The following is a 57,671-nucleotide window of genomic DNA, read 5'->3' on the forward strand; positions in this document are numbered from 1 at the left end:
TGACGCCGTCCTTGATCTTTTCGATGACCTTTTCGGGGCCGACCATGTACGGCAGTTCGGTGACGACAATGCCCTGCTTGCGGGGGCTGACCTGCTCGATGGAGACCTTCGCGCGGGTCTTGAAGGTGCCGCGGCCGGTTTCGTAGGCGTCACGGATGCCTCCCAGACCCACGATGGTTCCGCCAGTGGGCAGGTCGGGTCCGGGGATGAACTTCATGATGTCTTTGAGGGTCGCCTCGGGGTGGGCGATGAGGTGGCGGGCACCGGCGATAACTTCGCGCAGGTTGTGCGGCGCCATGTTAGTTGCCATACCGACCGCAATGCCGGTGGTGCCATTGACGAGCAGGTTCGGGAAAGCTGCGGGCAACACGGAGGGCTGCATGAACTGGTTGTCGTAGTTCGGTACGAAGTCAACCACGTCTTCGTCAAGGTCAGCGGTGAGTGCCTGGGCGGCGGGTGCCATGCGTGCTTCAGTGTATCGGGCGGCTGCCGGGCCGTCGTCGAGGGAACCGAAGTTACCGTGACCGTCAACGAGGGGCAGACGCAGCGCGAAAGGTTGAGCGAGGCGCACCATGGCGTCGTAGATGGCGGCGTCACCGTGCGGGTGGAGCTTACCCATGACCTCGCCGGTCACGCGGGCGCTCTTGACGTGGCCCTTATCGGGGCGCAGACCCATCTGCTGCATCATATAGAGGATGCGGCGCTGCACTGGCTTGAGGCCGTCGCGGGCGTCGGGGAGGGCGCGCGAATAAATCACCGAGTAAGAGTATTCCAGGAAGCTGGATTCCATCTCGGTGGATACGTCGATGTCGACGATATTCTCTACCACATCCACCAGGTAATCGCTGACGGCGGATTTGGATCGGCGAGCCATATATCTCCTCGTGTCGGTGTGTTTTCGCTCCTCCTATTTTAGCGGGTGGGAGCGGAGGAGTCGGGCTGGCTGGTCAGCGTCATCTGTGGGGTGCACCAAGCCGGCCGCGGGGCAGTAACCGAAGCGTACCGGGAGAGCTCACGCCGTCATATGCGCCTGTATCAGCGTGGTCAAGTAGCACAGCCCGGCTAGAACCCTCTAAGGTAGAGGGGAGTAACACCTAACCGCCTTCACGGTGTGCGCCGACCGACGTCGCCTCATGAGGGCACCGCACGAAAGAGGTACGATGTACGCCACCACCCCCGAACGCGAGCAACTGGTCGCAGACATTAAGCATGCCGGTTTCTACCCCGACCTCGTGCTGGAAGTGGTGGATGACGCTCTGGCGGGTATGAACCCGGATGCGCACTTTGTACAGCATGAAACCCACTTCTCACGCGATGATTTTCACCGCCACATCACCGTGATGGTGCTCTGCGGTGAGCACGTTATCTTTGCACACTTGGACGACCAGCATCTTGAGGGTGATGCGCAGGGTACCGTGGCGCATGTGAGCGTGGAGGCGGTGCACCTGAGCGCCCTGAACGCGGTGACCATCAGCTACGGTTTCAGCCAGCCGCAGGCGTACAATGCCGGTAGCACCGCCCCGACTGAGATTTCCTTCCAGATTGCCTGGACCGGTTCGCTGCACATGGAGCTGGCTCCTGCCGGCTGCCAGGATCCGCAGTGCAATGCTGACCACGGCTTCACTGGCGATGCACGCCGCGAGGACATCGCGGTGCGTGTTTCTGCGACCGCTGACGGCCCGGAGTCGGTTCAGCGTGCCCAGGATTTTGCGCGTGCTCTGCACCGTGCCCGCATGTACGCAACCCGCCGATAAGCGCTCGCACAGTATAAATCCCGCGCAGTAACAGCCCTCGCGGCAATAATCCCGCGCGGCGCCCTGTACTTTCACGTACCCCCTGAGGCACCCCCCCCGAGAGAGACCCCCCGAGAGGAACCTATGACGGCACAGACCACCCTGCACGATGTTTTGGGTGCGCCCCTGCCCGCAGCACCCGCCTACGGCAGCAATAGCATCGCCGATGTGCTGGAGTCCGCCTCCTCTCTGGTGGCTCAGCGAAGCCTGGCGCGCCCCGCGCACGCTCTGGACGCCGACCCAGCGTTTAACTCCGTAGCCGATCCGCTGAACCTTGCCGGTCGCCTCGCGGAGCAAGACGTTGACCCGGCGTCTTTCCGCCACGCCTGTGTGATCTTGGTCGACGGTCTGGGCGATCAGCTACTCAATAGCTACGGCGGCTACGCGCCCGCCCTGCGTAACACCCTGAACCTGGGCCCGCTGGACGCCGCATTCCCCACCACGACCGCCGCCTCCCTCACCTCGCTGGGTACCGGTACGGCACCCGGCGCACACGGCATCGCCGGTTATGAGGTGCGCAATCCTACGGGTAATGGGGGAGCGGGCTCGGTCATGAACCACCTGTCCGGTTGGGACCAGTCGGTTGATCCGCACGCCTGGCAGCCGCTGCCAACCGTGCTGGAACGCCACCACGAAAACCGCCGCGTGCTCACCATTTCGCTGGGTAAGTACCGTGGTACCGGCCTGACTGAGGCGGCGTTGCGCGGCGGCGAATTCGTGGATGCTGTCGGCTACAATGCCCGCGTCACCTACGCCCTGGAGGCGCTCTCCAGCCGCACCCCGACCACCGTGTACCTGTACTGGGGAGAGATCGACGCGGCGGGCCACCGCTACGGTGTGGGTAGCGACGAATGGCTGCAACAGTTGGAAGAGCTGAACTCGGCGCTGAAGCGTCTGGCAGAGCGAGCCCCGGCGTGGGCGGCACTCTTCGTCACCGCCGATCACGGCATGGTGAATGTGCCCGAGCATCAGCGCATCGACTACTCGGGCGTTGATGAGTTGACCCGCAACATCGCAATGACAGCCGGTGAACCGCGCGCCGTGCACCTGTACCTCGAAGATACTTCGGAGGCGGCACGCACCGCCACCGCTCAGCGTTGGGCGCAATACTGGGGCGAACGCGCCTGGGTGATTGACTCTCGCGAACTGATGCGTGCCGGCTACTTCGGCCCGGTCATCACGGATGCGGCGCGTGGCCGCATTGGCGACCTAATGGTGTGCGCTCGCGATGACTGGGCGCTGTACGATATGCGCCACTATCAGGAGCGTGCCCTGCACATGGTTGGTCAGCACGGTTCGCTGACGGACGCTGAGCGTCTGGTGCCGTTGCGTATGCTCAAGACTTTCTAAAGTACTAGTCTTCTAAAACCCAGAGGGCATAGAAAACCGTTGGTGATTCGGGGGAATAACCAACGGTTTTTGTATGTCTAGATGCCCTTGTCTAGATGCTCTCGTCCAGATGCCCTTTATCGGGCGGCGAGGGCGGTCGCTTACTTGCGGCTACCGAAGATGATGTCATCCCATGCCGGAACGCTCACGCGCTGCTTCTTCGAGGAGGAAGGCTTAGGCTTCTCATCGGAGGCGGGCTCAGTCTGCGTCTTAGCAACGGGGGCCTCAGCTGCGGGTGTGTCCTCGATGGGTGCCGGCATGGTGAAGGACTCGACCGGAACGGATTCAACGGGTGCTTCCGAGTCCACAGCCAGCGGGCCGGTGGTTTCTACGGTAGTTTCTGCTTCTACGGTAGTTTCTGCGGTGGGCTCGAGTGTAGCCGGTGCCGCAGGCGCTACCGGGGCAACAGGTGCAGCGGGCGCAGCCGGTGCTACAGGCTCGCGGTGCATGAACACCTCAGGCTCCTCAACCTGCGCCGGGCGCACCGAGCGGGCGCGCTCCAGAAGCTCCTTGAGCTTACGCTCATCAGCGCTCTCAGAGGAAGTAAGGGGTGCCGGTGCGGGCTCGGGTGCCTTCGGCAGGCGGGCGGGCGGGACCTCAACGGGAGCCTTCTTCGCGGCGGCGGCAACGGCGTCCTCACTATTGCCCATCAGGAAGTACGCCGCCTCATTCGACGCGTACAGGCCCTGGTTCGCCGGGTTGTACACCCAGCGCGCGGGGAAGACGACCTGCGCGGGCAGGTTCTGACGCACCGAATCCTTCAGCGCAATATCAACCTCAACACGCCACTGGCCGTTCTCCTGCTGGCGGGTGGTCCAGTCCTGGGTTGCGTCCTCAAAACCGTAACGTTCGGAGACTTCCTCAATGCGGGCGCTCAGGGTTACGGGAATCTGTGCGGTACCCGAAGCGGAGCTGCGGCGACCAATCTTCACGCTCTGAGCGGCACGAATAATGTGGGCACGCTCAGCAACAATCGGCCACTCGTAGCGGCGCACGCGCTCCGGCTCCCAACCGGACTCTTCAGCGATTTCCTCAACGGAGGCACCCTGACGGAAACGGGTCTGAATATCGCGCGGACCGTAGGTGCCCTTAGCGCCCAGACCGCGGGCGGGCTGAATACGGCGAGCCTTGGTGATGCTCGTGCGCAGGTTTGCGTCAATCGGCAGTAAGAAGCGGGTGCCGTCAGCAGACTCAAGCACCAGATTTTCGCCGTCATCGTGAACGCCAATCAGACGCAGTTCAAGCATGAGAACCTCCATAGGTGAACCGGACGCGTTCGTGAATGTGTTGCACGGAACGCAAACTACCTACCAGGGTACCGTGAAAGCGCGGTAAATCAGTAGTGGAGGCGGGATTTTCACCAAAAAAACATGTACTTTTCGCGATAAAAAAGCTAAAATGTGACGCCTAAACAGTCCAAAGCCTACCCAGGATTAGACAAATAGGGTGCCAATGGTGAACAATACCTGGCATGCCGTCGGGGTTAAATTACACGCCAGCGGCATCTAGAGCACTCATTAAATAAGTTAAACAAGCGTGGCCTGGTCCAACACACAGCCACAGAACCAACGGAGCGTGAAAGTTTGGCAACTGATTACGATGCACCTCGCAAGCAGGACGAAGAGCAGAACGAAGAGTCCTACGAGGAGCTGAACGCCCGCCGTTCCGAGATGCAGTCCGGTGCGGTGGACGAAGACGAGAACAGTGCAGCAGAAAGCTTCGAGCTGCCCGGTGCTGATCTCTCCAACGAGGAGCTGAACGTTGTTGTTCTGCCCGCTCAGGACGACGAGTTCACCTGCGCCTCCTGCTTCCTGGTACGCCACCGCTCGCAGATTGCACACGAAGAGGGCAACCTGTCCTACTGCATCGAGTGCGAGGGCTAAAACTTTAGGGAAGGGCTAACACCCACCCGACATACACCTCATGACGGGGCGAGTGCCGAGTGCACCCGCCCCGTTGAGTATGTGAAAGCCGCGCACACATGAACAGCGCCGCGTCGAACCCAACAGGGCGCATCGCGGCAGGTACTGAACATCAACACGCAACGAAAACACCCCGCAGTAGAGCCTCAACACAGCGCGAGGTGATGGCACAGACACCCGCGAAAGGTTAGAGTATTGACCATGATGACCCCCGTAAACGTCCACATTAAGCTGCTCGACCCCGAGCTGCCCGCCCCCGCCTACGCAAAGCCCGGCGATGCCGGCGCTGACTTGCGCTCCCGCATTGACTTCGATCTGGAACCGGGCGAACGCGCCCTTGTCCCCACCGGCGTGGCAATCGCCCTGCCCGAAGGTTACGTCGGTCTGGTGCACCCGCGCTCTGGCCTGGCGACAAAGAACGGTATCACCATCGTGAACGCACCCGGCACCGTTGATTCCGGCTACCGCGGCGAGCTGATGGTCACCCTGCTCAACACTGACAAGACCAAGTCCTTCCACGTGCAGCGCGGCGACCGCATTGCCCAGCTGGTTATTCAGAAGTACGAGCACGCAACCTTTACCCTGGTGGATGAACTGGAACAGACCGAACGCGGCTCCAGCGGCTTCGGCTCCAGCGGAATCCACTAGTCTGCTCTCACCGCGATTGTCGCACGAGAGAAGAGAAGAAACCCCCGCACCCTGTGTGTGGTGAAAGTAGGAATACCATGTTCGGATTTGGTAAGAAGAAGCGCACCGCCGAGGTTGAAGAGGCAAAGACCGAAGAGGCAGTCGAGGCGACCGAAGAAACCACTGAAGCTGAGGACAGCGCGGCTGAGGGCACCGAAGCTGACGCACCCGAGGTCATCAAGTACGACCGCGTTAACGGCCCGCACGACATCGAAGAAGTCACCACCGAAGACCTCGAAGATTACGTCGACCTGGGGGCACTGCGCATCAAGCTGCTCGATGGCATGAACCTGCGCCTCGAAACCGACGACGCAACCGGCGCGGTTATCGCCGCAACCATCACCCGCGACGGCGCAACCCTGCAGGTGCAGGCATTCGCCGCCCCGCGCACCACCGGTATCTGGGACGATATCCGTCACGACCTGACTGAATCCGTCGCCTCCCAGGGCGGCAATGTCGAAATCTACGCTGGCGTATTCGGTGCCGAGATGCTCACTCGCCTGCCAGCCGTCACCCCGGACGGTAAGCCCGGCGAGCGCGTCGCCCGCTTCGTGGGTGTGGACGGCCCTAGCTGGTTCCTGCGCGGCGTCATCTCCGGCGCGGCTGTGCTCGGTGACGATAAGGCTGCCGCCTCCGCGGAAGAAGTATTCCGCACCATCGTGGTGGACCGTGGCGAAGACCCGCGCCCGCCGCGTGAACTGCTGCCCATGACTCTGCCCGCCGACCTGATCGTTGCGGCTGAGGAAGAGCCCGCCGTTGAGCAAGAAACCGAGAATGAGCACAGCAAGCTGCGCCCGATGCCTCGCCGCGGCCCTGAGATTACCGAGATTGGCTAATGCCTGAGTTTTCGAACTACCCGAGTGCGTTCGCGGTTCTTGAGGAGCAGATTTTTGCTCCCGGGTACCCCGAGCGCTTTCGCGTACGCCTTGCCGGACGCGTGGAGCAGGTGTGGTTGCCGACTGCCCAGGATAAGCCGATGTACCGTGCCGAGCTGGTGGTGGCTAAGTCGAAGCCTCTGCAGTGGTCGAGCCCGCTGGCATTGATTGGTATGCCGATTGTGGAGCCGCCCGGTGAGGATTTCGAGGAGGACTCCGAGAAGCAGTACCATCTGAACACGGCGTCTTTGGCGACCGTGGTGGTGCAGGATCCGCACGAGGTGTCTTTCCCACCCTATGCACCGTTTACTCCGGGGGATAGGGTCATGCTCAAGTGGCAGGGCCAGCAGATGGTGCCCGGTGTACTTGCCGGTGTGCTGCTGCGCTGTTCTGGTGTGGTGTCTGTGAGGGCGCATCAGCCGGTGATTTATAACCCGCGCTATGAGATTGTGCCGCAGTTCTTTGTGGAAAAGGGAAAATATGAGCGCTGAGCAGTCTTCGACCCAGCCCAATCCGCACGCTAACCCCGCAATTAGCCCCGCAGATAACCCGGGGCAGGAGGAGAAGCAGCTGGCGCAGAGCCTGAGCGTCTCCATGGGTGCAAATATGCGCCGCACTGCTAACGGTGATGTGGATATTCTGCACGCTATTGGCGGCTGGCGCGGCCTGGTGGAATCCTCTCTGCCTGCTGTGGCGTTCCTGGCGCTGTTCACCGTGACGAAGCAACTGAACCTGTCCCTGATTGCGGCGTTGGCTGCGGCGAGCGTATTCACGCTGATTCGCCTGGTGCAGGGCTCTAAGCTGGTGAGCGCGCTGACCGGTCTGGTTGGCGTGGCAATCTGTGCGTTTGCTGCGTACCGTACCGGTAATGCGAGCGACTACTTTGTGGTCGGTTTCTGGACGAACGGCGTGTACATTCTGGCGTATCTGCTGTCGATGCTGGTGCGTTGGCCGCTGATGGGTCTGATCTTCGCGGTGATTCGCGGTGAGGCGCTGACCTGGCGTGAGAACCCGGCGCGTCTGCGCCAGTACATGTTGGCGACCTGGATTATTACCGTGCTGATGATGCTGCGCCTTGCTGTGCAGGTGCCTCTGTACTTCGCGAATAATGTGGAGGTGCTGGGCGCAACCCGCCTCATCATGGGCCTGCCGCTGTACGCTTTGGGCGTGTGGCTGGCGTGGCGTGTCTCGGCTCCCGAGGAGGCGCTGGTGAGCGAAGCCCCCGAGGCTCTGGATGCTGAAGTACCGGATCCTGAAGGCTCTGCGAACCGCTAAGGTAAGCCCGGCAACTTGTGCGCCTGAAACTTAGCGAAATAGCTTCATAAAAGTAAGCGAAAGCCCCGGTACCCGTATGGGTGACCGGGGCTTTTGTCCCCTCAAACCTGTGCCTCCTCAATTTTTTTTTGGGGGGGGGGGAGAGAACCACGCCTCGCAACGCTTATGCGATCAGGGCTATGCGAACAGCGCGCGGATCTGATCCTCACCGGCAATGGTTGTGATGAAGAACAGCTCGTCACCGCCCTCAATCGCTACATCCGCACTGGGCGGAATCGGCGTACCGTCACGCAGAATCGCGGTGAGCACCGTATCGACGGGCCACTGCACGTGGTCCACACGGTAACCGATGACAGGGTGATCATCCGGCACAGTGTACTCGGCAAGGGTCGCGCCGCCAGCCTGCAGGGTCAGCAGACGCACCACATCGCCGACTTCCACGGCTTCCTCGACGAGGGCGGTCATCAGGCGCGGGGTGGACACGGCAACGTCCACGCCCCAGGAGTCATCAAAAAGCCACTCATTACGTGGGTTGTTTACACGAGCCACGGTGCGGGGCACACCAAACTCACTACGAGCCAGCAGGGACACCATCAGGTTTGCCTTGTCGTCACCGGTTGCGGCAACGACCACGTCCGCCTTGTTCGGGTGCACCTGGCGCAACACGGACAGCTCGCAGGCATCACCAATATGCCAGCGCACGCCGGGCAGATCGGCACGCTTCTTGGCTTCGGGCTTGGAGTCGATGATGGTCACGTCGTGGCTGTTCATCATGAGCTCTTTGGCGATGGAGGCGCCCACGGAACCGGCACCAACAATAAGGACCTTCACTTACTTTTTACCTTTCGAGGAGTCACGATGGCGGCCGATGAGCTCCACGGGATCGGGTAGCTCCAGGGGAGCGTCACCGATGTGGAATTCATGTTCGACAACGAGGCGGTTGTTGTGCTTCTGCTCGGCGGGTTTCTTCGGGGCGTGGGGATGCTTGCTGCGTCCCGAGGCGGGGGTGTACTCCGCCTCCACTTCTTTGTCTTCAACGCGCGGCGGGCGGGAGAGGATGCGGGTTACGTCCGCAACGTCGTCGGTGTGCATCATCACGTGCACGCTATCACCCTGCTGGTAGGCAGTATCAGGGCGGGGGAGCATACCCTCACCGAAGCGGGTGACGTAGGCGATGCGCACCCCGGCGGCACTTTCGATGCTGGTCAGGGCGTGGCCTGCCCAACCGTCGTTGAGCGGAATTTCGGTGAGCATGAGGCGACCCGAGGGTTCACGGAAATCACCCTTGAGCGCCTGCTCGGGCAGCAGACGGCGCAGCACCTGGTCGGTAGACCAGCGCACCGAAGCGACCGTGGGAATGCCCATGCGCTGGAAGAACTCGGCGCGGTTTGGGTCGTACACACGCGCCACAACGTTCTTTACCTTGAACATTTCGCGTGCCACACGGGCGGCAATAATATTCGAGTTATCGCCCGATGAGACGGCGGCAAAAGCGTACGCCTCGGTAATACCGGCACGCTTGAGGGTGTCCTCATCGAAGCCAACACCGGTCACCAGACGGCCTTCAAAGCCCTTACGCAGCGGCTGGAAAGCGCGTTCGTCCTGGTCAATGACGGCGACCGTATGCCCCGAAGCTTCCAGAGTGCGCGCCAACATGACGCCCACGCGCCCGGCGCCCATAATGACGAAGTGAGGCATACAACCCTCCGAATGTGTTGATGTTTTGTGTCGATAAGGCGTTACCGCCTACCTCTACCAGTGTAATGGGCGGGTGAGGTTCCGCGCCGATGCTCCGTGATATTCCGCTCGCCATGCCCACTATTCGGCTGAATAAAATTGAGCTTTGAAGCTGCGACCTATAGCCTTAACAGCGTGAAGAATCGTTGGGATAAGATGCGCATCGCCCTGACCGGCAGGCCGGTCAGCACGCGAAATCTTTCGGCTGTTAACCTGCCGAAGCGTTACGCTCTGCCTCTTTTCGGCACCGACGGTATCTCCTCGGTCGCCTACGCTGCCGACCAGATGATTCTGACCCTTGCCGCTGCGGGTGCCTCTGCGCTCGCTTTTTCGCCCTGGATTGGTTTGGGCGTAGCGATGGTGGGTCTGCTGGTGATTGGTACCTACCGGTACAACATTAACCAGATTGCCTCCGAGGGCGATATTCAGCTGGTGCACCACAAGCTGGGTGCGCTACCCTCGATTGTGATGGGCGCATCCTCGCTGATGGACTATATGCTCACGGTGGCGGTTTCGATGTCTTCGGCGTCCTCGTTTTTGGTGGCGCTGTACCCGCAGATTCAGGATTGGCGCACCCTCATTGCGGTGCTGCTCATTGTTGCTCTGACGCTGTTTGCGTTGCGCGGTGTGCAATTGCTGGGAAAGATTGCGTACTGGCCGTTGTACGTTTTCTTGGCGTTGTTGGGGGTCACCCTCATTGTGGGTTGGATTCGTGCCGCCACGGGTACTCTGCCGCTGGCTGAATCGGCTACCTACGTGATTGCCCCCGAATACCACGATTATGCCCTGGAAGGGCTGGCGCTGGTATTGCTTCTGGCGCGTTCTTTCTCCGCAGGTGTGGTGGCGTTCTCGGGTGTTTCTACGATCTCTAATTCTGTGAAGTATTTCCGCCGCCCGAAGAAATATAATGCGGCGGTCACCATGATGCTGATGGGCGTGATTACCTCGGTCCTGCTGGTGAGCCTGCTCGGTTTTGCGGCGGCAACCCGTGTGCACATGGTGCACGATACGACCCGTTTTTTGTTCATTGACGGGCACACGCCAGGGGAGTACTTCCACCAGAAGCCGGCGCTGTATCAAGTGGCTTTGGCGATTTATCAGGGTGTTCCGTTCTTCGCGCAGTTGCTGGTGTTTGCCACGGTGGGCGTGCTGATTATCGCCTCGCTGACTGCGTTTACGGGATTCCCGATGATTGCCTCGTCCCTGGCTGATTACCAGTACCTGCCGGTCTTCTTCCGCAGCGTGGAATCACGCGGGCTGTACGCGAATGGTGTGCTGGCGCTGTCGGCATTCTCAATTTTCCTCACCACCATTTTCGGTTCGGATGTGTACTCGCTGATTCAGCTGTACATTGTGGGCATGTGCCTGTCCATGGTGATGGTGCAGCTGGCGGTGGTGCGCTACCGCATACGCCTGCTGCGTATTACTCTCGCGCAGATACCGCGCCGCGCCCTGATTCGTGATATTGCTGTCTCTGCGGTGGGAGTGGTCGTGACCGCCGTGGTGCTGGTCATCGTCGTGGTGACGAAGTTTGCCGCCGGTGCGTGGCTTTCCCTTGGAATGATTGCCCTGATGGTTGGAGGTATGGTTGTGACTCGCCGCCATTATGATGCGGTGGATGCCGCCCTGGACGTCCCCCTGAACGCCGAATCCGTTGCGGATGTGGCAGCCCTGCCTTCGCGTGTGCACGCCATCGTGTACGTGGAGCGTGTGCGCCGCCCGGCGGTTCGTGCCCTCTCCTATGCACGTGCCGGTCGCCCCTCCACGATTGAGGCGCTAACGGTCAACAACGACCGCGCTGCCCTGGAGATCGTGAAGAAGCGCTGGTACGCTCTCGGTATTCCGGTGCCGCTGTCGGTCATTGACTCGCCGTACCGTGACACGGTGGATGCTGTCGTCTCGTATATTCGCCGCCGCCGCAAGAAGTCACCCCGCGATATTTTGGTGGTGTACCTGCCGGAATTCGTGGTGAAGCACTGGTGGCAGCGGCTTCTGCACCGCCGCACGGTGCGTCTCCTCAAGCGGGCGCTTCTGCACGAGCCGGGCGTTATGACGGCCACCGTGCCCTGGGCGATGCATGAGGATGAGGTGTATGATGAGAATTTTGATCAGCGTTTACAAAGCGAAGAATCAACGGTAGAAGCAGAGCCCCCAACGGCATCTGTTGCCCCGAAGATTACTCGTTCTGCCGGTGGCGGCCGTGAACTGATTCAGAGCAACCGCCACGCGGTGTACCGCGGCCGCCTGCACGAGGCGGACGCGGTGGCGAGCGAGAAGAAACGCCAGCCGTAATAATCGCCTGGTGCCTAGAAATAATTGCCCAGCGCCCTGCCCGGTCAATTGCCCTGCAACTTTGCTTGAACACCCCGTATAACGCCTGGACTTTGCCTTTTGCAATGGATGAGGCACCCCTTGCGGGGGCGTCGGAACCGGAGCGAAGGCACAATCGGGTGTAAAATAGTTCACATTAAGTGATTCTTTTAGGAGACAATGCTGTGACCCACACTGCTACCACGCCTGCCGCCTCCAACAACGTAGACGGATACAGCGTCGGGCAGACCCTCACCGTCACCTGTGAGGCGCCCGCGCACGGCGGCGCCTTCGTAGCGCGTACCGAACAGGGCGTCATCTTCGTGCGTCACGGCATCGTCGGCGAACAGGCAGAAGTGCGCATCACCGCAATCGGCCCCAAGCGCCGCTTCTACTTCGCAGACGTCATCTCCGTATCCGTACCCTCCCTGGAACGCCGCCCCCACCCCTGGATTCAGGCGGATGCGCTCGCCACCGAAGAGGAACGCGCCACAGCAACCGGCGTACCCGAACTGCTCGGCGGCATGGAATATGGCCACATCAGCCTGGCCGAGCAGCGACACTACAAGACCGATATTGTCCGCACCCAAATCAACCGGCTGGGCGGCCTGCCCCTCGAATCACCCCTGCTGACCAACCTCATCGTTGAAGAGCTACCCCTGCGCGGTAACAACGAAGGCCTGTCCTGGCGTACCCGCGTGCGCTACAACGTGACCAAGGTCCGCACCCAGCCCAGCGACCAGAAGAACAGCGGCAAGAAGAACCCCGCCGTCACCTGGCGCGTCAGCATGCACCCCTACCGCGCCTCCCAGCCCGTACCGGTCGTAGACTTTCCCCTCGCCGCACCCGAACTGCGTAACCTGGAGCTTGAGCGGCTGAACCTGCGCGGCGTAGGCGAAGTCGAGGCAACCGTCTCCTCCCGAGGCAGGATTCTTCTGCAGTTCATCGTTGACCCGCGTTTCTCCATCGAAGAAGTCGCCAAGGACATCGAACAGCAGGCATCCGACGCCTGGGGACTGCTCGCCAAGCGCAAGATCTCCCTTTTCTTCACCCCGCAGTCCACCTCGAATGGCAAGCCCAAGCGCCGCCGCCCCGGCTCCGCCCACAGCCCCTACCGCCGCGTACCCGAAGGCGACCAGCTGCTCGGCGCGGGCCTGCGCTCCGTCACCGAAGAAGTCACCTTCGGCTCCCGCCGATTCAGCTACCAGGTGTCTGCCGGCGGCTTCTGGCAGATTCACCGCGCCGCCCCCTCCACCATGGTCGGAGCCATGCTCAACATGCTCCGCCCGCAGGAAGGCGAATGCACCCTCGACCTGTACGCCGGTGCGGGCCTGTTCACCGCCGCACTCGCAGATGCCGTGGGTGCGACGGGTACCGTCATCAGCATTGAGGGTTCCCCGGTGACCCATAAGGATGCCCGCTCGAACTTCGCGCCTGATGGTTGTTCTCGCACGGAAAACTCTGCGGACACCCGTATTGAGGTGATTCGTGGCGACGTGGCACGCCACCTGGTCGATTTGAAGACCGCCCTTGAGTTTGGTGAAATCCCCGCTATTGATGCGGTGGTCCTTGATCCATCCCGTGAGGGTGCGAACCGAACCACCCTGGAACGCCTGGATGCGCTGGACCCCAAACGTATTCTGTACGTGGCATGTGACCCGGCATCCCTGGGGCGTGACACCGGTATTTTGCGTGAGCTGGGTTGGGACATGGTGCAGCTTCGGGCCTTTGATATGTACCCGAATACGCATCATGTGGAGTCGGTGGTGCTTTTTGAGCGTGCCCCGGCGAAGCCTCGTCCGCGCCGCCGCCGCACCACGTAGCGTGCAACTAGTTGCCGTTACAAAGAAGCACATAATTGCTGTGTTGGGCGGGTTGGGCTGTTCACCAGCCTACCCACTAGGGGTTATTTCAGGCTGTTTTCGCTCAATCCGGTGCGTCTTGCTCTGCGGGAGCATAAATCTGCTTTTTGGCACTGTAAACGGTAGAATCATTGAAGAACCAACGCACGGAATGAGCCGTGCCCCAACCTTGAGGAGTGTGGGTGTATGTCCGCTGAAAACGCATTGCCGCAGGAGGAGACCCCGAATAGCGCCCCCGGTGGCGCACCCACCGCTGACTACAGCATTGGCGATGGTGCCACTGCCAAGTTGCTCCCGGGTATTCAGTCCCCGGCAGACCTGCAGAACCTCAGCTACGAGCAGTTGGAGGAGCTCTCTAAGGAAATTCGCCAGTTCATCGTGACGAATGTGTCGGCAACCGGTGGTCACCTGGGTCCGAACCTGGGCGTTGTGGAGCTGACTCTCGGCATTCACCGTGTCTTCGAATCTCCTAAGGACAATATTCTTTTCGACACCGGCCACCAGTCCTATGTGCATAAGCTGGTGACTGGTCGTCACGCGTTTAAGACTCTGCGTCAGAAGGGAGGCCTGTCGGGTTATCCGGATCGCGACGAATCTAAACACGATATTATTGCTTCTTCGCACGCCTCCAGCTCGATTTCGTGGGCTGACGGTATTTCTCGCGCGCATAAACTTAACGGCGAAGATGACCGCTACACCGTGGTTCTCATTGGCGACGGCGCGCTGACCGGTGGCATGGCGTGGGAGGCTGTAAACAATATTGCTGCCGACCGCACCCGCAAGGTCGTGATTGTGGTCAACGATAACGGCCGCTCCTACGCGCCGACTATTGGCGGTTTCGCAAACCAGCTGTCTGAGCTCAAGCACGGTGTGCAGCAGCAGGTGGATCGCGTGCGCCTTGACCACCGCTACGACAACGCCCTGGATGCTGTGCGTATCGGTCTACAGCGTGGCGGTCCCGTCGGTCAGATGGTGTACCGCGGTCTGCACGGCATGAAGGCGGGCATTAAGGACGTTGTCGTACCTAAGGGTATTTTTGAAGACCTGGGCATGAAGTACGTGGGCCCCATTGACGGCCACGACCAGCAGGCTGTGGAGAACGCACTGACCGCGGCGAAGAACTACGCCGGCCCGGTGATTGTGCACGCCATTACCGAGAAGGGCCACGGTTACGCGCCTGCCCGCGCGAATGAGGACGACCAGTTCCATGCGGTGGGCCAGATTGACCCGCTGACCGGTGAGGATGTTTCGACCAGTACCTCTGAATCGTGGACCAGCGTTTTTGGCCGCGAAATCGCGGATATTGCTGATGAGCAGGAGAACGTTGTCGGTATTACCGGCGCGATGCTCATTCCCGTGGGTCTGCGCGAATTTCAGAAGCGCCACCCCGAGCGCGTTATTGACGTAGGTATCGCTGAGCAGCACGCCGTGGCGATGAGTGCCGGCCTGGCGTACGGCGGTATGCACCCGGTGGTTGCCCTCTACGCAACCTTCCTGAACCGTGGCTTTGACCAGTTGCTCATGGACGTTGCTCTGCACAAGGCGGGCGTGACCGTGGTGCTGGACCGCTCCGGTATTACCGGTCCGGACGGCGCAAGCCACCACGGTATGTGGGATTTGGCGATGCTGCAGTTCATTCCGGGTCTGCACCTGGCGGCTCCGCGTGATGGTGCGACCCTGCGCGAAGAGCTGCGTGAGGCTGTAGCTATTAACGATGCACCGACCGTGATTCGCTATCCGAAGGGCTCCGTGGGCGAGGACATTCCCGCCCTGGAACGTCGTAACGACGGCGTGGATGTACTGGCACGAACTGATAAACCCCACCCGGAGACCGGCCAGCGTGATGTGCTGTTCGTCGCTGTTGGTGCTATGGCCCGTGTGGCCCTGGAAGCCTCGAAGGTGCTTGCCGCCGAGGGTATCCAGTCCACCGTGGTTGACCCGCGCTGGGTGATGCCGGTGCCATCTTCGGTTATTGAGTTAGCGCGTGATCACCGCATTGTGGTGACCATTGAGGACGGCGTACGTTCCGGCGGTGTGGGTTCACGCATCCGCCAGGAAATGCGTGCGGCCGGTGTGGATACCGCGCTGAGCGAGCTGGGTCTGCCGGCGGAGTTCATTCCGCACGCTTCCCGCGAGCAGATTCTGGAAGAGGTCGGCCTGACTGCGGAAACCATTATCGCTGACCTGCGTGCGCAGCTGGCTGGCGATAAGGTTCCGTTCGCTCGTGAAGAGGGCCAGAAGCCGCGCCACACCCGCTAGATATTCCGGTCTGCGCTTCCTCAGCCATCGGCTCTCAGCGGTAGATTCTCAATAATAGACAGCATAGGCAGACAGAAGCCCCGCCCATCATAACTGATGGGCGGGGCTTTGCTGTATGCACTATGCTGTATCCACTATACGGGGCACTATCGGCCAGCGCCTGAGCTTATGAGCATGAGAAGTAGTGGTTTTAGGAATTGTTAGTAGTGCCGCTGACGAAAATCTTGCCGCCTTTCACCTGCACCGGGTAGCTGGTCAGAGGCGCCTCCGCAGGGCCGTGCACTACTGAGCCGTCAGCTACGGCGTATTCGGAGCCGTGGCAGGGGCACACGATACGGTTGGAGTCCTGCACCTGTACCTGACAACCTTGGTGGGTGCACACGGTGCTGAACGCCTTGTATTCACCTGAAGAGGGCTGTGACACGATAACAGTCGTGGAGCCATGGGTCAGACGCGCCGCCTTGCCCACACCCACAGCGGAGGCAGAACCTACCTCAATGGTACCTTCAGGTGCGGTGACGGCGGAGTCCCCCTCAGCGCAGGAAGCAAGTAGGGCACCGGACGCGACGGCACCGGTGACGAGGGTTGCGCGTCGGGAGAGGACGCGCGCAGAAGATTCAGTCTCGGCGGTAGCTGCTACGGTATCGACAGCATTAGATTCGATGGCGGCAGATGCAGTGGGCGAGGAGCATGCCTTCTGAGAGCGGCAGCATCCGTTGGATGCGGGCATGGTGGTTCCTTTCGTGTACTCTCTCCGCCCTAGGCCGGTTTAGGATAAAAAGCGAATGAGAGCAGGCTAAGCTTGGTTTGTATTGCTCCCGACACAAATTTCTGAGGCAAACTTCCGAGGCACACAAAATACCGGTCGGGTGGGCGCATCAGCAACACACCCAACCGGCACACGTCTATTTAGCATTAGTGAAAGCTACCCTAGATGGCGGGCAAAAATCGGTGCAATCACGGGGGCAACCAGACCCGTCTGCCACGAACGCGCACCGTACTCGGCGAGTGCACCCCGCAGGGTCTGCTCATCAAAACGAGTTGGCGGCTCCCAGCAGAGGCGGCGAACATAATCGGTCGTGATCAGGTTCTGCGCCGGAATATTCAACTCCTCAGAGAGGCCATCAATTGCCTGACGAACCTCGGTGAACAGCGCCAAGTTTTCGGGGCGCTTAGACTCCCACGCCTTCAACGGCGGAGGGGCAGTTGACGGCAAAGTGAACGGTACGGCGTTCTCACCACGTGCTGCCGCGGCAATAGCACGCACCCAACGCGGGCCCTCACGACGCAAACTGCGCGTCTGAAAACCGGGAATTGACATAATAGTGGGCACGTTACGCGGCATGGTGCGTGCCGCCTCTACAATCGCAGAGTCGGGCAGCAGACGCTTCGCGTCAACGTCCTTCTTACGCGCCAGCGAGTCACGCTCAAACCACAGGTTACGCAGCGCCGTCAGCTGTTTGACCGAACGCAGCATCGTGCGGCCCTTCGTCTTACGCCAACGCTCCGGCTGATCCGCAGGATTCTTCACCGGGGTCTTGCACAGGTACTCAAACTCCTCCAGGGCGTACTGTAGCTTACCCTGCTGGCGGAGCAAATCCTCCAATGCGTCACGCAAATCAATGAGCACGTCAACGTCCAGCAGTGCATAGTTCAGCCAGGACTCCGGCAGGGGGCGGCGCGACCAATCTTCCTTCGAGTGCTTCTTCGCCAGCTTATAGCCGAGCAGCTCCTCAACGGTTGCACCCAGGTTCACGCGCTCCAGACCGGCAAGACGCGCACCAAGCTCCGTATCAAACAGACGGTTCGGGCGCATACCGAGCATATCCAGGCTCGGGAAGTCCTGAATTGCGGCGTGAATAACCCACTCAGCATCCGCCAGGGCATCGTTAATAATGCGCAAATCCTTAAACGCCTCAGGGTCGATCAAGTACAGCTGATCTTCACGCTTAAGCTGCACCAAAAAAGCACGTGAACCGTAGCGGATGCCCTGGGCACGCTCCGTATCAACAGCCACCGGGCCGGACGCCGCCACCAACTGTTCAGCGGCACGACGCAGGCCGCTCTCAGTGGTGATGAGAGTCGGAATCGGTGAGGAAGGGGTCTCCAGAGGAACAACGTCAGGGACTTCGATACCGTGAAGGGTCAGCTGAGGGGTGCCTGCGGCATTCTGTTCAGCTGCGGTACTCATGCACTCAATCCTTTTCCTCTGTCTGGTTCGACGCGCCCATACGATGCGCCAGATGCCCGGGTGGCCCATGCCCGAGTAAATACGAGCCCGGGCGGGGTAGCGTGCCCGCGAAGGCACTACGCCATTTTACCCGCCCGAGCTTAAAGCCTCGAATTTTAGAGAGACTCACAATAAGGGGTTCACCGGCGTGCCTGCTGGGGGTTATCGCCGGGCTTTATTCGGCGGTTTCCGCCTCGTCAGCTGGCGCCTCGTCAACCGGAGCATCACCAGCCGGGGCCTCACCGGGCTGTGCTTCACCAGCCGGGGTCAGCGTCAGACACACCGAATTGATGCAATACCGCAGATCTGTGGGAGTCGGGTAGCCCTCACCCTCAAACACGTGACCCAGGTGCGAATCGCAGGCGGCGCAACGCACCTCCACACGGTGCATACCGAACGTGGTGTCCTCCAGGTAACGCACACGGTTCTCAGCCAGCGGTGCGAAAAACGACGGCCAACCACAATGCGAATCGAACTTCTGATCGGAACGGAACAGCTCCGTACCGCAGGCACGGCAAGAATAGACACCCTCAGTGTGGGTGTTCCAGTATTCGCCGGTGAACGCGCGCTCAGTGCCGCCCTCACGCAGAACAGCGTATTCTTCAGGCTTGAGCACTTCACGCCAGTTCTTGGCGATAGCACCCACGCCGGGTAGCGAATTGCCCATCATGACTCCTTCAGTTTGCTCTCATGCCTAGGCTCTTACGGCATATGTAACGCCGCGGCCGGGCGGATTATTCCCGCTGAGCGCGGACTAAGCGCGGATGCCAGCGTACTTGCCGTTGGTGAGCTTCAGTAGATCGTCAGGGGCGAGCTCAACGTCCAGGCCGCGCTTACCGCCAGAGACCATAATCGTGTCAAAAAGCTGCGCAGACTCATCGAGCAGGGTGGGGGAGGGGGTCTTCTGACCCAGCGGAGAAATACCGCCCACCACGTAGCCGGTGCGGCGCTCAGCGACCTTCGGGTTGCACATGGAGGCGCTCTTCCACCCCAGAGCAGCGGCGGCTGCCTTAATGTTCAGCTTGCCAGACACCGGCACGATTGCGACAGCGAAATCCTTCTCGTGCACAATCAGTAGGGTCTTGAACACCTGTTCCTCGGAGGCGCCGAGGTTCTTCGCGGCCTCTTCACCGAAGGAGGTGACACCCTCAACGTGCTCGTATTCGCGCATCTGGAAGGGGGTATTCGTCTCGGTCAGCAACGCTACGGCGGCGGTTGCTGCGCCACTCTTCTTACCTTTAGTTTTCTTAGCCATAGACACCATTTTACGGAAGTCACCATGCACTGTGGGGTGCGTTTGTGATCCTGCCGCCGCCCCTCCTCATGCCCGTAATGTGGCGGGCAACTCATGCGGCTCACGCGGGGTGTTAGACAGTACTACACTTAAAGCGGAAGTCACATCGCCGTCACTGAAGAAAAGAGTTTTTGTGCCCACCACGACCGTACACTTGACCGACCGCATTCCTCGCGTTTCTGCTGATGAGTTGCTGGCGGGTTTCCGCCCCTCTGAGCGTTTTGGTGAAGTGTCTTTTGATAGCTACATTCCTGATCCGAATCAGCCGTCGCAGGCTGAGGCTGTGCAGAAGCTGAAGGATTTTGGCGACAAGATTAATGGTGGCGGCGCTGGTGCCGGTTTCTTTGGTCGCCTGTTTGGGGGCAAGAAGAAGGATTCGACGAAGTCTGGCCTGTACCTTGACGGCGGTTTTGGTGTGGGTAAGACTCACCTGTTGGCGTCGCTGTGGCATTATGTGGACGGCCCGAAGGCGTTCGGTACTTTTGTGGAGTACACGAACCTGGTGGGTGCGTTGACGTTCCGTAAGACGGTTGAGGCGTTGAGCAGCTACAAGCTGGTATGTATTGACGAGTTTGAGCTGGATGATCCGGGTGATACTGTGCTCATGTCTCGTCTGATGCGTGAGCTGGCGGATGCTGGCGTGAAGCTTGTGGCGACCTCGAACACGCTGCCTGGTGCGCTGGGTGAGGGCCGTTTCGCGGCTGAGGATTTTAAGCGTGAGATTCAGGTGCTTGCTTCGCAGTTTGAGGTGCACCGTGTGGATGGTGAGGATTTCCGTCACCGTGGCCTGCCTGCCGCCCCGGAGCCTGTTGCTGATGATGCGTTTGATGCGAAGGTTGAGGAAGTGTTCGGCGGCCAGACTGTTGGTGTTGATAACTTCGCTGACCTGGTGGAGCATCTGGCGAAGGTACACCCGTCGCGTTACCGTCAGCTGATTGATGGCCTGGATGGTATTGCGTGGCGTGATGTTCACCCGATTACTGAGCAGTCGGTGGCGTTGCGTTTTGTGGTGTTGGCTGACCGCCTGTATGACAAGGACTTGCCGATTGTTTCTTCGGGTGTGCCTTTTGACAAGGTGTTTACTGAGGAGATGCTGGCTGGTGGTTATCAGAAGAAGTATTTCCGTGCGGTGTCTCGTTTGACTGCGTTGGCTCGTGAGGGCATGCTCGGCGAATCTGAGTAGCCGCCGCCTGGCGTTGCGAAACTGGGCAGCGTGAATCCCGTAGCGTGAACCGTGTAGTGTGAATCGCGCCGAAAAGTTTATATAGTAAAGACCCCCGCCGGATGCTCCACGAGAGGATCCGGAGGGGGTCTTTGTTTGCCTTGGCTAGTCTTCGTTATCAAGCTTGAAGCTCTGCAGGCCTAGCTTGGTGGTGTACACCAGTTCGTAATCGCAGAGCCTGTATGAGTACACGCCTGCTTCGACCTCTTCGAAGGGCAAGATGAGCTGCCCCTCCAGCATGAATGACTTCTGCCAGTTTTCGATGCGTTCCTTTTCCAGCTGGTCGAGTGCGGCATCGAAGCGGAGCTTTCCGCCCTCGATGCGGTGGTTGGGTGCATCTGAGTATTGGTAGGGGAGTCGAATCGATGAAGCCGCAAGTTGCATGCTCTGCCAGTAAGTCGGCGGGTCATCGGCTGAAGCGTCAAAGCGAAGAGAATCAGTCTCGTCTGTGCCGTTGATGGAAGGCAAAAGTCGGTAGCTTTTAATCGCACTCTTGGGGTTGCCCGGTTGGTTCCGTTCCACAATGATTGCGATAACCTCCAATGAGGAATCGGTATCACGAACCTTTGCCTCGCCGATTTGCTCGTCAGAGAATCGCTGGTCGTTGGACTGGAGGAGACTCTTCATGCAGTCCGCCATGGTGTACTGTTCACCATGAGGTGCGCAGAGCAGGTAGCCTTTAGCACGGACATTGGCTAGATCCTTACCTTTCTCACATTCCTGCTTGGCGCTCTCGTAGACTTCTGCCCAGGCACTAGGAATCTCAGTAGACGTATTTTCCTGGTAGGTCTTCTGCACCAGTGGACTGATGTCCGCAGGGATTCGAATCGGTTCACTGTCGAAGTGGGGGAGTAGCTGCGCGTAGCTATTGAGTAGAATCATTGGCTCGTAGACTGCCTTAGATCCACGCGGGAAATCGGGCGCCTCATCGTGTGATCCGAAAGTTTCAATTCCTCGCACGTAGCACACCGGCTTGCGGTATGCGGGGGTGCGTTCTGAGCTACTGCGGCTATCGTGACGGTGTAGGCGTCCCATGCGCTGAAGTACCAGGTCGACCGGCGCGAAGTCGGTAATCATTACGTCAAAGTCCAGGTCAAGCGACTGTTCGATGACCTGCGTGCCCACCACGATGAGGCGGTGCGGGCGCGAAGAATCCTCCCCGTCAGCTTCGTTGTAGTGCGCCTTCTTGCCGAGCTTCGATACGAGGAGTTCTTCTTGCTCGGCACGGTGGGTGGCGGTAAAGCGAGAGTGGGTGAGGATGACGTGCTCTTCACCGAACTGTTCACTCAGAAATGCGTGCATTTCCTGGGCTCGTCCAACGGTGTTGCAGATGACTGCGGCGCATCCGTGATCATTGGCGAGCGGTTCGAGTACGTTCAGGACGCTTTCGGGGCTGTCGTCAATGAGTTTCAGCTCGATTTCGGTTTGCTCTACGGGCTGTTCAACCTTCCATTTCTTGGGAGTTCCGTTGTCCTCAGCGGTGAGCGTGTGGACAACGGGGTAATCCAGATCGAGGATGGGTTCTTCGGACGCTTCCGGCTTAGGTGCTGCCTGAATACCTGCGAGTCGAGCTTTCATTTTCGCCATCAGGTCATTCTGTGATGGGGGAGCAGGAGCAGCTACTTTGTTCGGTTCTGCTCCAACCTTTAGACCCTTGGCGTAGCTCTTCATGAGCTCATCACGAGTAGCTGACGGCAGGGTTGCCGACATGAGAATAACGGGCGCATTCATCTGACCCAGCCAGTAGAGCGCAGCAGAAAGATACCGGCTCATATACGCATCGTAGGCGTGAACCTCATCAATGATGATGACCTTAGAAGCGAGGCCAAGGTATCGGAGCATCACATGCCGTGCTTGCAGAGCGGTCATGAGAACTTGGTCGATGGTGCACACAATAAAGCTGGAGAGAAGCCCCTTCTTCGTACCGCTGAGCCAGCTGTGCCGGGCGAGAGACGTTCCGGGACGCAGCGTTTTTCGATTATTTTCTCGCCCGTGGGTAAAGGATTCGTCGAAAATATCTGCCTTGGAGAGCGCCTCGTAGGACTTGTTGAAGCGGTTCTTGGAGTGGCCCAGGAACATGGAGTGCGGCTCAATAGGTTCGCCGTGTTCTTGCGCCACGTTATTTGTCTGGTATTCCACCCATTCGATAACACGGTCAAAGAGGGCATTAGAAGTCGCCTGGGTGGGTGCTGCGAAGGCTATGCCGGTGCGACCGGTTGCCTGTGCGAGGAACTCGGCAGCGATGAGACCGGCTTCGGTCTTACCCTGACCCATGGGTGCTTCGATGCACATCATGCCGCCGCTTTGCATGGAGCGTGCCGCTTTGACTACGACTTCCTGCATGGGGCGTAGGCTCGGGTTGCTCCACCCAAAACGGGATGCGTAAAGATCTGCTGCGGGGGTATCGGGATTAGTGTCCAGTGCGGCAATCCAGCGCTGTTCAAGCCCGAGCGTCTGCCAACCAATGCGCGCTCGCTGTTCCTGTTCGGCTGAGCCAAAGGTGCCCATGGGGAAGAAATCAGGGTTTGAGGCAATCCAGTCTGACATGATGACGAAACCGGTGATGCAGAACTGCACGGAGACGGGGATAGTCTGTCCGCGCTGTGCTAACTGATGCAATGCCGAGGATGCGCCAAAGCGTTCCAGAGTGATGTTGTAGAGTTCTTGCCAGGCGGCATGCCATTTGGGGGAGAGACGCTCCAAAATGACGTTGCTTAGATCTGCTGAATTAGAGCGGTAGTCTGCGGGTGTGCCGTGGTGCGCGCCAGAGATGCTTGCGAGAGTTTCAGCAACTTCACGCGATATGCCCTCAATGTTGCTGGTGAGCAGGTGAATGAGGATGCTCTGGCTGTACTTGCTGTGGGGGCATCGCAAGCTGCTAGTAGGCGTGACAAGGTCTTCGGGGAACTCAAAGTCCTGCTGCTCGATACGCTGACGGTACACGGCGAGGTTTTCGTCGCGTCGCGCATCGAGCTGCCCGGAGAATTCGGGGGTTGCTTTGCCCATATCGTGGGTGGCGGTGAGCCAGCATACCAGCGCGCGCGTATCTTCCATTGAAAGGTGGAGATGCTCACTGAATCGTTTCTGCAGACCGGGTGCGAGCCATGTATCCCAGAGTCGGGCGGCAACAGAACCGGCATCGAGCATGTGCTGGACGAGGGAGAGACCGCGGGTGGGGGAGTCCTTGTCTCCTGTTTTTGCCCAGAATGATGCCGTTTCAGGTGTTGAAAGATACTTAGGGGCGGGTGCCATGATTCTCCTTAGACGGTAGACTAGTGCGTACCTCGCTGCGGTGCGAGGTGTATGTTCCCCGAAGCAGACGGGGATGAGCCAGTATTTATAAAATTGGTTGATGTGGTCCCTGCGCTAGCGGGGATTCTGCTTCCATTGCGTCTGGTTTCACTCTACACCTTAAAAATATCAAAGGTATTAATAAATTGGTAGATTTACTTGACTTAACCTTCTTGGTGCTCCTATAGTGGAATTATCAAGCCACTGGAGGCCCACCAAGAGCCCCCTGACAAGGCTAAATTAATGGTCCACTCCCATTGTGGACTAGAAACCATTTTTATGACTGCTCATTCGTCACTCGACAGTGAGCTGATTTCGATGATGAAAGGAGTGAGAATGGCTAGCTTGGAAGAACCCCGCTTCAATCTTGTTGATGAAGCATGGATCCCGGTTCGACTGAAAACGGGCGAGGTTGCTGAGCTGTCACTCCATGATTTCTTCAAGCGGGTGTATGAGATTGACCGAATTCAAACGGATAATCCGCTAACCGATGTTGCAATCTTGAGTGTTGCGCTCATTATCTTTGCGCGCGCCACTTTTCTTAGCGAAGGCGTTAAGAGCTCTGGTGGCGCGGCTCCTTGGACTCGCCAGATGCGTGAGTCCGACGCTAATAACCTGACTGCTGTTCTGGGATACCTTGAAATTTTCAAGGACCGTTTCTGGCTGGTAGGCGGTGACCGCCCCTTTATGCAGGTGCATGATTTGCACACGGCTAAGGGAGACACCAAACCCGTTAGCCGCTTGCTTTTGGACTCGGAGAGCGAGTACTTCTCGGTTCGTGCTGAAAAGACCTTGGACTCTCTGAGCTTTGCCGAGGCAGCACGCTACCTGCTGACGATTCAAGCCTGGGACTATTCCGGTATTAAATCTGGCGCAGTGGGTGACCCCCGTGTTAAGGGCGGTAAGGGCTACCCTCTGGGCGTTGGCTGGTACGGCACCACCGGTAAGGTGATTGTTCACGGTGCCAACATGATGGAAACCCTGCTGTACAGCCTCGACTATGAGCAGCTGACTGATGATGAGTCGTTTGCTCTTGACCTCCCGGTATGGGAACGTGCTGAACCTGATACCGCTGCACCCCGCGCCTATACGGGAGGGTCTGCCGCGGCTTATAAAGATGAGCCGGGTCCTGCGAGCGGTATGTGCGAGATTTTGACCTGGCAGTCGCGTCGCATCCGCCTACACCATGACGGCGAGCGCGTAACTTCGGTCCTTGTTGCTAACGGCGATAAGTGGTTTGACCGCAATACCTATACTGACCCTCTGACGGGTTATCGCTACAGCAAGAACCAGTCGTCGAAGACCGAACAGGTGTGGATGCCTCAGGCTCATTCGGCTGAACGCACTCTGTGGCGTGGTGCTGATGCTCTGCTGACTCGTCTCACCCCGGAATCGGAGAAGCAGAATAAGCCTGCTCCTGTGATTCGTCAGTTGGGTTCGGGAAGGTACTTCCCGACCGACGCGGAGGTACAGGTTCAGCTGGTGGGCGTTGAATACGGCAACCAGAGCGCCGTGATTGAGAACATTATTTCTGACTCGATGACCCTTGAGCTTTCTCTGCTGACTGATGAAGGTATGAGTGCCTCCCAGATGGTGCGTGAAAATATTCAGTCAACCATGGATGCGGCAATTGCTCTTGGGCAGTTTGCGGGTAATTTGTTGCGTGCCGCAGGTCGGGAATATGAATTCCGTGCAGATGCTACCGAAGCCGTACTTAACCGTATGGAGGAGTCTTTCCGCCTCTGGCTTGCAAATCAGGGGGCTGCAGAAGACATCTCTGTCAAGAAGGAAGAATGGCAGCGTCTGGTGCGTAACGCTATCCAGCACGAATCGAACATCCTTATTGATAGTGCAGGCCCCAAGGCTATGCTTGGCTTCTTTGGTAAGGATCTTTCCGGGAACGAAGTTCTTTACAGTGTTGCTCACGCAGAACGGCAGCTCCATGCGCGTCTGCGTAAGATCATCCCTTTGGCTTATCAAGCCTCTACCTCTCACTCACATCAGGAGGACACGAATGAGTGACCGTACTGCGCAGAATGACCTGCAGCAGTTTATTGCTGCAAAGGTGATGCGTCTTTACCACCAGAAGAGTAGCGGTGTTTCGTCTGCTACTGCACAGCTGGCGAAGCTTCGCCGGGGAACGGGTGAACCGCCCTTGGCTCATCCTGAGCTTTGGGGATTCGTCCTGGAGAAGGAAGACGGTACTGAAGGTATCCCCGAAGAGTACCGCGGTAAGGGCGACCAGCCGAGTAACGCGGAGAATGCTGCATACACTGCTTTGACTCTTTTTGCTCTGCACCAGCAGGCGCAGAATCAGCCTATGCATGTTGCCGGTGTTTCTTTCGGTCAGGCAGTCGGTCGCTTGGTCAGTCAGACTACTTCTTCGATGAAGAAGCGTTTTGATTCTCTGCTGACTGCTCAGACGGAGAACGCTCGCCAGCATTACCTGCGTAGCCTGATTACTCTTCTCCGTTCCGAAGGTATTGCGTTTGACTACGGTCGATTCGCGACTGACTATATGTACCTTCTGAACCCCACGACGCAGCAGAAGGTTCTGTACCGCTGGAACCGTGACTTCTCCTACGGGCTCGTCCCTGTTCGCGCTGTTGCGAACAAAACCACTAAGTAACTATCACTCCTGAAAGAAGGAAAAATCATGACTACTTTCGTTGATATCCATGCCCTGCAGACCCTGCCCCCGTCGAACATTAACCGTGACGACACAGGCAGCCCCAAGTCCGCTTTCTTTGGCGGCGTTCAGCGTCAGCGTGTTTCCAGCCAGGCTTGGAAGTCCGTTATTCGCCGCGATTTTGAGTCGCACCTCGACCGCTCGAAGCTGGGCGTACGTACCCGCCTGGTTGCTGACAAGGTAGTGGCGCGTATCTTGGAGCTTGCACCCGAATTTGATGATGAGAAGGCTGAGGCGGCTGTCGTAGAGGCTTTCAAGGCGGCAAAGATTAAGCTGGAGAAGCCGAAGAAGAAGGAAGACGAAGAAGCAGGCCGTGCTGTTTCTGGCTACCTGATTCTGTTGAGCAACCAGCAGATTGACAAGCTGGCACAGGCAATTATTGATGCTAATGGTGAGAAGCTTGTTGCGAAGGATGTTAAGGAAATCCTCGATACCAACCACAGCGTTGATATCGCTCTCTTTGGTCGTATGCTGGCAGAAGCTGCCGACTTCAACGTTGACGCAGCATGCCAGGTAGCGCACGCCCTGAGTGTTCACGGCTCTGAGCCTGATTTCGACTACTACACCGCCGTGGATGACGTCGTTCGTTCTTCGGATGACGCTACCGGTGCGGGCATGATTGGCACCGTTGAGATGGCGGCAAGCACCTTCTACCGCTACGCCAACATCAACCTGGATGCACTGAACGCTAACCTGGGTGATACTTCTGCAAGTGTTGAGGCAACCCTCGCGTTTGTCCGTTCCTTCATCAACTCCATGCCTACCGGTAAGCAGAACTCTTTCGCCGCACGCACCCTGCCTGACGCGGTTATCGTGACCGTTCGTAACGACCGTCCTATCTCCTACGTGAACGCCTTCGAGAAGGCTATCACCGAGGTTGAGGGCCGCCGCGTGGCTGCTGCCCGTGCGCTCGCATCTGAGGCTAAGAACATTGAAGAAGCGTACGGTTACAAGCCTGTTGCTTCGTATGTTCTGGCTTTGGGTGACCTCAAGGAAGAACTGGCTGGTCTTGGCGAATCTGTTTCTCTGAAGGGTCTGTTGGAGTCCCTCGAAGCTCAGCTGACTGCTCTCACCTCTCAGGAGTCCTAATGCCTACCCTGCTCTTGAAGATGAGCGGGCCGTTGCAGTCATGGGGCACTCAGAGCCGTTTCCGTCGCCGTGATGCTGGGCATGAGCCGAGCAAGTCTGGCGTGATTGGAATGGTCGCTGCAGCCCTGGGGCGCTCGCGTAACGAGCCGGTTGATGACCTGGTTTCGTTGAAGTTTGCGGTGCGTACGGATGCCCAGGGTACCCTGATTCGTGACTATCAGACCGCTAAGAACTGGGCTAAGAACCCGAATGGTGCGGCTTCTCTTTCGACCCGTATGTACCTTTCGGATGCTGTTTTTGTGGTGGCTCTGGAAGGCGAACGTGAACAGCTGGAGACTATCGAATCTGCACTGAAGAAGCCTGTGTATCCTCTGTATCTTGGGCGACGTGCGTGCCCGGCTAGCTACGACCTTGTCCTGGGTATCCGTGAGGAGTCAGCTGAGGAAGCTCTGCGTTCGTTGGAGTGGCAGGTTCCTGAGTATCGTCGTAAGGATTTTCCGAGCCCGGTAGCGTTGCGCATCTTGCGTGATGCGTTGCCTGGTGAACGTGGCGACTTGGTGCGGGATATTCCGGTGAGTTTCAGCTCGGAGCATCGTCAGTATGCTTCGCGTGAGGTTGTGTCGGTTGAGCCTGTTCTCGTAAATATCAAGGACGATCAGCTTGCACAGAACGGGGAGGAAGGGGCTTCTGCGAAGAGCCCTTCTGCCCAGGATTCTGAGCCTGATTATATGAAGGCGGTGATGGAAGCATGACGTATTTTTCTCGTTTCATGATTAATCCGCAGCGTCGTGGTGCGTGGAAGTTGTTGCGTAGCCCGCAGGCGATGCATGCTGCTGTGATGGCGACTTTGCCGCCGGATACGGACTATTCTGAGAGCCGTATTCTGTGGCGTTTGGATGAGTTTCAGCATGCTCCGGTTCTGTACATGTTGAGCCCTGAGGAGCCTGATTTTTCGGCTCTTGTGGAGCAGGCTGGATGGCATAATCGCCGTGGTGAGAGCGCTCATTATGGTCGTTTGCTGGCGAAGCTGGAGAACGGTCAGGAGTGGGCTTTCCGCCTTGCCGCGAACCCGGTGAAGCGTCATACGAATCAGCAGACGGGTAAGCGTGAGGTGTTCCCGCACGTGACTGTTACCCAGCAGCAAGCGTGGATTCGTGAGCGTGCTCCGCAGTGGGGATTTGAAGTAATTCCTAGTGTTGAAGGTCAGGATGTCGAGGAGTGCCCGATGGTTTCTTCTCGTCAGGATCTTGCGTTTGCCCGTCGTAACGCTGAGGGCAAGGTTGGTAAGGTGACTCACCGTAAGGCTCAGTTTGATGGTGCTCTTCGCATCACTGATGTTGAGCTGTTCCGTCAGTCTTTGCTCTCTGGTATGGGCAGGGGTAAGGCGTACGGCATGGGCCTTCTAACGTTGGCGCCTCTGTCCCGCTAGGTAATGCGGGTGAAGGGCGGGGGACTGTTCTGTGTGATGGTGCCCCGCCCTTTCTTTATTCACTCATATTTTTGTGCCGATGATGGCACGCTGATGTTAATAGGAGAAGATCATGCAGGGGGCTGTTCCTCCGAGCTCGTCTGAGCTGTTTCGTAGTTCTGACCGTTTGAGTTTTGTGTATGTGGAGCATGCGACGATTTCCCGTGCTGATAGTGCGGTGACGTTTGTGAAGGAAGAGGGCGTGGTTCATTGCCCTGCTGCGAGCTTGAGCGCTTTGCTGTTGGGGCCGGGTACTCGTATTACTCATCAGGCGATGGCTTTGTTGGGGGAGTGCGGTACTACGGTGGTGTGGGTTGGCGAGCAGGGGGTTCGTTATTATGCGAGCGGTAAGTCTGTGGCGCGTTCTTCGCATCTGTTGATTGCTCAGGCGAAGTTGGTGTCGAATACGCGGAGCCGTTTGGCTGTGGCGCGCATGATGTATCAGTGGCGTTTTCCTGGTGAGGATACGAGTGAGCTGACGATGCAGCAGTTGCGTGGCAGGGAGGGCGCTAGGGTGCGTTCTGTGTATAGGCAGTGGTCTGAGCGGACTGGTGTTCCGTGGGAGCGCCGTGAGTATGATCCGAATAATTTTGGTGATGGGTCACCGATTAATCAGGCGTTGTCGGCTGCTCATGCTGCGTTGTATGGGATTGTTCATGCGGCGATTGTGTCTTTGGGGTGTGCGCCTGGGCTGGGTTTTGTGCATACCGGGAATTCTTGGTCTTTTGTCTACGACGTTGCTGATTTGTATAAGGCGGAGATTACGATTCCTGTTGCGTTTGAGGTGGTTGCTGGCTATACGGATGGGATGGATATTGGGTCTGTGACGCGTAGGGCGGTGCGTGACCGTATTCGCTCTGAGAAGGTGATGGAGCGAGTTGTGCGGGATATTCAGCGTTTGTTGGTGCCAGAAGAGCTTCCTGAGGAGATGCTTGATAGTACTGAGATGCTTTTGTGGGATGAGTACACGGGAGGTACTGCGGCGCGTGCGAATTTCTCTGGAGACGAGTCATGATTGTGATTGTGTTGTCTGCTTGTCCGGTGAGTCTTCGTGGTGATTTGACGAGGTGGCTTTTGGAGATTAATCCTGGGGTGTTTGTGGGGCGTGTGAGTGCTAGGATTCGTGAGAAGTTGTGGGCGCGTGTGTTGGAGTCGGGTGGTACTGGTCGTGCGACTATGGTGTTTCCGGCGGATAATGAGCAGCGGCTTGAGTTTCGGGTGAATAATGCGGATTGGGAGCCTGTCGATTTTGAGGGTGTGAAGCTGATTTATCGTCCGGTGGTTCGTAAAGTTGTGCCGAAGTCTGGGTGGAGTAAGGCGAGTAGGTATCGCCGTGCTCGTCGGGGTTAGGAGCAATTGGTTATCGTGTATTCTGGAGTTAGGCTCTGGCTCGAAAGTGATTCTATTTTGCTGATGTAGGGGGTAAAGCCCCATGTCAGCAAGTGTGTTCCCCGCGCGAGCGGGGATGAGCCGGAATTTAGCCCATTTGGAATTAGCACCATTATGTGTTCCCCGCGCGAGCGGGGATGAGCCGTGCTGGCGCTCATGGCGTAGTGCTACACGGTTGTGTTCCCCGCGCGAGCGGGGATGAGCCCGCTACACCGCTACCTCAACGGAACGGTAACGCGTGTTCCCCGCGCGAGCGGGGATGAGCCGCCGGTGTGTTAGAACCCGGGTTGATGATAATCGTGTTCCCCGCGCGAGCGGGGATGAGCCGAGCGCTAAGGCGGCTTTCAGCTGCACCCAGGCGTGTTCCCCGCGCGAGCGGGGATGAGCCGATTGCACGAAGGCCCTCGGCTTTGATTTCGAGGTGTTCCCCGCGCGAGCGGGGATGAGCCGGCGCGCTGGGTCATGAGCATCGCCATATCCCAGTGTTCCCCGCGCGAGCGGGGATGAGCCGATGCTCACGCACGGCGCCCGCCCAGCCCGTATGTGTTCCCCGCGCGAGCGGGGATGAGCCGGCTGAGGTTTCTGCTCTGCGTGCGTCGTGGGAGTGTTCCCCGCGCGAGCGGGGATGAGCCGAACACGCCGTAACGTGGAACAACCTCGTAGCCGTGTTCCCCGCGCGAGCGGGGATGAGCCGCGTGGTCTGCGCATGACGTGAGGCCAGCCCAGGTGTTCCCCGCGCGAGCGGGGATGAGCCGCGGACCCTGAACCGCCTCATGGCACTCATCAAGTGTTCCCCGCGCGAGCGGGGATGAGCCGAAGTTGGTAAGTGCCTGGCACAGGTAAACTAAGTGTTCCCCGCGCGAGCGGGGATGAGCCGAGGTGGAGCGGAGCCATACGACCGGCACATTAGTGTTCCCCGCGCGAGCGGGGATGAGCCGACCGGAACACCGCAATTCAGAACGCCTTGAAAGTGTTCCCCGCGCGAGCGGGGATGAGCCGATTTTGCGCCCGGTTTGAGTTAGTGGTTGCTTGTGTTCCCCGCGCGAGCGGGGATGAGCCGAGCTGGTCAATGCGTCGCCTATCTGAAGAGGCGTGTTCCCCGCGCGAGCGGGGATGAGCCGGCGCTAGGACGGGGGGCGTACTAATGCCGCTAGTGTTCCCCGCGCGAGCGGGGATGAGCCGCCACGCATTGACATAAGCGTCGGTAGCGGGCAGTGTTCCCCGCGCGAGCGGGGATGAGCCGCGTAATTGTATCGCCAACATCAAAGGCCACACGTGTTCCCCGCGCGAGCGGGGATGAGCCGAAAGGAAACCGATAATGACCGACAAGAAGACCGTGTTCCCCGCGCGAGCGGGGATGAGCCGACCGAGCTAACCGCTGTGATGGGCAATGCGAGGTGTTCCCCGCGCGAGCGGGGATGAGCCGACAAGGTCGCTGACAAGTAATGAGCTGCTGACGTGTTCCCCGCGCGAGCGGGGATGAGCCGTACGAGCCGGGGCCCGTGATTGATGCCGCCCTGTGTTCCCCGCGCGAGCGGGGATGAGCCGCATTCCTGCGCCGTATCCATCACTACTACGAGGTGTTCCCCGCGCGAGCGGGGATGAGCCGCCGTCCACGAACGCGCCGTCCTCCGCGATGACGTGTTCCCCGCGCGAGCGGGGATGAGCCGAATGTTAATCGCGAGGCGGGCACGATAATTCAGTGTTCCCCGCGCGAGCGGGGATGAGCCGAAGCCAGCGGAAAGCCGACGAAATAGCGTCAAGTGTTCCCCGCGCGAGCGGGGATGAGCCGCTCCGCTATGAAACTGTGGTGCTTCTTGTGTCGTGTTCCCCGCGCGAGCGGGGATGAGCCGCGGTGCGCTAGTAGCGGCAACCTCTTCTTCCTGTGTTCCCCGCGCGAGCGGGGATGAGCCGTCCTAATGCAAGCTTGGATTTCATCTCTTCCAGTGTTCCCCGCGCGAGCGGGGATGAGCCGCGGTTAAGAGCCGCCTAGCATTGGAGAAGTTAGTGTTCCCCGCGCGAGCGGGGATGAGCCGTACAGACGCTACGGCGATTATTTCATCAAAATGTGTTCCCCGCGCGAGCGGGGATGAGCCGCGGAAGCCATCCCAAACGTTCATGGGTGCGGTGTGTTCCCCGCGCGAGCGGGGATGAGCCACCGAAGCCTGATATTGTGCTGCCGACTGTGGAGTGTTCCCCGCGCGAGCGGGGATGAGCCGGGCGGGAACGGCAAGACCTACTCGTTGGTTGCGTGTTCCCCGCGCGAGCGGGGATGAGCCGATAGCCGAGGGGCTCAACCTAAGCGCTTCGCAGTGTTCCCCGCGCGAGCGGGGATGAGCCTGGGGCGAAGAGGGTGCCGACGAAATTCCCGAGGTGTTCCCCGCGCGAGCGGGGATGAGCCGCGGGTAAGTGTGCGCAGCTGGTCGAGCTGAAGGTGTTCCCCGCGCGAGCGGGGATGAGCCGCAAAGAAGAAGGAAGAGAGCTAACATGTCGATGTGTTCCCCGCGCGAGCGGGGATGAGCCGTCGGATTCTACGCGGGCGTGGCTGCCCTTCTTGTGTTCCCCGCGCGAGCGGGGATGAGCCGGACACCACCACCAATGACCGCCCACCCTTCTGAAAGTGTTCCCCGCGCGAGCGGGGATGAGCCGACCCTAAAGGCACTGTTCCAGAACTGGGTGAAGTGTTCCCCGCGCGAGCGGGGATGAGCCGAACGCGATTACCCGCGCGCTACCGCTATTCATGTGTTCCCCGCGCGAGCGAGGATGAGCCTAGAAGCGCCTGCGTGATGAGCTGCTTCTGTTGGTGTTCCCCGCGCGAGCGGGGATGAGCCGTTGGTGATGCCGCGATCAATAATCTCATTGATGTGTTCCCCGCGCGAGCGGGGATGAGCCGGGCTCCGCCGCCCGCATGCACGAGTATGCCGCGTGTTCTCCGCGCGAGCGGGGATGAGCCGAGTTTCCTCATCAGCTACAGGTTCCGGTGCACGTGTTCCCCGCGCGAGCGGGGATGAGCCTGCCAGGGTGATGATTGCTGATTGGAATTGAGCGTGTTCCCCGCGCGAGCGGGGATGAGCCGCCGCGCCATTGCTCCAGCGCTAAGCCTAAGCTGTGTTCCCCGCGCGAGCGGGGATGAGCCGGTTACATCGGTACCCCGGCGCGCATGCTCCCCGTGTTCCCCGCGCGAGCGGAGATGAGCCGGGCTGGCGTCACGAGCAACTGTCCGCACTCATCTGTTCCCCGCGCGAGTGGGGATGAGCCGAAGACCGGGGTAGAGCCATAGGAACCAACGTAGTGTTCCCCGCGCGAGCGGGGATGAGCCTTCGCGGAAGACCCCCTGGGCTCCTTCTTCGTGTGTTCCCCGCGCGAGCGGGGATGAGCCGCACCATTTCATGCCGCCTATCAGAGCTTTCAAGTGTTCCCCGCGCGAGCGGGGGTGAATCGATGGCCTCTGACGGCAAGATTGGGTTCGACCAATGTTCCCCGCGCGAGTGGGGATGAGCCGGCGCCGATGGACTGAATGACGATGGCGCGTAGATGTTCCCTGCGCGAGCGGGGATGAGCCGAGGAGTGCTGCGGGGGCGGTGTTGAACAGCGCATGTTCCCCGCACGGGCGGGGATGAGCCGAAGAAGATGAAGGCGGCGGCTGAGGCAATGGAATGTTCCCCGCGCGAGCGGGGATGAGCCGCAATCCACTTTCACCTCCGCGCCGAAACTGCCGTGTTCCCCGCGCGAGCGGGGATGAGCCCTATATCAAGGGCAATAATGAAAGAGGCTCAACGTATTCCCCGCACTCGCGGGCACAGGTTAAAGCCCCTCGACCCGCAGCAGTAAACTGCAGGCCGAGGGGCCTCCTCATCCATTAGCTGGTAGAAATGTCAGCCCTAGAAAGCTAGGGAACCACCCCTTACGCCACCGCCACGGTACCCTTGGTCGCAGTACCATTTCGGGTCCACAGCAACAGTGCTGCCACGCTGTTGATGATGTAGAAGATGTACTTGCCGACGTTCGCGAAGTTGCCCTGAGTCAGCGCCTTGATGCACTGCACGGTGTTGTACAGGAACCAGAATTGCCACTGCATCGTGAGCTTGAGCGCGTTCAGAATGTTTGCTGACAGGGACAGGCCAAACACTACAGTCGTGATCCAGAACAGGAACGAGGTCTTGCCGCCGTAACCGACATAGTTCGCAATCAGGGAGAACGCGAACGAACCGGCCACAATACCGCCAATAATCAGCTGGCCCTTCGTGCCGGTCGGCGGTTCCAACGCCTTGCCGCGTTCGGAGTTCTGCCACCTACGAATCGCGAAGGTGTACACGATAAAGGTCACCGGGTAGGTGATGATTGCCGCCTTGTTGCCCAGAATGTAGTCAATCGCGCCAGAGAGCGCCGTGTTAATAATGCCGAGCACGTTGCCGACGTTTGAGAGGCGGCCGGTCAGGCGGGTAGACATCATTGAAATACCCACGTTAATCACGGAAATCACGCCGAGGGGAATGAAGTTAGTGATCGGGCCCCAGTCGACGTATTTGGCGAGGTTGGTGCTCAGGTATCCTGAAGCGATTGCGATGGCGATAACCAGTGCTACGCCGAAAAGGTCGGCGTACTTAGACTTGGCGAAAAAGAGGAGAGCCTTCTCGTATGAGAATTCTTTGGCCTCCATGGGTAACTCCTTTGTTGAGGATATAGAAACAGTGATAGGGTACCAATAACAATAACTCTTTGAAAAGGATTTGAACCGGCGTGTCACACATAAAACATCAGAAACCCACTGACTCCACATCTTGATACAAAGAAAACCCTGTGCCCCTCCAGGCCCCATACCAACTTCCCGCAAACCTTGCCCGGCAACCGAGGAAACTAAAGGCCGACGCCTCGTTATTCAGCGTGCCACCATCACTGAAACCGGTATGACCGTGAACTACACTGCACACGGTCTGCGCGAATTCCTTAGCGAAGGCACCACTCTGACCGTACGCCACGGCTACATTCGTAACGACTCTTTCGAAACCCTGCGCTCCTGGCCGCTCACCCCCGAATTTGACGATGACGCTGACAGCTTCAGCGGTAGCGACCAGTTCCCCATCGAGCTGATGCAGGGTGAGGGTGTCAATCACGTTCTGCAGCTCGACCCGTGAGGTCAGGAAATCACCCATCAGATTGCTGTGCGCATCCCGGTGGCTGAGACCAAGATACTGAAGACTTCTTTCGAGGATGTTCCGGATAGCCACCCGTTTGCTGAGGATATCCGTATGGCGAACCAGAAGAAGTGGCTGATACCGAACCCGTAGACTGTCGCGTTTGAGTCGGACCGCCCTGTGACCCGTGAGGAGCTTATTGCTCTGCTGAACCACGCTGCTGGTCACGCTGGCGTGAACGAAAACTCGGATATTGCACCCTTCACAGATGCGGCAGGCCGCCAGACCGCGAATGCGCTGCACTGGGCTCGTGACCACAAGATCACCGAGCCGCTCACTGGTGGCGACAAGATTGACCCGACCGCACCGGTTTCTGACGAGGAGCTGGCGGCTGTGCTGTTCCAGTACAACGCGGAGGTTCAGCTGACTGAAATGAACGAGGCTGCTGGTTCTCGTTTTCGCGACGTGCTCGGTGCCGGTACTCTGCACCGTTACGTTGCGTGGGCTGGCGCGAACGACATCGTGCTGGATTCTTCGGGCGTGTTCAACCCGACCGCGCCGACTACTCGAGCGGAGCTGGCTCGTTTCATTCGCCGCTACAAGCTGCAGAACCTGCTGTTCACTGACTTCTCGTATGTCTCCTAATTTTTAGTCACCTCGGCACCGTGTGTTGGGGTGTGTGGAACCCCCGTCTTCTGGCTTTTGCTGGAGGCGGGGGTTTTGCCATGCCCCGTATTGCCGGACCTCGGGGAGTTTTAGTGACAGGCTGTGCCTGGCATATGAAATTTTGCGTTATATATGCCTAAAATCTTGCAAAATCCTGTGCGCTAAGTAAGTATTACCTAGAAGGTAAGTTAAAGTTTGCCTTACTTAATACTGTGTGAAGACTAGTTTCCTTCCTCGTGGGCCCACGAAACCCATAGCAAAGAGTAGGAAAATCACGGCACCTCACCACCTGTCGGTGGCGGAGAGACGCACCTTTACACACACCCACGAAAAAAAAGGACATACATATGAAGCTCGCATCAAGCAAGGCATTCAAGGGCCTCGCCGTTGGATCGCTGGCACTGGCAATTTCCGGCGTTGCCACCATCCCCGCATCGTTCGCGGCAGAATCCACCCGGGCAGCAAGCCAGAGCAGCGATGCTCGCACCATCACCGACAAGGCGATGGCAAAGATCACCCAGGGTCTGCCCGGTCAGTTCCAGGTCGCATACTCCAAGAAGACCAACAAGATTTGGGTTGCTGGCACTGCAGACCGCGACGAGCACGTTTCTACGATTGCTCGCATTGACGCAAACTCCCTGAAGATTGAGGCAGTTGCCGAGCTGCCCATTATCAAGGGGGACTCGGGCTACTCCTACGAGGGTGCGTACGGTATCACCGTCGATGACGAGGAAGGTACCGTGTGGGTGACCAGCACCCGCGATAACTCCGTTGCCGTATACGATCAGGCGACCATGAAGCAGCTGTGGACCAATGCGGGTCTGAGCAAGGATGACCCGAACTGGATCGAGCACCCCCGCGAGGTGCGTGTCGATCACGAGTCGGGTAAGGCTTTCGTGACCGGTCGCTTCTTTGTCTCGGCTATCGATCTGAAGACCAAGAAGGTCGAGAAGATTCAGCTTGAGGGCGCACCCGATGGCGGTACCCGCTACATCAGCATGAACATTCTGGTGGACGGTGGTAAGCTGTATGTTCCCGAGCGTACCGGCGGCAAGATTTTCGTCATCGACACCAAGACCTTCAAGGTCGAGAAGACCATCTCTGTGAAGGGCGATAAGGACGGCGATGTTCGCCCCTCCGACGTGGCTATTGACCACTCGCAGAACGAAATTTACGTTTCTTCGCAAGGCGTGAAGGGCGAGAACTCCGGTGTATCCGTGTACGATGCGACCACCTACGAGTTCAAGAAGTTCATCCCCTTCGGCACCCAGGCGCTCTCGCTCGATAACGATGAGGCGAACGACCTGGTGTACGTCTCTGACTTCGGCACCGGCAAGGTCGGCGTGATTGACGGCGGCGCAGCAGACAAGCTGATTGCCGAGGTCGCCATGAACGGCGGCAAAGCAAACGACCTGGTCGTACTGCCCAACGGTTCCGTTGTCGCTGTGGACAAGCAGGCTGGCGCAACCGCAACCGTGCCCTACGTCCTCGACGGCACCACCGGCACCGTCAGCACCTCCAGCCAGGTTACCAGCAAGCCCGGCAAGGACCGCCAGGGCAATGACGTACCCGCAAAGACCACCGACATTCAGGCGAACTCCATCCTGAAGTTCAAGGTCACCGCAACCGCAGGCGACAACTCTCAGGTCAAGCAGGTCACCCCCGAAACCCGCGAGTTCCAGGGCTACCCGGCAACCGCCACCAAGACCAAGGCAACCGACTCTACCACCCCCTCCACCGAGGCGCACCGTACCGTGGATGCAAACGGTAGCGTTGCGAACATCATTCAGGGCCTGCCCGGCCAGTTCCAGGTTGGCTACTCCAAGAAGAACCACAAGCTGTTCGTACCCACCGTGGGTGCGCGCGGCGGCCTCGCTTCCTCCCTGGCACGCGTGGATGCAGACACCCTGAAGACTGAGGCATTCGCCGAGCTGCCCGTGAAGAAGAACGATAAGGGTCAGTACGGTTACACCTCCGCGTACGGCGTGACCGTTGATGACGTGGATGGCACCGTCTGGGTTACCAACACCATCGACAACTCCGTGGCAGTGTACGACCAGCAGACCCTCAAGCTCATCTGGACCAACGAGGGCGCGAAGGAAGGCGACCCGAACTGGATTGAGCACCCCCGTTCCGTTTTGGTTGACCACGAGTCCGGCAAGGCATTTGTGACCGGTCGCTTCTTCGTCTCCGCTATCGACCTGAAGACCAAGCAGGTTGAGAAGATTCAGCTCGAAGGCGCACCCGACGGTGGCACCCGCTACGTGAGCATGAACATGTTCCTGGGCGGCGGCAAGCTGTACGTTCCCGAGCGCACCGGTGGCAAGCTCTTCGTCGTGGACACTAAGACCTTCAAGGTTGAGAAGACCATCCAGACTCAGGGTGAGGACTCCACCGTTGAGGTTCGCCCCTCCGACGTTGCTGTGGACTACTCCCTGGGCGAAATCTACGTCTCTTCCCAGGGCGTGAAGGGTGTCAACTCCGGTATCTCCGTGTACGACCTGACCACCGGCGAGTTCAAGAAGTTCGTCAAGTTCGGCACCCAGGCGCTCGCCCTGGAGCATGACGAGGATCGCGACCTGGTGTACGTGGCTGACTTTGGCACCGGTAAGGTAGCTGTCTTCGACGGTCGCGCTGACGAGGTCATCGGCGAGGTCGAGATGAACGGCGCAGCCGCGAACGACGTGACCCTGCTCAAGGACGGCTCCGTGCTCGTCCTCGATAAGAAGGACCGCGACGAGAAGGTGACCCTGCCCTACGTGCTCAACGGCACCACCGGCGAAATCACCACCGCCAGCGAGTACACCACCCTGCCCACCAAGGACCGCCAGGGTAACGACGTTCCTGCATCGGTTCAGCAGCTGAAGTCTAACTCGATTCTGAAGTTCAAGGTTGGCGTGAAGGACACCGACGCGAGCGCAGCTCCTGTGGGTATCACCCCGACTTCGCTTCAGTTTGCGGGTTACCCGACGGTGACCGGTGTGAAGGCTGAGGAGCCGAAGCCAGCTGATCCGAAGGTTGAGGATAAGAAGTCTGACGCTAAGTCCGAGAACACCGCAGAGGCTAAGGATCAGACCTCCAAGGATCAGGCATCTCAGTCTGATTCTAAGCCTGACGCTAAGACCGGTGCACAGGACTCCAAGTCTGATTCCAACTCGGACTCCAAGCCTGTTCCGGATGCTGTGAAGGCTGATAAGTCCGGTTCGGCGGTGAAGAATGGCGGTTCCTCGGTCGCTAAGAGCGATGCTGGTTCCTCGCAGGCTGGCTCTTCGCGTGGTGCTTTGGCGAACACCGGTGCTAACGCTGTGCTGCCGCTGGTTGCTTTCGCTTCGGTGGCTCTGATCGCGGGTGCTGCTCTGGTGATGCGCCGTCGCAAGGCATAAGCGTGGCGTTTAGCTTTCGGGCTTAAATGCTCGATTCGATGTAACGCGTGAGAAGGCGGGTATTTTCTCTTTTGGATTCTTTGAATCTGGGGGAGGGGGTACCCGCCTTTTGTGTATCTGCTTGGGCTAATGCTGGATGGGTGGTTTGAAAGCATATTTATATATATGCACATGACTATAAAAATATAGGTTTTGAATGTCGAAAATGTGCGGCTCATGGTGAATGTTGCTGGCGCGCCTCACCTAAAATTTTAAATTAATATGTAAATATGAGAGCATCACAATACCCCTAGTTTCCAGGGTTTTCGCCCGCAAGGTCAAGGAAAACCCTGGAAACGAATCAACCTTCGAATGATGCTGAAGGCGAATTTGGGGGTCATTTATAAAAACACAAAACATGCCCACGTCGTTGCTTATTATTTTACGAGTAGAACACTGAGGATGAGAAGGTAAGTAAATTTATGTGTTACTACACTTCTGCTTTTCATGCCGTCGAATATGTCACCGCATATTCACGGGTGTCTTGTTAGCATTCGCCTGTGGCATGTGAGCACTTCCGTTATATATTTGAAGGATACACATTGAACCTCACTCCCTCCTCGGTTAAAGCATTGAAAGGGCTCGCCGTCGGCTCCTTCGCAGCACCGAACACCGCACACCAGATCAGCGCATCGTATCCTTCTACCGCAGCGCTGAGCCGCGTTGTTGACACATCCGCATCCATTGCCCAGATTACCCAGGGTCTGCCCGGTCAGTACCAGGTTGCCTACTCTAAGGAGATCAACAAGATCTGGATGGTCGGCGTGGGTGCACGCGATGACCTCGCCTCCACGATTGCTCGTGTCAATGCAGACACTCTTCAGATTGAAGAAGTGGCAGTGGTTCCTTTCGAGCTGGATAAGAACGGCGAATTTGGCTACATTTCTGCGTACGGCATCACTGTTGATGACGTGATCGGCACCGTGTGGGTTACTAATACCACCGACAACTCCCTGTCTGTGTTCGATCAGAACACCATGGAGTTGATTTGGACTAACCACGGCATTGCCGAGAGTGACCCTAACTGGATTGAGCACCCCCGCTCCGTGCTCGTGGATCACAACTCCGGCAAGGTGTTCGTCACCGGTCGCTACTACGTGTCCGCTATCGATATGAAGACCTACGAGGTCACCAAGCTGCAGCTCGAAGGCGCGCCCAATGGTGGCACCCGCTACGTTGGTATGAACATGACCGTTGATGGTGACAAGCTGTACGTGCCTGAGCGCACCGGCGGCAAGGTCTTCGTCATTAACACCCATACGTTTAAGACCGAGCAGGTTATCCGGACCCGCGCCGAGGATTCCACTGTTGAGGTTCGCCCCTCTGATGTCACTATTGACCACTCCGAGAACGAAATTTACGTCTCTTCCCAGGGGGTGGACGGCGTGAACTCCGGTATCTCCGTCTATGACCTGAGCACCGGTGAGTTTAAGAAGTTCGTCAAGTTCGGCACCCAGGCGCTGTCTATGGAGAACGATGAGGCACGCGACCTGGTGTACGTGACTGACTTCGGTACTGGCAAGATTGCTATCTTTGATGCGAAAACCGACCGTACTCCATCGTGAAGTTCTACGCTGAGGTTTCCAAGGGTGAGTTCACCTCCACCACGACCATTAACCCCGCTAAGATTCCTTTCCAGGGCTACCCGAATCAGGCTACCGCAGTGCTGATTGACCCCTCCCCTGAACTTCGCTGAGGGTGCCGTCGACATTACCCGACCGCGGGTGCGGAGGTAAGTGCGGTGGAGGTGCTGGACAGATGTCGGGGGAGCACCTGGCATAGCTGGAAAAGGGCCCATGCGGTGGGTTTTGCACCCAATGTAAAATATGTGACTCAATTCACTGCTCTTCGATTTGGTTGTTTTCGAGAACCTCTGTAAAGTTATATGTGTTGCCAGGGAGGCCTGGTAAAAGAGATTTAAATCTCACGGCCCCATCGTATAGCGGCCTAGTACTCCGCCCTCTCACGGCGGCAACACCGGTTCAAATCCGGTTGGGGTCACCACTAGGAAAAAGCCTTGATTCTTCGGAGTCAAGGCTTTTTATTTATGTCTGTATCAGCGGGAATATCTCTTAGAATCTATGGTGCCGCCGTGACCTCTCAAAAGAATAAAAGCGAGAAGCCGCATGTGTTTCAAACACATGCGGCTTCTCGGCGGTATAGAGGATCCAGAACCTACTGTGCCGACGCCTCAGCAGAACCTGCAGCAGTCGCCTCCGCAGGCGCAGCAGCCTCAGCAGAAGCGCTCGGGCTCAGTGACGGAACCGGTGAAGCAGAAGCAGTACCCGGAGCACGACGCACCATACGCCAAGTGCCGTCCTGGTAGTGCGCCACAATCTGGCCAGTTACCGGCTTACCCGGGTACTTGAACACCTCGGTCAGCGGCTGTACACGATCATTGGTCTTGCTGTACACACCAGCCCCCTCAGCACTATCAATCACCATCTCAGTTGCCCAAGAGTAGTAGCCGGTGCGGGTGTCCTTAGTCGGGCGGTCAGTAGTCAACGACAGAATCACCGGACGCTCCGAACCGATAACCCAGCCGCTCTCCGAAGCGTACATGCTCTGGAAGAACTCAGCCACGGTTGAGTAGTCGCCGGTATGGTCAATGTTCGTGAAGCGTGCACCGTCACCGGTCAGCAGCAGGTAGTTCAGGGTAGCCTGCCAGTACGCAATGAACGCGTGTAGACCCTCAACACTGTTCTCACGCAGCTTCGCCGGCTCTACCGGAATCGCAACGTTGACAGCCTTGTGTTCCTTGGTGCCGGGCTCAAAAGTGCCGGTGGAGGAGTAGTCAGCAAGAACGACCTCACCCTTCATGCTGGGACCAGCCTCAACGGTGGTGGTTACCTCCGCAGTGGGAGAGACGGATGCGGTAGCGCTCGCGGTCGAAGACTCGGTAGCGGATGCGCTCGTGGTCGCCGAAGATTCGGAGGACTTCGAGGAGCATGCGGCAAGAAGCGCTGCGGTGCCCAGACCTAGAGCGGTCAGGGCGGTGCGGCGAGTGTACATGGTAGACATGGGGCTCTTTCTGAGGTGAATAAAGTATGTGGCGGAAATGAACTAATTCCAGGGTATCGCAGGGGAGCGGTCAGCCCAATGTTGTGTGTGCCTCCATCGCGGTAAAAGTGGCGGTAGATGACGAAAAACACGGGGCCCAAGGCTTCTCATACGACTGCGATATGACCGAGGTCCTAAACGGAGGCGCCGGATCTGCTCACGCTTGAAGTGGGTGAGCATGTTGTAAGTTTGGCTGGTTCATTTCTAACCGTCCAGGCACCATCCTGATACTTCAAGATAAAGAAAAATTCATAAAATCACCGGGGGCTGCTACTCAATGAGGCCATGGTGAGTTCCCCACTATCTGTATAGTGGATTTTTGCTTCCTTGCTGTAACGGCCAACACCCAGCCAGCGGTACTGTTGTTCGTCAACCTTCTGTGGGGTCTCCTCGGACAGATCAGCTATGAGTGGCGTCTCGGTGCCGTATATCCACTCCTCATCCTTTGCGTATAACTCTACGTATGCTTCCATTTTCTGCACGTAGATGGTGTCCAGGTTCACGACCTTGAGCGGTTTAGCGTCACCGGTGATCACCATATAATTCAGGGATGCGACCCAGTAGCCTATAGCAAGGTACATACCTGACCTCGTCTTACGCTCCATGCCATCGGGAGGGGCGGGCATGGGCGGGTTTTCTACTTTCTTCGTGGAGCTTGCGGGGCGGTACGTTCCGGTGGACTTGTAGCTATTGAACTTCAATTCGCCCTTGTGGGGGAGCAGCGGGTCAACTACGCTCGGATCATCCAGCGGGCGAATATTGCTTGCGCACGCAGTCAGAGCCGCATGAATACCGGTCGCACCAACTCCAGAAGAGTACGTCGAGTGAAGAAGATAGTCATCAGAAGCTCTTCGTTGGATCCAATACAGAACAAATAACGACGCCGTGCACCAGAGCAGACGTAAACGCCCTGTAAAGACTTATCAGTACGTCAATGTATATACGTTAAGCACACCCAAGCGCCACTCCTCCTACCCCGAATATCCGTAGGGTTTTCCCCTGGGTGTTCCCTGAGACTCCGCAGAGTTACGGCAGAGATTCGGCACAAAGAAACCCCGCCCACGGTGCATTACCGCAGGCGGGGGAGAAGCCTACCTCAAGCTGTTATGTCTTAACTCAGTAGGATGAGAGTCTTAGACAGCAGAAGAGCTAGAGGAAGAACCGGAAGCCGACGAAGGAGAATCTTCGTCGCCGGTGAGCATAATCCACTTACCGTCCTTGTACTCCACGGCAACCTTCATTAGCTTGCCATTCGGGCTAGAAGCGGTCATAAAGGGCTGGTCAGACGTATCCTCACGATGAATCTTCGCATCGGCGCTGTAGTTCATGTATGCCGGCCAGGTGTAACGACGGGTACCCTTACCGGACGCCTTCTGTGGAGAACCACTAATGAGCTCAAGAGTAACCGGGGTATCCGTACCGTAGATCCAGCCCAGATCGCTCTCGTACATGAGCGTAAGTTCCTGCAGACTCTTCGCATACACATCTGCAGGGTCAGCCTTCTTCATCGGCTCAGTATCGCCGGTCATCAACGCATAGTTAAAGCTCGCCAGCCAGTAGCCAATGAACGCATACATGCCATCAACGTTATCTTCGTTCATGTTTGCCGGAACGAGAGGCTTGGGCACGTTCTGCGCCTTCTTTTCGGCAGTGGCGGGAACGTATTCCTCGTTCTTCTCGAAGTTATCGAACTTCACAAAGCCCTTATAGGACTTGTCCGAAGAAGCAGATGCGGAAGCAGTAGCCGAAGCGTTTACGGAAGCACTCGCGGAAGCGGAGCTAGACGCCGAACCTTCAGCCAGCGGGCGGATATCTCTAGCGCACGCAGTCAAGGCAGCCAGCACACCGGCACCGGTCGCACCCAGTGCCACGCGGCGGGACATACCAGCAGAAGTGAGGGAAGGGCTCGTCATAATCAGCCTTTCATAGGAAGTCAACAAAGGAAATTGAGTGAGTTGACACCCCCATCATACCCGGCGTACCTTATAACAACCCCAAAACGCAGACGAACAACAAATAGCCGGGTGCATACGAAGACACCCCGTAGCTGCCACACAATAAAAGACAGCTACAGGGTGAACAACGTAATACACCTCGACTGATCCGGAAGCACCTGCTAACGGAGCAGATGCGCAAAATTACGGCGTGCCTGAGCCACCTTCGGGCTCACCACAAACGCACAATAACCCTGCGCCGGATTCAACGCGTAATAATTCTGGTGATACTCCTCAGCCTCATAGAACACGCCCAGGGGCTTAATCTCCGTAACAATGGGGGAGGGGTACAGCTGCTGAGCACGCGCCACCGCACGCTCAAACGCCTCACGCTGCTGCTCATCCGCGTAGAAAAGCACCGAACGGTACTGCGAACCGGTATCCGCGCCCTGACGATCCCAGCTCGTCGGATCGTGACTCGTGAAGAAAATATCCAACACCGTATCCAGGTCAATCACCTGCGGGTCAAAACTGAGCTTTACCGCCTCCTGATGCCCGGTCGTGCCCGAACACACCGAACGATAATTAGGGTCGGGAGTATCGCCGCCCGTGTAGCCGCAGACGCTCACCTCAACCCCGCAGAACTGGCGGTACACCGCATCCAGGCACCAGAAACAGCCGCCAGCAAGTACAACATCAGTCATGATTCCTCCTCAAATAGTGAGCCTCGAACTAACACTTAGAAATCCACACTACCTAAAGAACACCGCAGAGCCACAGAATATTCCTAAGCAGACGCATGCTTCGGCGTAAACCGCCACCTGCCACAATAGAGGTATGACTGAAAAACTAGAAACCCCCACCCTTGCAGAAGTCATCGACGCCTTCCACACGCTCTTCCCGCCGCAGCTCGCTGCCGGATGGGACGCATCCGGCCTCGTCGCCGGACGTGGCGCTGCTAAAGTGAGCACTGTCCTCTTCGCAGTAGACGCCCTCACCGCCACCGCCGAAGAAGCCGTAGCTGAAGGCGCGCAGCTACTCATCACCCACCACCCGCTGCTGCTGCGCGGCGCAAAGTTCATCCCCGACAGCGACTACAAGGGCAACATTCTGCACACCCTCATCGAGGGCGGATGCGGCCTGCTTGGCGCACACACCAACGCAGATGCCGCCGTTGAAGGCGTGAATGAAGCACTCTGTGAGGCTATCGGCCTGATTGATTGTGAACCGCTTACCGAAGCACAAACCCAGGTACTCGACGAACAGGAACACACGGTAGGCACCGGTCGCCTCGGCACCCTACCCGAAGAAATCACCCTCAAGGAACTGGCAGAACGCCTCGCTGCGGTGCTACCCGCAACCGCCGGTGGCCTGCGCATCGCCGGACGCGCCGACCAGCCAATCCGCCGCGTCGCCCTCTGCGGCGGTGCCGGTGACTCTCTCTTCGGCGCCGTGCGCGCCACCGACGCGCAGGTGTACATCACCGCCGACCTGCGCCACCACCCCGCCAGTGAATTCCGTGAAACTGCACGAGTTGACGGCAGCAACATCGCTCTGATTGATTGTTCCCACGCAGCCAGCGAATCCCTGTGGTTGCAGTCGGCGGCAAACCGCCTGCGCGCCCTGCTCGCTGAGCGCGGCTTCACCATCGAAACGAAGCTGTCCACGCTGAACACCGACCCGTGGGACTTCACCGTCTCCACTGGCGTGGCAACCGGTCAGGAGGCGCACTCGGCAAGCACCGAACCCGCCGTCACATGGACCAGCCTGACTGAACAGTAAACGCTCAAAGTAGCGGCTGAAGAGCTGCCAAGAGCCAAGAAATAGACACAGTAAAGCCCGGCCTGTACGCGTCCGACAGGAATCTTTCATCAAGGATTCTCAAAAGAACGTAAAGGCAGGGCATTACTTCTGGGGGGGGGGGGCACCCCGCGAACGCGAGCGGTCTAAACGACCTTACGTAGCGCGAGCCTGGAATGCGCCGATCAGAGTCACCAGCTCACCATAACTCACCATGTGCTGAGCATCGAAAGCGCCGCAAATGTGGGAAAGTGGTTTTACAGGGGGGGCGATACAGGCTTAAGCCCCTAGAAAATAGTTACAAAATCTTCAATATGATGTAAAAATAAGCGAAAACAAATAATTGGGCAACCTACTGCTCATGCACTAGCAGAGTCAAAACACCCGCCTTACGCGCCGTCGGCAGAGTGCACTCCACCGACCAGTCCTCGCTGACCGCCTCCAAAAATTCGGCAATACCCGCTGTGGAACCACCAATAGGACGAGCCGCCAAACCCGACTGAATCAGGTAGCGCGCAAACAGGCCACGGTAATGCTTCGCCATATGCGAGACGACCTTACGCGACCCATCAGCCGCCACACGCTCCACACGAACCGCCAGAGTCTGTGACGGGGAAGTCACCCACGACTTCGCGTAGGCTGCAGAACGGCAATCCAGAATCAGCTGGTCCTTCGCGGTCGCCTCCAGAGCGGTACCTAACGCGCCCTTCCAGAAGGAGGCAAGCGCACCCACCGAACCCAGCTTTACGCCCATCGACAGGCGGTAGGCGGGGATCGCGTCCTCGGGGCGCAGAATACCCCACAGCGCCGAAGAAATTAGTAGCGACCAGTGCGCGGCATCGCGTTCGGCGGGGGAGAAGCTTGCATAATCCAGTGCTTCAAAGAGCACGCCAGTGTAGGTGCGGATCGCGGGCTGTGCTGGTTCGGTCAGCAGGCGCGTATTGCGTTCCACCTCTGCTTTGAGAGAGGAACCCACCTTGAGCTCCGCCAGAGCGTCTACGCCGGCGCTTACCTGCGCCAGCTCCTCCAGAACGCTCTCACGCTCAGCCGTAAGCTCAGGGAACGAGAGGTCAGCAAAGCATACGGGCGCGTTACCAGTGGGGGCGGAGGTTTTACCTTCGGAGGGGGGAAGAAGAATCAGCATCTCTCCAGTGTACCCGCGAGACGCCGGTGTGCCCCCAACACGCCCCTGTGTACCCGTGAGGGAGCCCGGGACAAGCCACCTCCAAGGTTGTGCGTATAATGGGTTGGGTGAAACGGGCCGTCCGGGCAATCGCGAGGCATACGTGTTTCGAGGAAAGTCCGGGCTCCACAGCACAGGATGGTGGATAACATCCACTCGGGGTAACCCGCAGGCTAGTGCCACAGAAAGTAAACCGCCGCGGTTCGCCGCGGTAAGGGTGAAAGGGTGGTGTAAGAGACCACCAGCGGGCGCGGTGACGCGCCCGGCTAGGTAAACCCCATTCGGAGCAAGGTCAAACAGAATACGCCATGGTAGGGTAGTGCGCCCGATCCCCGTTAGCTTCCTTCATGGAGGTGGGGTGCGTATTCGGGTAGGCTGCTTGAGACGTACGGCAACGTACGTCCTAGATAGATGATTGCCTCGAAATGCCCCTTCGGGCGGCGTTTTAGACAGAACCCGGCTCATAGGATGACCCGTTTCACGTTACTGTTGACTGATGAAAAACATCATCGACTGATCGAAAACGAAGACCGCGAATGCACGCTCAAGCGCATTCGCGGTCTTCGTTTAAAACTTCTCGAAAGGTCTCTGACCTCCAGAAGTGCTCGTGATTAGTGACCGAACGGATCCGGGTCTACGCCGGGCATCCAGGAGTTACCGTCGACGGTCCAGCCTTCCTTCTTCACGACCTTCTTCATCTTGCCGGTCCACTTCTTGTTCAGGCGGTTCACGTACAGCTTGCCGTCCAGGTGGTCGGTTTCATGCTGCATGCAGCGTGCAAACCACCCGGTTGCCTCAAACTGGACGGGGTTGCCGTGCTCGTCAAGACCGTTCACGGTCACCCACTCGGCACGCTTGAGGGGGAAGCCGTAACCGGGGAAGGACAGGCAACCCTCTTCCTCCTCGTAGGGGTCTGGGTCAGCGGTAGAAATCTTACCCAAGGTCAGTACCGGGTTGATGATGCAGCCGCGCGGGGGAACGCCGTCCTCATTCTCCATCTTGTAGGTGAAGATGCGCAGGCCCACACCAATCTGCGGTGCCGCTAGACCCACACCGTTGGATGCGTCCATAGTCTCGTACATGTCAGCCACGAGCTCCTTGAGCTCATCATTAAACTCGGTGACGGGTGCCGCTGGGCGGTGCAGAACGGGGTTGCCGTGAATAACGATGGGGCGAATAGCCACGGAATCATCCTTTGCTTGTGTTGAACGGGAACTGTTGGGTGGGAACTTGCCGGATGCGTCTGCCTCGTGAAGAATTACCTCATGAAGATGCGGTGCGCCCTGTTCCCGCTCGCTAGTTTAAAGTGCGGGTGTAAAAGCTCTGTTCCGGTACACCGTGTGCGGGCAAAACCGAATCGAGGGTAAACGAAAGGGCCGTTACGGATAACCATAACGACCCTTTCCATCGGGGTGATCGACGGGGGTTGAACCCGCGACCTCCTGGACCACAACCAGGCGCTCTGCCAACTGAGCTACGACCACCATGTGCTTCGCTTGGTTTCCCTTGCGATACGCAACGGATACTACTGTACAGGAGATTCAGAAACCTGCCAAATCAAAAAGCCGTGATGCTTGTTACAGTCCGTGCTTACGCCTTGGATGCCTCAGAAACGGACGCCTCAGCCTCGCACTCAGCCGCCTCACGTGTGGCTCGCTCAGTCTCCACCTCACGCGCAATCTGCGCCGAAGCAATCGCATCCGGGCCCTGCGGCACAAAAATAGTGCGGCGGTAATACTTCAACTCATCAATCGAGTCCTTGATATCACCCAGTGCGCGATGGTTACCGGTCTTCGCCGGGGCGCTGTGACGAGCCGCCGGGTACCAGCGCGACGCCAGCTCCTTAATGGTCGACACATCAATTACACGGTAGTGCAGGTGCGCCATGACCTCGGGCATGTAACGCTCCAGGAAACGCTTATCCATGCCCACCGAGTTGCCGCCCAGCTGCGCCTTGCCCGCCACCGGAACATACTTCTTGATGTAGCGAAGCACCTGCTCCTGCGCGTAATCCATTGACACACCGTGCTCAATATCGGGCAGTAGACCCGAGGCCTCATGCATCGAACGCACAAAGTCATTCATGCTCTCCAGCGCGCCGGCAGGAGACTCGTCACCGGGCTTAATGACGAACTCAACACCGGAACCCAGAATGTTCAAATCGGCATCCGTGACCAGAACGCCCACCTCGACGAGAGCATCATTCTCCACGTCCAAGCCGGTCATCTCACAGTCAATCCATACAATACGTTCACTAGAAATACTCACCCTCCCACTCTACCCCCAAACACCGCCGACCCGGTGGATAGCACATCACAAAAGGGTGCAAGAGGGCGCAAGAGGATGCACAAACGGCAGCATCGAGGGAGAACTGCGCCACTCTGCGCGCCCCTGAGGTATGTTCACAAGCTTCTTCATAACAGTGATTCTCGCAAGTGCATCCAAGGGCTCCGGTATGATAAAAGCCAGAAGGACGATGCAGACAGAAAGGGAGTTATGCGCGCACTAAAGGAGCTAGCACACCGGCTCACCACCCCCAGCGCACACGACGCACCTCTCTCACCCAAACTCTTGGACTACGTCAATAATCATCGTCTGCGTACGCTGATTATCGGCACTATCGGCTCCATCATGGTCACCCTCGGCTCCTACGCCGTCGGTTGGCTCGCCGACAGCTCTAACTTCTGGCGCTACGACATTATCCGCGCCATCCGATTCGAAGCCGCATGGGTCATTACCGGCATTATTATGCTCGCCCTCGGCGCCATGATTATGTGCCGTGAATGGCTGCGCATCTACCAGAAAATGGGTGACTGGAACGAACCCAACACCATGCGTTGGATGATTGCCGTCATCACCAGCTGGTCTCTGCCGCAGGTCTTCGCCTTCACCATCTACAGCCGCGACATGTTCTCCTACTACGGGCAGGGCATGGTCATGGCGCACGGCCTCAACCCGTACAAGCACGGTGTCTCCGAGATCTCAAACTTCATGCAGAACGGTGCGGACCCCATGTGGGCGGAATCTCCACCCCCGTACGGACCGGTCTCACTTAAGCTCGAAGAGTGGATTGTGCACCTGGCGGGGGAGAACATCGACCTCTCCCTCTTCTACTTCCGCCTGCTTTCCGTGTTCGCGGTCATCGGCATCCTCTTCTACGTGGCAAAACTCGCTAAGGCACACGGCTTCAATCAGGTCCGCGCCCTCTGGCAGATCGGCCCGAACCCGCTGTTCATCGCATCGTTCATCGCCAGCGGCCACAACGACTCGCTCATGACCATGTTCATGCTCGGCGGCCTCTACTACGCCAAGCGCTACCGCGACACCTGGTGGGGCGGCCCACTCGGCGTGACCTTCGTAGCCCTCGGCGTTGCCGTCAAGCCGCTTGCCCTCGTGGTGCTGCCCTTCGTGGGTCTGCTCTGGGCGGGTAAGAACGCCTCCTGGCCGCGCAAGTTCATCTTCTGGGCCCTCTCCGGCGTGCTACTGCTTGCTGAAATGACGCTCATGGGCTGGGTAACCGGACTGGAATTCGGCTGGATTAGGGCACTGTCCACCACCGGCGGCCAGTACATCTGGTACACCCCCTTCGGCCTGGTCATCGGCGCCGCCTCCCTGTTCGTTCAGGGCGACGCCTTCGAGGTCATACGCAAGCTCATCGAGACCGTCGGCAAGGGCATCGGCATGCTCGGCGCTATGGCAATGGCATTCGTTGGACGCGACCGCAATATCGTCCGCCATGCCGGCCTCGCAATCCTGTTCATGCTCCTGTGCAGCCCCATGATTCAGCCCTGGTACCTGCTCTGGGCAATCCCGATGCTCGCCGCAACCGGTCTGCGCTCGCACTTCCAGCTCATGTGGTACTTCATCACCACGCTGTTCTTCATGGCGTACGGTGTGAGCGACCAGCTGAACGTATCGCCCTACCTGCGTGACTTCAACCAGGACATGGGCCGACTCATCGCGACCGTCATCTGCCTGGGCTACATCATCTACCTGGTGGCCCTCGACCCGGCAACCCGCCGCCTGGTGTACGTGAGCCTGCACCCCACGCAGATTCGCCGCACCGCCATCCGCCTGTGGTGGCAGCTGTTCCCCGGCGCATCAAGCCGTCGTACCCGCCGCCGCGAGGTGAAAAAGGCAGAACGGGAAGCCGCCAAGATAGGCTCCTAGCGTGAATTCCCAGCGCGAACTCCCGGTGTAAATCCCGGTCGTGCTTACCGGATGTCGGGCCAGCCGGATGCGCTGCCCAGTGGACCGGCCCCCGCGTGAGAGGCGCGGTGCAGGAGAAGCATAAATTCTCATGTACCCTAGAGGAAGGCCTCAGTAGCTCAGAGGATAGAGCAGGAGCCTTCTAATCTCTTGGTCGGGGGTTCGATTCCCTCCTGGGGCGCCACATGCAGAAACCGCCCCGCACCCTAAACTCAGGGTGCGGGGCGGTTTTCTTTATAGTTTTTGCGTTGGTGTGCCGCGAGGTGCCGGGAGGCTATTTCTTGGCTGGGATTACTTCTTGGTCGGGTTGGTGCCCTTGCAGGAGTTAAGGACGCGCTCCATAACCTTCTTTTCCTCCGCGGTGACCCACAGTTTGTACTTCGCCTTCACGTGCACCTGGCGTGCCACGTAGGTGCAGCGGTAGGCGGTGTTGCTCGGCAGCCAATCGGAGGCGTCTGCATCGGACTTCTGCTGGTTTGCCGGGCCGTCTGCAGCGAGCAGGTTTTCTGGGTCGTTTGCCAGTTGGCGGCGCTGCTCTGCGGTCAGATCCTGCGCACCGGTCTGCCACGCGTTCGAAAGAGCCACCACATGATCAATCTGCACGGCTGCGGAGGTCTTCTTGCCGCGCTTGAACTCAATGGTCTTGCCGGTGTAGGGGTCATTCAGAGTGCCGCTAATTACGGTGCATGCGTGGGTCCTGACCTTGAAACGAAGGTTGGTCAGATCGCGGCGCAGAATGTCGTCGCGAGTGTTGCACTTGTTACCGTCAACGTCATCCCAAGCGGGGCCGAACTGTTCACGAGAGTAGCCAGCCTTCGACGCGCGTTCCTTCACCTGCAGGGATACCAGCTCGCTCTTCGCGGTCGCCAGATCCGGTGCGAGCGCGGTCGCGAGATCAACCGCCTTGTACGGGTTCTTGACCTCGGCGAGGGTTTCTGTGGCAACGGTGGTTTCTCCCTCATCGGTGGCGGAGGTCGTCGCCTCCGAACCGAGCATGCCGTCCACACCGTTCTTACTCACGTAGACCAGGCCAATAATCAGCAAGATAACGGCAAACACAGCGAGCAGACCGTAAATGAGACGCTTTTTCTGCGGGTCCATCGAGTCGGGCAGCTTGGGCAGGTTGCGTTGAATCCGCTGAAGATCCTGTAGTGTGGGCAGGTCGTTGCTGTTGATGGGCTTTTTGCTCACGGAAACTCCAGGGGTAGATCGGGATGCGGCTGAGTGCACCGCATCATCAAGGATAGAGCGCGTGGGATAGAAATAGTTAACGTGAGGGCAAAAAATAGCCGCCCCGACGCTGAAATACCTATCATGATGCCGGATGGGGTGGGGTTTGTGGAAGTAGCTTTGGGGGCCGCGGGCGTGATGCCGGATGGGGAGTAGTCGTCATATTTCTGTGGGGAGTGCACTGCCTGCGGGTAAATTTTGAAAAAACGGGGTGAAAAATTCAAAAACTCTATCCACAGGCGGTACCCAAAACCGTAAAACGTGAGGTTATCCACAGAAGCGGTAACCGCCAGGTGCAGAGTCGGGTAAATGCTGGCAGGGTGGAGGAACCCACCCACTAGTTTCTAAGGAGAAACCATGAGCGACACCATCCTGATCCGTGGATTCACCGCTTCCGACCCGACACTGAGCACCCTGCCCAATGGGGTGCCCGTCGTGAACTTTCGCCTCGCCAGCACCCCGCGTTGGCAAGACGCCACCGGCACCTGGAAAGAAGGCACCACCAACTGGTACACCGTGAAAGCCTACCGCCGCCTCGCCCAGAACATCGCCACCTCCATTGAGAAAGGGCAACCGCTGGTCGTGAGTGGCCGCCAACGTATTAGCCGCTGGAACCGTGAAGACGGCACGCAGGGCACCACGGTAGAAGTGGATGCCCTCGGTATCGGTCACGACCTGAACTACGGTACGAGCACCTTCGCCCGCACCGTGGAGAAGCGCACGGTCAACGAGGGTTCCATGCAGGGGGTACCTCAGCAGGACGCAACGCAGCAGGGTACGCCGCACTCGGGTGCACCATCGCAGGAGGCGCCTCAGTACACGCAACAGTATGCTCCTGCGCAGAACGGTGCATCCGAGGGCGGGGGAGTGCAGAGTGACGAACCCCCCTTCTAAAAGTGTTCCCCGGATGCTTGCATAAACGCGGGTGCATTGGGATAATGGGGCATTGTGTTGACATCGGGCACGCCCCTGCCGCAGGGGGAAGAGCGACCAACGATGTCAACCTTCGGGCACCAATCCTGTCCGAAGCATAAAGTTTTCTGTCCCGCAGTGGGGCAGAGCAATCTGAGTCTATTTGACCTGCGGCAGATGGCTCTGGAGATCTACAACTATGCAGACTCTTGACTTCCTCGACAAGAAGTCCCTCCGTGACGACATCCCCGCATTCGGCCCCGGTGACACCCTGAACGTTCACGTTAAAATCGTTGAAGGTAAGAACCACCGTATCCAGGTCTTCAAGGGCTTCGTCGTTGGCCGCCAGGGTGCAGGCGTTCGCGAGACCTTCACCGTCCGCAAGGTTTCCTTCGGCGTTGGTGTTGAGCGTACCTTCCCCGTTCACTCTCCCTCCATCGAGAAGATTGAGGTTGTGACCCGCGGTGACGTCCGTCGTGCAAAGCTGTACTACATGCGCGACCGCCACGGTAAGGCTGCTCGTATCCGCGAGAAGCGTGAGTTCTAATCTTTATAGATACAGAATTCTGTTGCAAACCGCTCCCCAACCGCATTCCGCGAGCAAGGAGCGGTTTTTGCATATTCTGAGAACCTTGCCGCTCTCAGAAAATAAAAGCCCAAGAGCACAAGCACTCTCGATACAATAGCTAGGTACCGTTTCACCCGAGCTAGGTATCTCTCAAACGAAAGGCTCACTCCAGCATGGCAGACGACAAGAACACTGCGAACACCAGCCCCTTCCCTGAGGGATACCAGCCTCAAAGCCGCCGCGAGCGCCGAGAAATGGAAGAATACTTCACACGTCTCGCCGCTGAGAAGGCCACAGCTGAGAATGCAGCTACTGAGCAGAGCGCCGCAGAGAATGCGGACGCTACTGGGGCGACCGAATGTAATACCGAGAGCACTCGTGAGCTGGTAGCTAGCGCCGAGGCAAGTGCCGCCGTGACTTCTTCCTCCGTGAAGGAAGCGAAGAAGAACGCCGCAGTGAAGAATGCCGAGCGCGAAGAAACCGCCGATGAGGAGACTACCGCAGATGTGGAAACTACCAAGGACTTCTCCGAAATGACCCCCAAGGAACGCCGCAAGGCAAAGCGCGCCGAACAAGCAGAGCTGACCTACTCCCAGGCGCAGGAAGAAGGCCGACTCGGCGAATGGCTCTGGGTACAGGCACGCGAGGGCGGCACTGTCATCCTCTACGCGCTGGTCATCGCATTCCTGGTCAAGACCTTCCTGCTGCGTGGCTTCTACATTCCCTCCGGCTCCATGGAGCAGACCCTGCAGGTGAACGACCGCGTGTTCATTAACGTGGCGGGCTCCTACTTTAGCAATCCCAAGCGCGGCGACGTCATTGTCTTCAAGGACTCTCAGGGTTGGATTCCCTCCACCCAAAAATCCAGCAACCCGCTCAAGGACGGCCTGTCCTTCATGGGTATTCTGCCGGATACCTCATCGAACTACCTAGTCAAGCGTGTTATTGGTACCCCCGGTGACGTGGTCGAAAGCGACGGAAACGGCAAGGTCAAGGTCAATGGTGTAGAAATTACCGAACCGTACCTGTACCCCGGCAACCAGCCCTCGGAGATCCCCTTCAAGGTGACCGTGCCCGCCGGCAAGTACTTCGTGATGGGTGACCACCGCAGCAACTCCGCCGACTCCCGCTACCACATTAGCGACGGCACCGCGTTCATCTCCAAGGACGACGTGCAGGGTAACGTATTCGTGGTGGCGTGGCCGCTGAACCACTTCGGTCTGCTACAGGATCAGAGCTCAGTGTTCTCCTCGATTCCCGAGCCGACCTCCACCCCGAGCGAGTAAGCGAGCTTGGGAATGATGGTGAGCGCTCAGAAGAGTGCAAGGAAACCCGCTCAATCTAAGCCTGCAAAGACAACACCGCCTGCCGCCGACCTCGAATACGAGCAGCAGCTCTTCGCCTCCGGCACCCGCACGGTTGCCGGAATCGACGAGGTGGGCCGCGGCTCCATGGCGGGCCCGGTCACCGTGGGCGTCGCAATCCTCACCCCGGACGCCACCCTCGAAGTGGGCGGGCTAATCGACTCCAAAGCACTCTCACCGGCACGCCGCGAATCCATGGTTCCCGAAATCCGCCAGTGGTGCGCCGTGGCAGTCGGCCACGTGGAACCGGCAGATATTGACCGGCTCGGCATGACCCTCTCGCTGAGACTTGCCGCTCAGCGTGCGCTCGCTGAGCTGGCGCGCCGCGGATACCGTGCCGACGCCGCCCTGCTGGATGGTAAGCACGACTGGTTTACCCCTCCGCAGGAGGACCTGTTCAGTGCGCTGGCACCGGACCCGGCGCAGGCACACTATAACGCACTGCTCGCCCAGGCATGGGAAGGCGCAGGTGAGCCCGCGCAGATGCCGGTGACCATGGTCATTAAGGGCGACTACAAATGCGCCTCCATTGCCGCCGCATCGGTGGTTGCGAAGGTGGAACGTGACGAGCTGATGGTCCAGCTGGATGCCTGCTACCCGGGGTACGGCTGGGCAAACAACAAGGGCTACGGATCCGCCGCTCATCGCGAGGCGATTAGCGTGCAGGGCCCCAGCCCGCAGCATCGACTGTCATGGTCGCTTCCGGCGACCGCCGAGCAGATTAAGGCCGCCGCGACACAGCGCGGCTAGGGCGCATGGCGTTCCTGAAGACCGCGCCTCGGAAGCTGGCGAAAGCCTAACGTGCCACCGCTGAATCAGTACTAAGAAAGCCCAGGAAAGGAAGAGTAATGAGCGCAGAAGACCTCGAAAACTACGAGACCGACGCCCAAATGGCGCTCTACCGCGAATACAAAGACGTCATGTCGCTCTTTAGCTACGCGGTAGAAACCGACCGACGCTTCTATCTGGCAAACCAGGTGGACGTCACCCCGCATGTGCAGGGCGGCACCCTCTACTTTGAGGTGAGCATGAGCGACGTGTGGGTGTGGGATGTATTCCGCTCCAACCGCTTTGTGAAGAAGGTGCACGCCTACTCGGTACGTGATGTGAACGTGGAGGAGCGCCTGCCCAACCAGGAGTTCACCGTGCCGGAAATGCCGGACTTTAACGCCTAGCTCAGGCCTGATTCACCGCCTTGCCGGAGGTAAGCGCACCAGTGCCGAGCTGCTGGGCGGCAGAACTTAGGCGATGAAACCGCGCGATGAAGCTACGCGAATATGACGCGGCGAATTGGCACCCGAGCGGCGTTTTTGAAAAATATGCCCCAAAATTTCAAATAAATAGCTGTGGATAACCTCTAATTCCTTCTGAGAACTGAGGTTATCCACAGTTTTTCGTTAACCACGT

48 protein-coding genes, 3 tRNA genes, 1 other RNA gene and 1 CRISPR repeat array (1 of these 53 cut by a window edge) are annotated in these 57,671 nt (G+C 58.4%); of the genes, 33 read left to right on the forward strand and 19 right to left on the reverse strand.

All coding sequences use genetic code 11. The features are described from left to right. Nucleotides 1–874, reverse strand: partial view of a DNA gyrase/topoisomerase IV subunit A gene (locus QFX05_RS02305; protein WP_279740575.1) — the start only. It extends 1,652 nt beyond the left edge of the window; 874 of the gene's 2,526 nt are visible here — the first part of the coding sequence; its start codon is at nt 872–874; its stop codon lies off the left edge, out of view. 286 nt (nt 875–1,160) lie between these two features. Between QFX05_RS02305 and QFX05_RS02310 the strand changes: the two genes are divergently transcribed. Both QFX05_RS02310 and QFX05_RS02315 read left to right on the forward strand, forming a co-directional pair. Next, nucleotides 1,161–1,754 (forward strand): DUF5998 family protein, encoded by a 594-nt coding sequence (locus tag QFX05_RS02310; RefSeq protein WP_279740577.1) that lies wholly within the window; start codon nt 1,161–1,163, stop codon nt 1,752–1,754. Between the two features lie 123 nt (nt 1,755–1,877). After that, on the forward strand, nt 1,878–3,143 hold the full coding sequence (locus tag QFX05_RS02315; RefSeq protein WP_279740579.1) for an alkaline phosphatase family protein: 1,266 nt from the start codon (nt 1,878–1,880) through the stop codon (nt 3,141–3,143). Between the two features lie 140 nt (nt 3,144–3,283). Here QFX05_RS02315 and sepH read toward each other — a convergent pair whose 3' ends face one another. Beyond that, a complete protein-coding gene (gene sepH, locus QFX05_RS02320) occupies nt 3,284–4,429 on the reverse strand; it encodes a septation protein SepH (RefSeq protein ID WP_279740581.1) in 1,146 nt (381 codons plus the stop codon). Between the two features lie 336 nt (nt 4,430–4,765). Between sepH and QFX05_RS02325 the strand changes: the two genes are divergently transcribed. The 5 genes from QFX05_RS02325 (at nt 4,766) to QFX05_RS02345 (ending at nt 7,941) form a co-directional block, all read left to right on the forward strand. Next, complete coding sequence (locus QFX05_RS02325) at nt 4,766–5,065, forward strand: DUF4193 domain-containing protein (RefSeq protein ID WP_279740582.1); 300 nt, start codon at nt 4,766–4,768, stop codon at nt 5,063–5,065. Nucleotides 5,066–5,305: 240 nt separating this feature from the next. Then, nucleotides 5,306–5,752, forward strand: a complete 447-nt coding sequence (gene dut / locus QFX05_RS02330; RefSeq protein ID WP_279740584.1) for a dUTP diphosphatase — start codon at nt 5,306–5,308, stop codon at nt 5,750–5,752. 77 nt (nt 5,753–5,829) lie between these two features. Beyond that, nucleotides 5,830–6,627 (forward strand): DUF3710 domain-containing protein, encoded by a 798-nt coding sequence (locus QFX05_RS02335; RefSeq protein WP_279740586.1) that lies wholly within the window; start codon nt 5,830–5,832, stop codon nt 6,625–6,627. Further along, the gene (locus tag QFX05_RS02340; RefSeq protein WP_279740588.1) at nt 6,627–7,157 is read left to right on the forward strand and encodes an asparaginase; all 531 of its coding nucleotides are present in this window, start codon (nt 6,627–6,629) and stop codon (nt 7,155–7,157) included. Before QFX05_RS02335 ends, QFX05_RS02340 begins: the two co-directional genes overlap by 1 nt. Further along, the gene (locus QFX05_RS02345; RefSeq protein WP_279740590.1) at nt 7,147–7,941 is read left to right on the forward strand and encodes a DUF3159 domain-containing protein; all 795 of its coding nucleotides are present in this window, start codon (nt 7,147–7,149) and stop codon (nt 7,939–7,941) included. The genes QFX05_RS02340 and QFX05_RS02345 overlap by 11 nt, the downstream gene beginning before the upstream one ends. A gap of 177 nt (nt 7,942–8,118) precedes the next feature. Here QFX05_RS02345 and QFX05_RS02350 read toward each other — a convergent pair whose 3' ends face one another. Continuing rightward, nucleotides 8,119–8,772: a potassium channel family protein gene (locus QFX05_RS02350; protein ID WP_279740592.1), complete on the reverse strand. Its 654-nt coding sequence runs from the start codon at nt 8,770–8,772 to the stop codon at nt 8,119–8,121. After that, nucleotides 8,773–9,639, reverse strand: coding sequence for a potassium channel family protein (locus tag QFX05_RS02355; protein WP_279740593.1), 867 nt, complete (start codon nt 9,637–9,639; stop codon nt 8,773–8,775). A 195-nt stretch (nt 9,640–9,834) separates the two neighbouring features. On the opposite strand from QFX05_RS02355, the gene QFX05_RS02360 reads away from it, so the two are divergent. From QFX05_RS02360 to dxs, 3 genes are all read left to right on the forward strand, one after another. Then, complete coding sequence (locus QFX05_RS02360) at nt 9,835–11,970, forward strand: APC family permease (RefSeq protein WP_279740746.1); 2,136 nt, start codon at nt 9,835–9,837, stop codon at nt 11,968–11,970. Between the two features lie 203 nt (nt 11,971–12,173). After that, on the forward strand, nt 12,174–13,811 hold the full coding sequence (locus QFX05_RS08350; protein WP_279740595.1) for a class I SAM-dependent RNA methyltransferase: 1,638 nt from the start codon (nt 12,174–12,176) through the stop codon (nt 13,809–13,811). Nucleotides 13,812–14,036: 225 nt separating this feature from the next. Continuing rightward, nucleotides 14,037–16,109, forward strand: coding sequence for a 1-deoxy-D-xylulose-5-phosphate synthase (gene dxs / locus QFX05_RS02370; protein WP_279740597.1), 2,073 nt, complete (start codon nt 14,037–14,039; stop codon nt 16,107–16,109). Nucleotides 16,110–16,299: 190 nt separating this feature from the next. Here dxs and QFX05_RS02375 read toward each other — a convergent pair whose 3' ends face one another. From QFX05_RS02375 to ybaK, 4 genes are all read right to left on the reverse strand, one after another. Continuing rightward, nucleotides 16,300–16,839: a Rieske (2Fe-2S) protein gene (locus QFX05_RS02375; RefSeq protein WP_279740599.1), complete on the reverse strand. Its 540-nt coding sequence runs from the start codon at nt 16,837–16,839 to the stop codon at nt 16,300–16,302. A 195-nt stretch (nt 16,840–17,034) separates the two neighbouring features. Further along, nucleotides 17,035–18,300 carry an HRDC domain-containing protein gene (locus QFX05_RS02380; RefSeq protein ID WP_279740601.1) on the reverse strand — a complete coding sequence of 422 codons (1,266 nt, stop codon included), beginning with the start codon at nt 18,298–18,300 and terminating at the stop codon, nt 17,035–17,037. Between the two features lie 214 nt (nt 18,301–18,514). Next, complete coding sequence (gene msrB / locus QFX05_RS02385; RefSeq protein WP_279740748.1) at nt 18,515–19,006, reverse strand: peptide-methionine (R)-S-oxide reductase MsrB; 492 nt, start codon at nt 19,004–19,006, stop codon at nt 18,515–18,517. 87 nt (nt 19,007–19,093) lie between these two features. Next, nucleotides 19,094–19,594 (reverse strand): Cys-tRNA(Pro) deacylase, encoded by a 501-nt coding sequence (gene ybaK, locus QFX05_RS02390; protein WP_279740603.1) that lies wholly within the window; start codon nt 19,592–19,594, stop codon nt 19,094–19,096. 172 nt (nt 19,595–19,766) lie between these two features. On the opposite strand from ybaK, the gene zapE reads away from it, so the two are divergent. Then, on the forward strand, nt 19,767–20,816 hold the full coding sequence (gene zapE / locus QFX05_RS02395) for a cell division protein ZapE (protein WP_279740605.1): 1,050 nt from the start codon (nt 19,767–19,769) through the stop codon (nt 20,814–20,816). Nucleotides 20,817–20,960: 144 nt separating this feature from the next. Here zapE and cas3 read toward each other — a convergent pair whose 3' ends face one another. After that, the gene (gene cas3 / locus QFX05_RS02400) at nt 20,961–24,107 is read right to left on the reverse strand and encodes a CRISPR-associated helicase Cas3' (RefSeq protein WP_279740607.1); all 3,147 of its coding nucleotides are present in this window, start codon (nt 24,105–24,107) and stop codon (nt 20,961–20,963) included. 375 nt (nt 24,108–24,482) lie between these two features. Between cas3 and casA the strand changes: the two genes are divergently transcribed. The 7 genes from casA (at nt 24,483) to cas2e (ending at nt 30,742) form a co-directional block, all read left to right on the forward strand. After that, the gene (gene casA, locus QFX05_RS02405) at nt 24,483–26,168 is read left to right on the forward strand and encodes a type I-E CRISPR-associated protein Cse1/CasA (protein ID WP_279740609.1); all 1,686 of its coding nucleotides are present in this window, start codon (nt 24,483–24,485) and stop codon (nt 26,166–26,168) included. Further along, nucleotides 26,161–26,775 (forward strand): type I-E CRISPR-associated protein Cse2/CasB, encoded by a 615-nt coding sequence (gene casB / locus QFX05_RS02410; RefSeq protein WP_279740611.1) that lies wholly within the window; start codon nt 26,161–26,163, stop codon nt 26,773–26,775. The genes casA and casB overlap by 8 nt, the downstream gene beginning before the upstream one ends. 27 nt (nt 26,776–26,802) lie before the next feature. Continuing rightward, entirely contained in the window at nt 26,803–27,924 is a 1,122-nt protein-coding gene (gene cas7e / locus QFX05_RS02415; protein ID WP_279740613.1) for a type I-E CRISPR-associated protein Cas7/Cse4/CasC, read from the forward strand. After that, nucleotides 27,924–28,676, forward strand: coding sequence for a type I-E CRISPR-associated protein Cas5/CasD (gene cas5e, locus QFX05_RS02420; RefSeq protein WP_279740615.1), 753 nt, complete (start codon nt 27,924–27,926; stop codon nt 28,674–28,676). Before cas7e ends, cas5e begins: the two co-directional genes overlap by 1 nt. Next, nucleotides 28,673–29,353, forward strand: a complete 681-nt coding sequence (cas6e, locus tag QFX05_RS02425) for a type I-E CRISPR-associated protein Cas6/Cse3/CasE (protein WP_279740617.1) — start codon at nt 28,673–28,675, stop codon at nt 29,351–29,353. The genes cas5e and cas6e overlap by 4 nt, the downstream gene beginning before the upstream one ends. A 112-nt stretch (nt 29,354–29,465) precedes the next feature. Continuing rightward, entirely contained in the window at nt 29,466–30,407 is a 942-nt protein-coding gene (cas1e, locus tag QFX05_RS02430) for a type I-E CRISPR-associated endonuclease Cas1e (protein WP_279740619.1), read from the forward strand. Continuing rightward, entirely contained in the window at nt 30,404–30,742 is a 339-nt protein-coding gene (gene cas2e / locus QFX05_RS02435; RefSeq protein ID WP_279740621.1) for a type I-E CRISPR-associated endoribonuclease Cas2e, read from the forward strand. Before cas1e ends, cas2e begins: the two co-directional genes overlap by 4 nt. 94 nt (nt 30,743–30,836) lie before the next feature. Beyond that, a CRISPR array of direct repeats spans nt 30,837–34,527; the repeat unit is 29 nt; unit sequence GTGTTCCCCGCGCGAGCGGGGATGAGCCG. Between the two features lie 158 nt (nt 34,528–34,685). On the opposite strand, the gene QFX05_RS02440 is transcribed toward cas2e, so the two are convergent. After that, complete coding sequence (locus tag QFX05_RS02440; protein WP_279740622.1) at nt 34,686–35,441, reverse strand: nicotinamide mononucleotide transporter; 756 nt, start codon at nt 35,439–35,441, stop codon at nt 34,686–34,688. Between the two features lie 247 nt (nt 35,442–35,688). Between QFX05_RS02440 and QFX05_RS02445 the strand changes: the two genes are divergently transcribed. The 6 genes from QFX05_RS02445 (at nt 35,689) to QFX05_RS02470 (ending at nt 42,008) form a co-directional block, all read left to right on the forward strand. Further along, complete coding sequence (locus QFX05_RS02445) at nt 35,689–35,916, forward strand: hypothetical protein (protein ID WP_279740624.1); 228 nt, start codon at nt 35,689–35,691, stop codon at nt 35,914–35,916. Nucleotides 35,917–36,096: 180 nt separating this feature from the next. Next, complete coding sequence (locus QFX05_RS08355) at nt 36,097–36,561, forward strand: S-layer homology domain-containing protein (RefSeq protein ID WP_279740626.1); 465 nt, start codon at nt 36,097–36,099, stop codon at nt 36,559–36,561. Nucleotides 36,562–36,929: 368 nt separating this feature from the next. Continuing rightward, nucleotides 36,930–39,965, forward strand: coding sequence for a DUF5074 domain-containing protein (locus tag QFX05_RS02455; RefSeq protein ID WP_279740628.1), 3,036 nt, complete (start codon nt 36,930–36,932; stop codon nt 39,963–39,965). A gap of 581 nt (nt 39,966–40,546) precedes the next feature. Continuing rightward, on the forward strand, nt 40,547–41,569 hold the full coding sequence (locus QFX05_RS02460) for a YncE family protein (protein WP_279740629.1): 1,023 nt from the start codon (nt 40,547–40,549) through the stop codon (nt 41,567–41,569). Beyond that, nucleotides 41,566–41,700, forward strand: coding sequence for a hypothetical protein (locus tag QFX05_RS02465; protein WP_279740630.1), 135 nt, complete (start codon nt 41,566–41,568; stop codon nt 41,698–41,700). Before QFX05_RS02460 ends, QFX05_RS02465 begins: the two co-directional genes overlap by 4 nt. Before the next feature lie 232 nt (nt 41,701–41,932). Next, nucleotides 41,933–42,008: transfer RNA gene (locus QFX05_RS02470), tRNA-Glu, on the forward strand. A 171-nt stretch (nt 42,009–42,179) separates the two neighbouring features. Here the strand turns inward: QFX05_RS02470 and QFX05_RS02475 are convergent. The 4 genes from QFX05_RS02475 to msrA form a co-directional block, all read right to left on the reverse strand. Further along, entirely contained in the window at nt 42,180–43,025 is an 846-nt protein-coding gene (locus tag QFX05_RS02475; RefSeq protein ID WP_279740631.1) for a DUF6318 family protein, read from the reverse strand. Nucleotides 43,026–43,321: 296 nt separating this feature from the next. Then, a complete protein-coding gene (locus QFX05_RS02480) occupies nt 43,322–43,765 on the reverse strand; it encodes a DUF6318 family protein (protein WP_279740633.1) in 444 nt (147 codons plus the stop codon). A gap of 432 nt (nt 43,766–44,197) precedes the next feature. Next, nucleotides 44,198–44,977, reverse strand: coding sequence for a DUF6318 family protein (locus QFX05_RS02485; RefSeq protein ID WP_279740635.1), 780 nt, complete (start codon nt 44,975–44,977; stop codon nt 44,198–44,200). 203 nt (nt 44,978–45,180) lie between these two features. Further along, nucleotides 45,181–45,702, reverse strand: a complete 522-nt coding sequence (gene msrA, locus QFX05_RS02490; protein ID WP_279740637.1) for a peptide-methionine (S)-S-oxide reductase MsrA — start codon at nt 45,700–45,702, stop codon at nt 45,181–45,183. 133 nt (nt 45,703–45,835) lie between these two features. Here msrA and QFX05_RS02495 point away from each other — a divergent pair, with 133 nt between their 5' ends. Then, entirely contained in the window at nt 45,836–46,780 is a 945-nt protein-coding gene (locus QFX05_RS02495; protein WP_279740639.1) for a Nif3-like dinuclear metal center hexameric protein, read from the forward strand. Nucleotides 46,781–47,150: 370 nt separating this feature from the next. On the opposite strand, the gene QFX05_RS02500 is transcribed toward QFX05_RS02495, so the two are convergent. After that, on the reverse strand, nt 47,151–47,942 hold the full coding sequence (locus QFX05_RS02500) for a YaaA family protein (RefSeq protein WP_279740641.1): 792 nt from the start codon (nt 47,940–47,942) through the stop codon (nt 47,151–47,153). Between the two features lie 113 nt (nt 47,943–48,055). Here QFX05_RS02500 and rnpB point away from each other — a divergent pair. After that, an RNA gene (rnpB, locus tag QFX05_RS02505) (RNase P RNA component class A) lies at nt 48,056–48,461 on the forward strand. Between the two features lie 131 nt (nt 48,462–48,592). Here the strand turns inward: rnpB and def are convergent. The 3 genes from def to orn form a co-directional block, all read right to left on the reverse strand. Continuing rightward, nucleotides 48,593–49,165, reverse strand: coding sequence for a peptide deformylase (gene def, locus QFX05_RS02510; protein WP_060823562.1), 573 nt, complete (start codon nt 49,163–49,165; stop codon nt 48,593–48,595). Nucleotides 49,166–49,392: 227 nt separating this feature from the next. Next, a tRNA-His gene (locus QFX05_RS02515) sits at nt 49,393–49,465 on the reverse strand. Between the two features lie 106 nt (nt 49,466–49,571). Beyond that, nucleotides 49,572–50,249 (reverse strand): oligoribonuclease, encoded by a 678-nt coding sequence (gene orn / locus QFX05_RS02520; RefSeq protein ID WP_279740645.1) that lies wholly within the window; start codon nt 50,247–50,249, stop codon nt 49,572–49,574. A gap of 228 nt (nt 50,250–50,477) precedes the next feature. Here orn and mptB point away from each other — a divergent pair, with 228 nt between their 5' ends. Together mptB and QFX05_RS02530 are read left to right on the forward strand one after the other, a co-directional pair. Then, nucleotides 50,478–52,151 (forward strand): polyprenol phosphomannose-dependent alpha 1,6 mannosyltransferase MptB, encoded by a 1,674-nt coding sequence (gene mptB / locus QFX05_RS02525; RefSeq protein WP_279740646.1) that lies wholly within the window; start codon nt 50,478–50,480, stop codon nt 52,149–52,151. A 147-nt stretch (nt 52,152–52,298) separates the two neighbouring features. Beyond that, nucleotides 52,299–52,374, forward strand: a tRNA-Arg gene (locus QFX05_RS02530). A gap of 107 nt (nt 52,375–52,481) precedes the next feature. On the opposite strand, the gene QFX05_RS02535 is transcribed toward QFX05_RS02530, so the two are convergent. Further along, complete coding sequence (locus QFX05_RS02535; protein WP_279740648.1) at nt 52,482–53,381, reverse strand: HNH endonuclease family protein; 900 nt, start codon at nt 53,379–53,381, stop codon at nt 52,482–52,484. A gap of 396 nt (nt 53,382–53,777) precedes the next feature. Here QFX05_RS02535 and QFX05_RS02540 point away from each other — a divergent pair, with 396 nt between their 5' ends. The 5 genes from QFX05_RS02540 (at nt 53,778) to QFX05_RS02560 (ending at nt 57,439) form a co-directional block, all read left to right on the forward strand. Further along, nucleotides 53,778–54,314 carry a single-stranded DNA-binding protein gene (locus QFX05_RS02540; protein WP_279740650.1) on the forward strand — a complete coding sequence of 179 codons (537 nt, stop codon included), beginning with the start codon at nt 53,778–53,780 and terminating at the stop codon, nt 54,312–54,314. Between the two features lie 217 nt (nt 54,315–54,531). Next, complete coding sequence (gene rplS, locus QFX05_RS02545) at nt 54,532–54,879, forward strand: 50S ribosomal protein L19 (protein ID WP_049337710.1); 348 nt, start codon at nt 54,532–54,534, stop codon at nt 54,877–54,879. A gap of 194 nt (nt 54,880–55,073) precedes the next feature. Then, nucleotides 55,074–56,186 (forward strand): signal peptidase I, encoded by a 1,113-nt coding sequence (gene lepB, locus QFX05_RS02550; protein ID WP_279740655.1) that lies wholly within the window; start codon nt 55,074–55,076, stop codon nt 56,184–56,186. Nucleotides 56,187–56,201: 15 nt separating this feature from the next. Continuing rightward, nucleotides 56,202–57,014 carry a ribonuclease HII gene (locus tag QFX05_RS02555; RefSeq protein ID WP_279740750.1) on the forward strand — a complete coding sequence of 271 codons (813 nt, stop codon included), beginning with the start codon at nt 56,202–56,204 and terminating at the stop codon, nt 57,012–57,014. 98 nt (nt 57,015–57,112) lie between these two features. Then, complete coding sequence (locus tag QFX05_RS02560) at nt 57,113–57,439, forward strand: DUF2469 domain-containing protein (RefSeq protein WP_279740657.1); 327 nt, start codon at nt 57,113–57,115, stop codon at nt 57,437–57,439. Nucleotides 57,440–57,671: the final 232 nt, after the last annotated feature.

Source organism: Rothia similimucilaginosa (genome assembly GCF_029850875.1).
Classification (GTDB): Bacteria; Actinomycetota; Actinomycetes; order Actinomycetales; family Micrococcaceae; genus Rothia.

What these genes read in the sequence shown, in the direction of transcription:
- QFX05_RS02540 (WP_279740650.1), top strand. Translation starts at nt 53,778, where the DNA reads ATGAGCGACACCATCCTGATCCGTGGATTCACCGCTTCCGACCCGACA.
- cas5e (WP_279740615.1), top strand. Translation starts at nt 27,924, where the DNA reads ATGCCTACCCTGCTCTTGAAGATGAGCGGGCCGTTGCAGTCATGGGGC.
- QFX05_RS02440 (WP_279740622.1), bottom strand. Translation starts at nt 35,441, where the DNA reads ATGGAGGCCAAAGAATTCTCATACGAGAAGGCTCTCCTCTTTTTCGCC.
- sepH (WP_279740581.1), bottom strand. Translation starts at nt 4,429, where the DNA reads ATGCTTGAACTGCGTCTGATTGGCGTTCACGATGACGGCGAAAATCTG.
- casB (WP_279740611.1), top strand. Translation starts at nt 26,161, where the DNA reads ATGAGTGACCGTACTGCGCAGAATGACCTGCAGCAGTTTATTGCTGCA.
- cas2e (WP_279740621.1), top strand. Translation starts at nt 30,404, where the DNA reads ATGATTGTGATTGTGTTGTCTGCTTGTCCGGTGAGTCTTCGTGGTGAT.
- cas3 (WP_279740607.1), bottom strand. Translation starts at nt 24,107, where the DNA reads ATGGCACCCGCCCCTAAGTATCTTTCAACACCTGAAACGGCATCATTC.
- rplS (WP_049337710.1), top strand. Translation starts at nt 54,532, where the DNA reads ATGCAGACTCTTGACTTCCTCGACAAGAAGTCCCTCCGTGACGACATC.
- dut (WP_279740584.1), top strand. Translation starts at nt 5,306, where the DNA reads ATGATGACCCCCGTAAACGTCCACATTAAGCTGCTCGACCCCGAGCTG.
- lepB (WP_279740655.1), top strand. Translation starts at nt 55,074, where the DNA reads ATGGCAGACGACAAGAACACTGCGAACACCAGCCCCTTCCCTGAGGGA.
- QFX05_RS02475 (WP_279740631.1), bottom strand. Translation starts at nt 43,025, where the DNA reads ATGTCTACCATGTACACTCGCCGCACCGCCCTGACCGCTCTAGGTCTG.
- QFX05_RS02560 (WP_279740657.1), top strand. Translation starts at nt 57,113, where the DNA reads ATGAGCGCAGAAGACCTCGAAAACTACGAGACCGACGCCCAAATGGCG.
- QFX05_RS02500 (WP_279740641.1), bottom strand. Translation starts at nt 47,942, where the DNA reads ATGCTGATTCTTCTTCCCCCCTCCGAAGGTAAAACCTCCGCCCCCACT.
- QFX05_RS02355 (WP_279740593.1), bottom strand. Translation starts at nt 9,639, where the DNA reads ATGCCTCACTTCGTCATTATGGGCGCCGGGCGCGTGGGCGTCATGTTG.
- cas7e (WP_279740613.1), top strand. Translation starts at nt 26,803, where the DNA reads ATGACTACTTTCGTTGATATCCATGCCCTGCAGACCCTGCCCCCGTCG.
- mptB (WP_279740646.1), top strand. Translation starts at nt 50,478, where the DNA reads ATGCGCGCACTAAAGGAGCTAGCACACCGGCTCACCACCCCCAGCGCA.
- QFX05_RS02335 (WP_279740586.1), top strand. Translation starts at nt 5,830, where the DNA reads ATGTTCGGATTTGGTAAGAAGAAGCGCACCGCCGAGGTTGAAGAGGCA.
- QFX05_RS02380 (WP_279740601.1), bottom strand. Translation starts at nt 18,300, where the DNA reads ATGAGTACCGCAGCTGAACAGAATGCCGCAGGCACCCCTCAGCTGACC.
- QFX05_RS02485 (WP_279740635.1), bottom strand. Translation starts at nt 44,977, where the DNA reads ATGACGAGCCCTTCCCTCACTTCTGCTGGTATGTCCCGCCGCGTGGCA.
- QFX05_RS02445 (WP_279740624.1), top strand. Translation starts at nt 35,689, where the DNA reads ATGACCGTGAACTACACTGCACACGGTCTGCGCGAATTCCTTAGCGAA.
- QFX05_RS02455 (WP_279740628.1), top strand. Translation starts at nt 36,930, where the DNA reads ATGAAGCTCGCATCAAGCAAGGCATTCAAGGGCCTCGCCGTTGGATCG.
- QFX05_RS02555 (WP_279740750.1), top strand. Translation starts at nt 56,202, where the DNA reads ATGGTGAGCGCTCAGAAGAGTGCAAGGAAACCCGCTCAATCTAAGCCT.
- ybaK (WP_279740603.1), bottom strand. Translation starts at nt 19,594, where the DNA reads ATGGCTAAGAAAACTAAAGGTAAGAAGAGTGGCGCAGCAACCGCCGCC.
- QFX05_RS02310 (WP_279740577.1), top strand. Translation starts at nt 1,161, where the DNA reads ATGTACGCCACCACCCCCGAACGCGAGCAACTGGTCGCAGACATTAAG.
- QFX05_RS02495 (WP_279740639.1), top strand. Translation starts at nt 45,836, where the DNA reads ATGACTGAAAAACTAGAAACCCCCACCCTTGCAGAAGTCATCGACGCC.
- casA (WP_279740609.1), top strand. Translation starts at nt 24,483, where the DNA reads ATGGCTAGCTTGGAAGAACCCCGCTTCAATCTTGTTGATGAAGCATGG.
- QFX05_RS02340 (WP_279740588.1), top strand. Translation starts at nt 6,627, where the DNA reads ATGCCTGAGTTTTCGAACTACCCGAGTGCGTTCGCGGTTCTTGAGGAG.
- cas6e (WP_279740617.1), top strand. Translation starts at nt 28,673, where the DNA reads ATGACGTATTTTTCTCGTTTCATGATTAATCCGCAGCGTCGTGGTGCG.
- msrB (WP_279740748.1), bottom strand. Translation starts at nt 19,006, where the DNA reads ATGGGCAATTCGCTACCCGGCGTGGGTGCTATCGCCAAGAACTGGCGT.
- msrA (WP_279740637.1), bottom strand. Translation starts at nt 45,702, where the DNA reads ATGACTGATGTTGTACTTGCTGGCGGCTGTTTCTGGTGCCTGGATGCG.
- QFX05_RS02375 (WP_279740599.1), bottom strand. Translation starts at nt 16,839, where the DNA reads ATGCCCGCATCCAACGGATGCTGCCGCTCTCAGAAGGCATGCTCCTCG.
- cas1e (WP_279740619.1), top strand. Translation starts at nt 29,466, where the DNA reads ATGCAGGGGGCTGTTCCTCCGAGCTCGTCTGAGCTGTTTCGTAGTTCT.
- dxs (WP_279740597.1), top strand. Translation starts at nt 14,037, where the DNA reads ATGTCCGCTGAAAACGCATTGCCGCAGGAGGAGACCCCGAATAGCGCC.
- QFX05_RS02345 (WP_279740590.1), top strand. Translation starts at nt 7,147, where the DNA reads ATGAGCGCTGAGCAGTCTTCGACCCAGCCCAATCCGCACGCTAACCCC.
- QFX05_RS02360 (WP_279740746.1), top strand. Translation starts at nt 9,835, where the DNA reads ATGCGCATCGCCCTGACCGGCAGGCCGGTCAGCACGCGAAATCTTTCG.
- QFX05_RS02315 (WP_279740579.1), top strand. Translation starts at nt 1,878, where the DNA reads ATGACGGCACAGACCACCCTGCACGATGTTTTGGGTGCGCCCCTGCCC.